The following is a 51889-nucleotide window of genomic DNA, read 5'->3' on the forward strand; positions in this document are numbered from 1 at the left end:
TACAATCGATTGTATTTTAAAATAAATTTACTATTTTTACTGAAATTTATTATCAAATAAACAATTATTACAATGAAACAAAACTTTGAAGTAAGATACGCAGCCTCGCCAAGAGAAGTAAAAAAAATGGATACTCAGGAACTTAGAGATGAGTTTTTAGTGCAGAATATATTTGAAAACGACAAGCTGAATTTTGTCTATACACATTATGACCGCTATATAATTGCAGGTGTTGTGCCTGTAAAACAAAGCGTTAAACTGGAAACTATAGATCCGCTAAAAGCAGACTACTTTTTACAACGAAGAGAATTAGGTGTTATAAATATTGGCGGGAGCGGTACAGTTTCTGTAGATGGCACTTCTTATAATTTAGACCACAAAGAAGCTTTATATATAGGACAAGGCAATAAGGATGTGTCGTTTTCAAGCGCATCGGCAGATCATCCCGCAAAGTTTTACATCAACTCCACACCTGCTCATAAAGCATACCCAAACAAAAAAATAGGCATTAATGATGTTGAAGTAGTGGAACTTGGCGCTCCTGAAACCGCAAATGCCCGTACCTTAAGAAAGTATATTGTAAATAGCGTGGTTGATGTGTGTCAATTACAAATGGGGATGACATCCTTAAAATCTGGAAGTTGCTGGAACACTATGCCCGCCCATGTACACGACAGGCGTATGGAAGTATATTTATATGTTGAAGTTCCTGAAGGACAATCTGTTTGCCACTTTATGGGACAAACCGATGAGACACGCCATATTTGGATGCAAAATGATGAAGCTGTAATATCTCCACCATGGTCTATCCACTCTGGTTCAGGAACCAGTAATTACACTTTCATTTGGGGAATGGCCGGTGAAAATCTGGACTATTCTGATATGGATGTTGCCAACATTCCTGATTTAAAATAAGCCCATAACCCACCTGCCTGTCGGTAGGTGGGTATTTATCAAATAGAAAAAATTAAATACGGCTAATTACAAATTTTTCAACCAATGAAACTAATTAAGATTTTTTCGATCGGAATTTTGTTGTTCACAATTCCATCCTGTTCTCAAAAAGAGCAGCCTATTACAATTAAAATTTCAAATGACCTGGATTTAGATAGACAATTTGAAACTGTTGAAATTTCAAAATCCAGTTTGGGTCTTGAAAGTATCGATAATTTTGGGGTTAAGGATATTTCAACTGAAAAATCATTAACCTCACAGTTAATTGACACTAATGATGATGGTGTTATGGATGTTTTATTATTTCAACCGAATATTAAAGCAAATTCCGAAGGTTCTTATCAATTGGTTCAGCTTAAAGGAGATGAACAGCAAAAAGATGAAATTATATGTTATTCCCGTTTTGTGCCAGAACGTACCGATGATTATGCATGGGAAAACAACAAAGTAGCTTTTAGAACTTACGGTCCGAATGCGCAATACAGATTTGAAAACAACCTAAAAGAAGGCACGCTTTCTAGCGGTATTGATGCATGGTTAAAACGGGTGGACTACCCAATAATTGATAAATGGTATAAAAAATACACCGAAAAAACGGGCACTTACCATGAAGATACAGGCGAAGGTTTGGACAATTTTCATGTAGGCAGTAGTCGTGGTGTTGGAGGTACTGCTTATAAAAAAGACAGTACGTATTATATTTCAAAAAACTTTATCAGCTATAAAACCATTACAAATGGACCTATTCGCACCAGCTTTAATTTAGATTATGGTGTTTGGGAGGCAGATGGTACTCTAATAAAAGAATCTAAAACCATTAGTTTAGATTATGGCAATAACCTTTCAAAGTTTGAAATTCATATTGAAGGTGTTGACACACTATCAGCCGGTTTAACACTCCATGAAAAAGATGGTGTGGTAACCTCACATAAAGATGAAACATGGGTAAATTATTGGCAACCACATGCCGATTCTGAAATTGGGACAGCTATAGTTGCTGCTCCAAATTATTATACTGGTTATGAGAAATATGATACCGCAGAAAAAGACTTAAGCAATGCTTTTGCACATTTAAAAGTCATTAATGGTAAAACCGAATATTATGCTGGTTTTACATGGCAAAAAAGCGAGCAGTTTAAAAATCAATACGAATGGGAACAGTATTTAAGCAACTTCTCAAAGAAATTAGGTAGCCCATTAAAAGTAGAAATCATTAAATAAAACATACAAGTAAACATCTTATCAAATATGAGCTCAATTAATAATAGCAGCTGTTTTCTGTACTCATAAAGGGGCATTAGACAAAACATTATAGATAAATATCCTCGAGGCCGTGCGAGGTATTCAACGGAAAAAACTTTTTTACATTCCGGAGCAAGTTTCGAGGTACCAGCCTGCCGCCTGCCCGTCGGCAGACAGGGCTGGCAGGTTAAAACTGATATCCCGCTAAAAATCGGGGCAACCATCAAAACTTAATGCGCTGTGCTTTTAAGTTTTGGGTTTCACTAATAAATTCTTTATAGAATCATTACAAATTGCCTCATTATTTTACTCCGTGCAAATGAAATTAATATTATAACGCTTATCTTAGTACCGCAATTTAATAGCATTTTAAATAATGAAATCATCTATTTTAGCTTTCGGCATTTTATTCTTCATTGGGCTTAACATAAATTATGCTCAAAACAAAAAATTAACGGGAAAAGTAGTCGCTTTTAAAGCATATCCTATAAATAACGTGTCTGTATCTTCAAAAAAACTTAAAACAGAAACAATTACAGATTCACTTGGTTATTTCACAATTGAATGTCGTAAAAAAGACAAGCTGACGTTTAAGGCTGCGGGGTTCCAAAACCAAACCATTAAAATAGAAGATACCGATAGCTTAAAAGTTAATTTAATATTAATCAATAGCAAAAATGCTTTTAAGGAAGTGGTTCGTAAAAAGCATATGCATCAATCGGACCTGGATTATTGCATTAACAATTTGATAGATGAGAACAATAACTTTGACCAGCTTCTTACAGTATATGACGTGATTCAATACGTACATCCAAGCGCAAGAGTAACCTCTGTAACAGCTAACAGTTCTGGGGGAAACACTTTTGGCGCTTCTGGCAATCAAATTATTTTAGGCGGCCAGGGCCCAAACTCTATTTTAGCAAGTCCTTATGCCTTATTGGTGGTTGACGGGATAGTAACTGGCGATATCTCAGGAGTTGTTCCCGAACAAATTAAATCGGTTAAAGTTTTAACTGGGAGTAATGCGGGACATTGGGGCACTAGAGGTGGCAATGGAGTGGTTGAGATTACGTTGAAGCATAAATAATAGTATTTAAAAACGAAAAACACCCAAATTCTAAATTCCGGATAGCCAGCGGAAAAAAGAAAAACTTCCATCTGCTACCGAACTTATTTTGGTGGCAACCTACTAATTCAACTTCGGGAACAACACAATATCTTCATATTACAAATTCATTATTTCTCAATATTCAACACTTTCAAAAGCTCAATATTGAAACTCTTAATCATCAACCTGTCAAGTTTCTTTCAAGTTAATAATCCGTGAAATAAGGCGTTTATCGATACTTTATATTCTTGTCTAGTTTGAATCAAGTTTCTTTCTGTTTTTAAAAGCTTATTTCTTTCAAACTTTGTAATGCTAGGAAGGCAACCACTAAACGAAGGCATTATGAAAAAACTACTACTCATTTTATTGATAATAATTATTCCTATTGGAAATAGCTGCTATTCACAAAACATTCAGGTTGATGTAAATCTTAACATGAAACACTCCGTGGAAGGCGTGTCAGATTTTGGAAGAGAAAGACACATGACCATCCATTCCTCACCTACAGAAAACGACTGGAACGGTGAAGAAGACAAATTAGATTATCTGATAAACGATTTGGGCGTCTATTTTGGTAGGGAAACAGGCTCTGCAACCTGGAAAATGCAAGGTGTAGAAGAAGATCCTAATAACCCAGGGTGGCCATATGAAGCTCAAATGATAACACACGGCAACGGATTGAAAAATTGGAGCGATTCTCCTGATTTTGCTTCACGTCGTCAATATAGAAGTAAGTCCATTAATATGATTATGGGCATCAATGATACAAGTCCTATGTATTCGGGGCTTTCTTGGTTTGAAGGTTTTGGAAGAGGTAAAGGCGGTTGGTTTATAAAAGATGTTGATGCTGGAGCAGAATGGACTGCCTTGTATTTAGACCATTATTTTGCAAAATCATCTGGTGATATTGGAGATCCACTTCCAAAATACTGGGAGGTTTACAATGAACCCGATATGAATTTTATGAACCCACAATTCGGGATGATTATTTCAAGCCTTGAGAAAAATTGGGAATACCATAAATTAGTAGCTCAAAATGTGAGAGCAAAATTAGGAGCTAAAGCACCTAAAATTGGAGGCATGACTTGGGGCCAATTGGATTTCTTCAAACCAGATGGCATTCCTACGCGATCACCATTAACGTACTGGACACAATGGTTAGAGCCTGACAACCCAATGATTCCGCTTTATGAGAATATGCTATCTGGCGTAAATGGCTGGCCTAAAGCTTGGGACAAACGTCAGGATGCTTGGTGGCAATGGGATTACCTGTGGCAAGGATTTATTGATCACGCTGGTGCGGACATGGATTTTTATGGCGTTCACCTTTATGATTGGCCAAATGCAAACGCAAATCAAGCTACCATTCGCTCGGGCGGGCATACAGAAGCCATGTTAGATCAACTAGAATGGTATGATTATTTGAAATTTGGAGATAAAAAAGACCTTGTAATTTCAGAATTTGGTGCAGTAAACACAGACTATATCAACTCACTCCCCGACAGAAGACGTGATTGGGAATTTCTGAAGCCTTTTAACCAAATGTTTATGGAGATTTTAGAGCGTCCATCGCATGTGGTAATGAGTATGCCATTTACACCCGCTAAAGCTGTTTGGGGTGCTTTTGTTAAAGGAGGAACTGGTACTGGTGATGTACAACGTTATGACGGATCTACTTTATTTGAACCAGTTGGCACATGGCAAGGTGAAAACTATGTTATTGGAGAACCTTCTGGAGGATGGCAATGGAGCCCCATTATTTATTATTTCGAATTATGGAAAGATGTTGATGGCACGCGTATTGACACAAAATCGAACACCCTAGATGTTCAGGTGGATGCATACGTAAAAGATAAACATGTGTACCTTATTTTGAACAATACGAATGATGATATTAAAACCATTCATTTGAACACCTTTAATTCGGCAACCGCAAATACGGTAAATAGTGTACAAATGCGCCATTTATTCTTCAATCCTAATTTAGGAACTCAAGGGGAGCCAGATTTATCGGTTGTTGACTTAGATACAGCACCAGCGCAGGTCACATTAAAACCAAATTCAACTATCGTATTAGATTACACCTATGCGAACACGGTTGAAATAGATATAGAATCCAGGGAAACGAAATACATGTCTGATGCACTTACAACAGCCACCAACTCAAGAGGCACTCAGTTATGTCGTCTAACAGGACAAAATAAGCTGACAACTACCGTTAAAAATGTTGTAAAACCAGCAAAAGGTGAAGCCATGGTAAGAATTGGTGGGTTTTTCTACAATCCGACCGATGCAGGAGACGGGAAGAGCATAAAAGTAATATCATTAAAAGTAAATGGAAACGAAGTTGTTACCCAAAGCCCTATGTTACTTAACCCTCGTGGCCACGTTGCTAGTGTTTATGGCGGTGGCTGGTTTGGTGTGTTGGAAATCGAAATTCCTATTGAATTCTTAAACAACGGTAATAATACAGTTTATTTTGAACGTCAACAAAATGCCGATTTTACAACGGTAATGCTTCAAGTTTGGGATATGGATCAAGATCCAGGAAGAACTGAGGATACTGCAATACCTTTAACATCAATTTCCTTGGGTAGTGATGAGTCATTAATGAATGGTAATAATTTAGGGATTGTGCCAGTTTTCACACCAACAGATGCCTCAAACAAAGGTTTAACTTGGACGTCTTCTGATTCTAACGTTGCTACTGTTGATGAAAATGGCGTAGTAACCGCTGTGGCAGATTCTGGTGTTACACTAATTACGGCAACAAGTACTGAGAATGGTAGCATTTTTGCAACAAAAACCATTACTGCTATTCCTTTTGAAACAGCAACAGTAACTTCAATTGACATTTTAGAAGGTGACCACATTACTGTGGATCAATATGTAAACACACCATTAACACTACAACTTACTCCAACACCAGAAAATGCTCCTGAAATAGAGTGGACTTCAAGTAATGAAGCGAATGTTTCTGTACTTGCAACAGGAAAATTAATTGGGAAGATTATTGGAAGTTCTGCCGTAATAACTGCAAAAGTAAAAGGCACAAACATATCAGACGCTATTACTGTTGATGTTCGTATTGCAGGAGAGGAAAGTATATTTACCAGAGAATTACCTGATTTTTTACGTCCGTTTACAACAGGTACAGTAAGTGTGCCTGTTAGTATAATGGGTAATCGTACAGTAATGATGGAATTGATTAAAGATGGGAATATTTTAGGCTCTGGGTCTCAAAATGTGAACGCTCTTGGAGATGAAACGGTTGAAGTTACTTATAACTTAGCTACTGCGCCTGCTCCAGGTACTGGATACTCTATTAAACTGACTCTAAAAGATGGCACTACTATTTTAGATACCGAAACCAAAACCATTGAAATCATAGACCACGTTCGGGTGTCTTCCGTTACTATTCAAGATGGCTTGCCAGTTGTTCAGGTTGGAGAAACTATTACGCGAACAGCCATAGCATTACCCGCAGACGCTTTCAATACAGATATAACATGGAGTTCTAGCAATACAGGTGTTGCAACTGTTGACCCATCGACAGGTGAAATAACCGGGCAATCAGTAGGTCAAGCTGTTATTAGAGCAACTTCTGATGATGTAACTTCAATTTTTGATGAAGTGACTATAGACGTGCAATCAGATCCTGTTTCTGTTGATATCGTTTCCATATCAATACCTTCATCCATTAACTTATTTCCAGGATTAAGCAAAACGCTTCCTGTAACGCTTAACCCTGAATATACAACAGATACTGATATTAACTGGACATCAAACAATGGTATGGTCACTGTTGACCAAAATGGCGTTGTAACCGCGGGACTTGTAGATGGGACAGCTATTATAACCGCAACTTCAGCAGTAGATGCTAGTGTGTTTGCTACCTGTACGGTAAATGTTAGCAAAACTATTGTAATTGAAGCTGAAACTTTTGTTAATACTGGTGGTGCTACTGATGGGGTGATGGTAAGCTCTATTGGATTTAACTTCAATACTTCTGGCGACTGGGCAGATTACACCGTTAATATCCCAGCTAGTGGTTTGTATGCTATTCAATACAGAATTGGTTCTCCAAACTCAACAGGATTAGGGGTGAAGATATATGTAGATGGCGTCTTGATGAACACAACAACTTTAGCAGGAACAACGGATTGGGACATATATACAATCCAATCAGGATCTGGTGAGATTAACATTTCAGAAGGCACGCATACCATTCGTTTTGAATCAACAGGAGCTACAGAATGGCAATGGAACGCAGATTGGTTTAGTTTAACTTATACTGGAACATTATCTGTTGGAGAAAAGAAATTAAGTAACATTTCTGTGTTTCCAAACCCAACTTACGGCGAAGTTGCAATAAATGGATTAACCAATTCTTCATCTGTTGCAATATACAACATACAAGGTAGTATTATTGAACAGGTAAAAGTAACTGGTAGCAGGGTTAACATCGATCTTAGCAACTATCAAAGTGGTCTTTATTTAATTAAAGTCACGGATAAAGGATCTAGTGATTTATTTAAGATTATTAAAAAATAATGGGCTTGTTTGATTAATAGCTTGTGCTGGTGTCATTGTTTGATATTCTTTTAAACCAGATATTGCAATCATGGCATAAAACTAGAGCCCTCACGTTTCTGTAAGGGCTCTTATTTTAAAAGCTATTCATAATCGATTACTGCATTGTATGCAATTGGTTTAAAATTTTGCTATAAAAATCTGTTTAATTCAGCAATAATAAATAAAGCTTTCAGTAATTCGATTTAAAACAATTTCTTATAATAATCGTCCGCCATTCTTTGTGTTGTGAATTCTGGAATGACATCATCCATCGCTTTAAACACAATATCTTGCCATTTTTCAGGATTGTCATAATAGGTTGGAATCACTTTATGTTCTAAAATATCATACAAGTTATCTGTATCAATTTTATCTTGATCCCAAGTTGGCAAATGATGATCTATAGCAGGCAACACAAAGCAATTTTGTTCATTTTTTTCAAATTCCGGAATCCAACCATCATTTGTAGAAACATTTACAGAACCATTCATTGCCGCCGTCATACCACTAGTTCCAGAAGCTTCACGTGTAATTCTAGGGGTATTTAACCAAACGTCCGATCCGCATTTAAGCGTTTTAGACAGCTCTATTTCATAACCTATTAACACCGCTAAATTAGGTTCGTTTTTTGATTGATGTACCAGATGGTCAAAAACATCAATAGCACCATAATCAAACGGATAGGGCTTACCTGCCCAAATAATTTGAACCGGATATTTTTCATTGGAAATCAACCTTTTAAAACGGTCGTAATCGTATAACAGTAAGTCTGCTCTTTTATACGCCGCAAATCGTCTGGCCCAAACAAATGTTAATATGTTAGGGTTAAATGTTTTTCCTGTTTGCTCAAACACCTCACCACACAACGCCTTTTTCAACTCAATTTTTCTATTCTTATAGCCGCCCACGTTTTTAGAAGTCCATGTATGTTTAATGCTTTCGTCCTGCCAAAACTTTTGATTTTGAGCGTTAGTAATAGGAATTATTTCACTTATACCAGGATAATCCTTCCACATATCATTCGCCACTTTTGCGTGAAGTTTTGAAACACCATTTGCCTTTTTAGACATTCGTAATGCGGAAATAGTATAATTAATCATACCACCGTTAACCATTTCAGTTTCAAGATCATTATTAGACAAGGTTCTACCAAAGAAACCACAACGATTTAAATGTCGTGCATCCCGCTCTTCGTTTCCTGCTTTTTCTGGGGTATGTGTTGTAAATACCATTTGGTTTTTTGTAACGCCCCTATCTCTTAAATAATAAAAAGCAGGTAACGCATGCCCTTCGTTTAAGTGATAGGTATCCGCACCCCCTAAAGCCTCTACAACTTTTGCACCTCCTATTCCCAGCACAATACTTTGAGAAACCCGAGTAACTGGATTTTTATCGTATAAATGATTGGTGATTGTTCTGGATAAATGGTCGTTTCCATCTACATTAGTACTTAAAAAATACATGGGAACAGTCCCAAAAATTTCAGGCTTTAAAACATAGGCCCGAACCTTAACATGCGGATTGTTATGAAGTGTAATTTCAACCTCTATTCCCGTGTCTTCCAGAAAATCAAAATGCTTTTCGTGAAACTCTGTTTTTAGGGTTTGATCTTCGTTTCTTGCCTGATCGTAGTAGCCATATTTCCAGAGCATGCCCACGCCAATCATGTTCTGTTTTAACTCAAACCCAGAGCGCATATGAGATCCTGCTAAAAACCCCAAACCTCCAGAATAAATATTAAAAGATTGGTGGATCCCAAATTCCATACTAAAATAAGCCACTTTTTTACTATATTTTTTTGCTGGCACATAAGGATGGTGCCATTTGCTATATCTATTTTCCATAAAATATTGTATTAAAAAATTTAAGATTAAATGTAATGAAAATCAACTGTTTTATTGTTACATTTTGCTTATAAAATACGTGATAATACTGTAATTTATGAACCTTTGTTTTTTGATGTTTAACTTTCAAATATGAGATCAAGAGTTCAATTAATATTCATAGAAAAGCTAAATTGGCTAAGCGCTAATTGATAACAGTATTACAATTAACGAGAAGCTAATAGCACTCATTAAAAAGGAGTATGATTTTGATACGAAGTTAAAACGCTTTTAGACTATGAATAATATTTTTCTTTCGGCCGCCATATTAGCTTCAATAGCATTAATTCCGGTCTGGAAATATCCAATTACACGGAAATATCTTGAAGATATGAGACGTCAGGGAACTGCTGATAAATGATGTACACGATTTTTAAATTCTTTTTAAGAATACAATATTCCTATCTAAATATTTCTAATCATTTAGTTTAGCACATTTTTTTAATGAATGCATTGAATTTATATCCTTTTTTGAGAACGTCCATATCAATGGAAAGTTTATAAAAGAGTATCTTTATTGACACTTTTAAATAAGTACAGCTCAACCACACACTTCAGGACAGATTTGTTTACTGAATACACTTTTTTTGTAATAAGTATAATAACCTAAATGAAATTAAACATGTCAAAATTTGTAAATCAGACTGTATTTCTTTTTGCAGTCATTTGTTTTTCAGGATGTTCTCAAGGAAAAAAAGACAGTACACCTTGGAAATCTTTAATAGAGGACAATACCTTAAATGGATGGAACATTAAAGGAGGAGAAGCCACTTATACTATAAATGATGGGGTAATTACAGGTACAACCGTTAAAAACACACCGAATACGTTTTTAACGACTGATAAAAATTACGACGACTTTATTTTGGAGTTAGACTATAAGGTAGATTCTACCATGAATTCCGGAATTCAAATACGAAGCAATAGCTTGCCTACTTATAGAGATGGTCGGGTTCATGGCTATCAAATAGAAATTGACCCATCAAAACGCGCTTGGAGTGCCGGTATTTTTGATGAATCCAGACGAGGATGGCTCAATCCACTCAAAGATAATCCAGAAGCACAAAAGGCTTTCAAACAAAACGATTGGAACCATTACAGAATCGAAGCCATTGGAGATACTCTTAAAACATGGATCAACGACGTTCCTGCGGCATATTTAATTGACGACAAAACGGCATCAGGATTTATCGGTTTACAAGTACATAGTATTCATCGCAATCAAAAAGAAGGCACTACCATTTCATGGAAAAACATCAAAATTCTAACTGAAGATTTAGAGAAATATTCTAAAGAAAGTCCATTGAAACCCATCATAACCAAAAATCAATTGACCATTAAGGAAAAAGATTCAGGATGGAAATTGCTTTGGGATGGAAAAACCACAGAAGGATGGCGAGGTGCAAAATTAGAAGCATTTCCAGAACAAGGATGGGTCATAGAAAATGGCGAATTGATAGTATTATCCTCGGGAGGCGCAGAATCTGCCGCAGGTGGCGATATTGTTACCGAAGCATTATACGGTGATTTTGAATTGACAGTCGATTTTAAACTCACGCCTGGAGCAAATAGCGGCATTAAATATTATGTGGATACCAATATCAATAAAGGTAAGGGTTCATCCATAGGTTTGGAATATCAAATATTGGACGATGCACTCCATCCTGATGCCAAATTGGGAAATCATAAAGGTAGCCGAACTGTTGCAGCGTTATACGATTTAATCCAAGCAGATCCAGAAAAACCGATAAACCTCATTGGAACGTGGAACACCGCTTATATCATTTCTAAAGACAACCATGTTGAGCATTGGCTAAACGGTATGAAGGTTTTGGAATACGAAAGAGGTAGCGAAGCCTTTTTAAAACTGGTTTCAAAAAGCAAATATGTAAAATGGCCAAATTTCGGGTTATTGGAAAAAGGACAAATTCTTTTGCAAGACCACGGTGATCGTGTCGCTTTTAAAAACATCAAAATAAAATCCCTTTAAGAATTATGACATCAAGAAGAAATTTTATCAAAAAAACAACGTTGGCAGGTGCCGCAGTTACCGTAGGAAGTTCAGCAATGGCCATGACTGCAAAAAGTTATAATAACATCATAGGATCCAACGAGCGCCTAAACGTTGCCATTGCTGGTTTAGGGCGAAGAATGGGTGCTTTTACACAACCCATCGGATTAAAGGAAAGCAACGTGAAATTGCTTTATTTATGTGATGTCATGAAAAGTCAACGTGAAAAGGGATTAAAAGAATTCAGGGAACATATTGATTACAATCCTGAACTGGAGAATGATATCAGGAAGGTATTGAACGATAAAGATGTTGATGTACTGATAAATGCCACGCCAGACCATTGGCATACACCAGGTTCAATTATGGCCATGCAAGCGGGAAAACATGTGTATGTTGAAAAACCATGTAGCCATAATATGTATGAAAACGAGCAATTGGTAAAAGCATCAAAGCATTTTAACAAAGTGGTGCAAATGGGGAACCAGCAGCGTTCTTCTGGTCATACCATAGAAATTATTAATGAAATCCATAACGGCATTATTGGGAAACCCTACAAGGCTGTAGCGTTTTATAATAACGGACGAGACGAAGTGCCTTTACAAAAAAGCGCACCAATACCAGAAGGTTTAGATTGGGATTTATGGCAAGGGCCTGCCCCAAGGCGAGATTATACTTCTGAAACTTGGGATTACAATTGGCATTGGTATGGTTGGGATTATGGTACAGCCGAAGCAGGAAACAATGGCACGCACGAAATTGACGTGGCACGTTGGGCGTTAAAAGTTGATGTCCCTAAAAGTGTTTATGTTGAGGCAGAAAAACGTCATTTTATAAATGATGGTTGGGAAATGTATGATGATATGGAAGCCACTTTTAAATTCGCAGATAAAAAAGTCATTAAATGGGATGGAAAAGCACGAAACAGCTATGGCACTTATGGGTCTGGTCGTGGTACTGTAATTTACGGTACAGAAGGTTCTGTTTTTGTAAATAGAAATGAATACAAACTATATGATCGTAAAGGAAAATTAGTTAAAGAATACAATTCGGCAACAAAAGAAGCTGGCACAGCTTTAGGCGGTGGCGGAAGCACATCAACTAAACACGTGCAAAATCTATTTGATACCATTCGCGGTAAAGCCAAATTAACCGCACCCATTGACGATGCCAGTAAAAGCATGGCCATGGTGCATTATGCCAATATCGCCTACAGAATAAATAAAGGGTTTGATATTGATGACAAAACAGGAATGATGTATGATCGTAAAGCCATGGCATTATGGAGCAGAACTTATGAAGCAGGTTGGAAACCCGAATTTTAGCACACTAGAATTGTTTTTAATGGTTTCAATAACCTAAGCTATATTTGAAAATGTAATGGATACCATATCCAACAACAAAATTGAACAGGGTAGCCAAAAAATGAGCTATCAGTGGAATTCTTCTCTTAAAATTTTGGGTTAACTTATCCAGATAAAACCCATTATTTTTTTACCATGGGTTTTATGACATAAGAATAACTCAAATTATCCGGAAAAATTTTATACTTATCCAGAGGTTGCGCTTGCCAGCTATCATCTCCACCAACGCCCATTTGCTTGTAATCGATATTGATGTTGACCAAATCCCGTTTTTGAATATCGGTCGTATGGCGTTGCTGTTTTTGCTCCCCTGCATCAAAATCTGAATTGTATTGATGGTGTGCACTAAAACTAAAGTTGTCTGACGCTTTTATAATTTGTATTCCAGTTCCCGCTTCATTCGTAAAACTTACTTGTCTTGTTTCTGTTTTATACCCATTTTCCTGTGGTCTGATATAGGCGAAATATAAATCTTTTACTTGAGCTTTATAAACACCTACCAATGCCGATGTGTTTCTATCTTGATAATTTTCATGTGGCCCTTTCCCATACCAATTCACGTTATGGTATTCATTTTTAATAATGAAATTATTACCAAATCGTGGCATCGGTGGTAAATCTTTACTGATGTTCTTAAGCTGATTGTGCACTTCTAAGCTACCATTTAAATTCAATGTGTAACTCATGTCTATGCTTCCATTTACTGATGGTAAATTAAAGGTGGACACTACTTTTACAGACTTTAAATTTTTAAGATTTTCTAAACTATTTGCGTCCAAATCTTTGTGATTGCCTTCTAGCTTAAAAGATGTTAGTTGCTGGTTATCAGTTGCTTCTTTCCAAACTTTAAATTTCTGTGGCATGTTGAAACCAAAATCATTATCGGTTGTGGCGCGCCAAAAATTCGGTTTGATGCCTTCAATTAAAACATTGCCATTCCCATAATCAAGATTAGAAAGTATTCCCGTATTTTTATTGAATCTTACAGTTACAACATCATTAGACAAGGTTAATAAGCTGTCTTTTTGAATTATTTTAAATACGGAACTTTCTTTAACTTCCGTAACTTCAGGTTTATAATTACCCATTTCAAACTGTTCGTAAGCAACGGTAAATCCTTTATCCAATAATGGTTTGTCTGTTCGGGTTTTCGCATAAACATTCAATACATATTCTTTAGCATTTACATCTAATTTTGGCAATTTCAAACTGACTTTAGTTGACGTATTTGGTGCAATTTCCAAGGTTTCTAAATGACCTTCTACAATTTTAAGCCCGTCTTCTTTTAATTCCCAGCTAAACTCAAAACCATCCAAAGTGATGAAATCATAGTTATTGAAAATTTCTACCTTTCCAGAAGAAGGATTGCTCGATTTAAATTTTATATACTGATATACTTTCTTCATTTCCGCCAAAGCAGGATGCGGACTCCTATCTGGATTTACAACACCATTCAGACAAAAGTTACCGTCATTCTGAATGTCAGCACCACCTAAATCGCCACCATAAGCCCAAAAAGCTTCTCCGTCGTTATTTTCGGTCAAAATGCCTTGGTCCACCCAATCCCAGATATAGCCACCTTGCATGATGTCATATTTTTCAATAACATCCCAATAATCTTGGAAATTGCCAAGACTGTTCCCCATAGCATGCGAATATTCACATTGAATCAAAGGTCGTTTAGGGTTGTTTTCAGCATAGTCTATCATGTGATGGATGCGCCAGTACATAGGTGCTTGGATATCGGTATTTTCGTAATTTGTGGCACCTTCATATTGCACAGGTCTTGATTTGTCACGTTGCTTTAACCAATCGTAAGTGGCCACAAAATTATCGCCATTACCAGCTTCGTTTCCTAAGGACCATGTAATAATTGATGTATAATTTTTGTCGCGTTCGTACATGCGTTCCGTTCTGTCCAAATGCATCGCTTTCCATTCTGGTCTATACGCAGGATGTATTTTTTTTGCTTTTTCGTTATGGTCCAAACCTTGGTTTGTAGTCCCCATACCGTGGGTTTCTATGTTTGCCTCATCAATCACATAAAAGCCAAATTCGTCACACAATCTGTAGAAAAACGGATTCTTCGGATAGTGGCTACAGCGAATAGAGTTCACATTGTTTTCCTTCATCAACTTTAAATCTTTCATGGTCAATTCTTCGGAAATTACATGCCCTTTGGTTTCGTCGTGGTCGTGCAGATTCACACCTTTGAACAATACTGCTTTACCGTTTACAAGCACCTGATTGTTTTTGATTTCCACGGTTCTAAAGCCTGTTTTCAATGCGGTGGATTTTTCTCCTACGGTCATTAAAACAGTATATAAATTAGGTTGTTCGGCATTCCAAGATTTTACATCCACAACAACTTCTTCAAAATTAACTTTTGAAATCCCAGGTTGAAGCGTCTCAGATTTTGAGAGATTCAGAATTTCTTTTTCACCATCCAAAAGCTGTACGCTAATATTTTTATTTTCAGGACTATCAGTAGTGTTTTTAAATTCTAAATCAATTTTAAAACTGCCATCTTTGTAATCATTTATCAACACAGAAGTCATAGCAATATCATTCAAACTTACTTTATCCTGAGCGTATAAATAGACATCGCGCTCTATACCGCTCAATCGCCAAAAATCCTGGTCTTCCATATAGCTGGCATCAGACCAACGCAATACCTGAACCGCCAAATCATTTTTCCCTTTTTTGATATATTTTGAAATATTGAATTCCGCTGGTGTTTTACTGCCTTCGCTATACCCCACTTTTTGTCCGTTTAGCCAAACGTACATGGCACCACTTACACCTTCAAAATGAAGAAACACCTCTTTTTCAGTCCAATTGTTGTCAACTTCAAATGTACGTTTGTAGCTTCCCACGTTATTCAAATCATGTTGGATAAACGGAGGGTTTTTAGGAAATACATAGGTAATATTCGTATAAATAGGAATGCCAAAACCTTCCATTTCCCAGTTGGACGGCACGTTAATTTTGTCCCAACCACCGAGATTAAAGTCTTCCTTATAAAAATCGGATGGTCTTAACATCGGATTTTCGGCATAATAAAAATCCCAGGTCCCGTTCAATGATTTATACAATGATGATTTTTCCCAACTCGCATTTGCCAAAGCATCTTCTTTTGAAGCATGCACATAAAATGTAGCGCGCGGTTCTTCTCTGTTAATTTGAAAAATCTCGGGGTTTTCCCATTCTGGATTTTCCCATGTTTCAGAAGAATAAACAGGTCTTTCAATCACAGTATTACAAGATAATACTGTAAACATTAAGCTTAGAATTATAAATTTATACATGATGAACTATTTTATGGTGTGTGGTTTTTATATGCTGTGTTTATCAACTTTATAGTGTGATTTTTATGGTACTTACCGAAAGGGCTTCGGTAGTTAAAGTTACGGAATCTTCGGGTGTTGGTAAATTTTTGGATTCAATTTCCTTTCCGTTATTGACCGCGTCGGTACTTATCAACGTATATCCAGATATTTTAAGGATGCCATTACTTGTACCTTTAACAGTAATTGAAATATCCTTGGCTTTTGCGCTGTAATTTGTGTAATGCGCATACACCGTATTTTCATCTTTTTTTCTAAAAGCTATAATTTCCGAGTCTGTATTGCTCTCAATATCATAACCGATAACGTGTGAAGAAGCCGGTTGTGCCGAAGTCAACTCTCGATAAGCGTAATAATGCTTATACGGTTTTGGGTTTGCAGCAGCCCAGGGAATGCTTAGAAGGCCACCAGGGTGTACATCTTCATTCGGGTAGTTGTTTTCAAAATAAAACCAAGAGCTTACACCATTGTTAACCGCCGTAGAAAACAAGTTTGATAAAGATAGTGCCGCTTTTAAATCCCTGCTGGCAAAAATTGCATCTAAATTTATAGCATCGCCTTTTAGGGCATGGGTTTCCGACTGATAAATGGGCTTTCCTTCTGCTTGATTAACGATATTTTTGAACAATTCTGGTTTCCCGCCATTTTCATATTGATGGGTTGCTATAATGTCAATGTCTGCCCAAACATCAGGATGGTTGGTTTTAAAATACGCCATATAATCAAGACAACCGTTGGGGGAAATGGTGCTAGGGCCCATAATTAAAGGCTCTTTCATATTAAGAGTATTAATGAGCGGGTCTGCCAACATCGCTTTAAATTTAGGTACAGCAAGTTTAAAAATACGGGATACCGCCTCTTTGGTATCACCATTAAGTCCGTAATGGTGCTTTCTAAAAGTTCTATCTAAATCGGGCTCATTTACCACGTTTAAAATTTCGGTAGAAACACCACGCTCTTGAAACCCTTTAAATAACTGAAACCACCAATTTGCCAATTTATCATAAATTTCAGGGTCGTCCGTATTTAACGCTTTTAGGGTTTCGCTACCAACGGTAATGTCGCGCATTAAATCAACAGGAAACTTATTGCCTACCAACGAAAACTCCAAATCTGGTTGATATACTTTGGCGGCTTTCACATAATCAGCTCTTCTATCGAAATATTCTGGATTATCCACGGGGTAAATTTCTATGTAATCCTGAAAATATTTCATGTTGCAATCCTCCGCAATGAAACGAATCGCCTCATCTTGAGCAGTTGCGTTCATACTGTAATGATGTCCTAAAAACAAGCCTATGGAAACACCGCCTCCTATAAATTGGTGCTTATAATCTTCAGCTTTCAACACAATTTTTAGTGCGTTTTCAACGGGGTCGTCTTTAATGGGTTCATCTTCTGTTACTGGGTCGTCTCCACCACATCCAATCATAATTGCCATCAAGCAAAATGATAATAGAGTAATGGCCATGTTTTTCGTTTTCATAAGGCTATGTATTAAATGTTTATTATGCAGTTAACTTGAATCATTATTGATTGGTCAACTAAAATTAGTGTATTAAAAAATATCAAATCTTCATTTTATAATTTCCATGTATCTTCCCAGGTCATGGGTATAATGGTGCCGTCATCATTAAACTCCAGCGGTTTGCTCCAATATTGGTAGTCGTGCCCTTTCACGTTATCGGATGCCGAACCCCATAAATCGCCCACCCAAAAATATTTTTCGCCCTCTGCGGTCTGTAATTTGGTCACGTAACTTTGCTGTGCAGGAATGATGGGTCTCTGTGGAATAGTTTTAGCCGTGATATAAAAGGAAGCCTCTTTCGAAACTATTTTTTCTTCGGAAGATAAAGCCACTTCGTTGATGTAAAGTTTATCAAACGGATAATTTTCAGCTACTGGCACAATTTTAATCCTATCGGAATTTATGTCATTAAAATCAATGGAAACCTGTTCTTGTAAAGCCGATTTTATAACGGTTATATCTTCAGGATTAATTGCTTCCCATGTGTTAAAATTCCAAGAGAATAGTTTAAACTTTGGTGTTTCTATTTCTGGATGCACCCTTGGGTTGCTCACATCCCCACAATTTTCCGGACGGTTTCCTGTAAAAAGCGAAATAGTGATATTATCTACTATTTTTTTACCCGAAAATTGAACTTCAACTGCGTTGAATATACTATCCGTTTTTTCGATGGTTTCGTGAAGCGTTCCTCTGGTTACGCCATCATTTATAACCAATGAAGCCTTGCCTGGGTATCGATTGATGTTCCCTGTAAGTTGGTATCCATTTAACGGATTATCAGATATATACACCCTAGCACCAGAACCATAATTGCAAAAACAACAGGTGTAATCGGTCATTAAATAATACTTCCCATCTTTTTTGAATTGTGTCCCTGCTTCCATGTGTTCTGCAATAATACCTCCGTTTTCCATGGTTGAAGCGGTGTATTTTTTATCCAATTTTTCAACGGAAACCTGATGGTTTTGGATGGTATTATAGCTTAAATAGCAGGTTTGGTCATCATCGACAAAAAGTCCGAAATCGCCCAATCCAACATCGGAACGAAACATTTTCACATTGCTATTTACAATTTTAAAAGGCCCTTCAGGATTTTTACTGGTGGCCACTCCAAATTGTCCGTTCCATAATTTAGGATACCAATTGTACCACAGCACATAACGTTTTGTTTTTTTATTATACACCACATGCGGACGGTAATACACGCCTTCGGGTTGGTTAGGCAATAATCTGCCTTCCTTTTTCCAAACTTTTAAATCTTTGGAAATGTAGCAGACATAATGGTTTTCGGTAACAAATCCGTTGGTGTTGCCATAACTTGTGCCGTACCAATAGAAGGTGTCGTTAAATTGAATAAGTCTGCCATCGTGGGCATCTACAATATTGCCATCGGTATCAATTCGTGGTTTTACATTGTTTACACTTATGCTTTGCGATACTGCCATGTTTACTGAAAATAATATACAAACACAGAAAAGCAGTTTCTTTTGAAAACAAATTCTACTTAAAATTTTAGTCATTCTTGGATTCATGATGTATGTTTTTTACAAAATTGATTAATAATTGAAATGCAGGTTCTGCCATACTGCTGTGGTTATAGCCATCCAGTTCGTAAAGCGTGGTGTTTTTATGTCCAACCACTTTTAGCATTCGCATGAAATAGGCGTTCTCTTCATAGCGTCCCAACAGTTCTTTTTCTCTATCACCGGTAATTATTAGTATGGGCGGTGCATCTTTTCTAACATGATATAGCGGAGCAAATTCATCAATAATAGGTTGTGTACCTGCTATACCTTGTTCTTTTCTTATGGTAAAATGGGTGATGGTGTGACCGCTAAACGGAATTAACCCAGCAATGTCATCGGCATCAATATCATGCTTTTGAAGCCATTTTTTATCCAAACCTACCATACTAGCCAAATAACCACCCGCCGAATGTCCAGACACAAAAATGGATTTTTTAATGCCATTGTATCTTTCAATGTTATTGAAAACCCACGCCACAGAAGCGGCCGCATCTTCAATATATTTTGGGTTTTTAACTATTGGGGAAAGCCTGTAATTTACGGCAACCACAATCATTCCGTTGTTTTTTAGTGCTTCGGGAATAAACTTATCGCCACCCGAAAGACCGCCGCCATGAAACCAAACAACTGTCGGCGCATCGGTTTTGTTTTTAGGATAATAAATATCCAATTGACACATTTTCTTCACATAAGCATCCGCATTCGTTATAGAATCGTTGTAGTAATGCAATCCTTCAACGGTATCATAAGTGTCGTTTTGTGAAAACATGGGCATCACAAAAAGAAGTGCTATGTATATAAAAAGTTTCTGCATCATTTTTTTCAACGGATTCATTTTAATTTTTTATTCATTTTTTAAGATTTAATATTCCAAGCTTGCCCATTTTTCTTTTTTTTTGAATTTAGTTTTTGCCTTTTTGGAATTTAATACCTCGGGGCTTTACCCATAGGTAGTTTATTCTCCTGTATAATTCGGATTAGGTTCTGGGAATTTAGCATTCATACCTTTTAAGGCATTTTCCATTTTTTGCTTCATATCTTGAAATTTTTCAGGGTTTTCGGTTGCCAAATTTTGGGACTCGCTGATATCTTCCTTTAAATGGTATAACTCGTAACGCTGGTCTTCATAAAAATGTAAAATCTTCCAATCGCCTTCACGATAAGCAGATGCCGGTTTGCCATGTTGCGGACTATAATGTGGCAAATGCCATAATAATCCCCGTGCTTGCAATGTTTCGCCTTTAAAAATAGGCACCAAACTCACGCCGTCGTTTGTCTGGTTTCCAGCACCTGTAATAGCCACAAACGTGTTGAATAAATCTTGAGCGATAACGGGTGTACGGTTAACTTGATTTGGTTTAATCATATTAGGCCACCTTACAATAAACGGTTCCCTGATGCCACCTTCGTAAACATAGCCTTTACCTTCTCTTAAATCACCATTGTCCGTCGGTGGGGTATGTTTTGCAAAATAAGGGACTTCCTCAACGGAAAGCCCGCCATTATCCGAAGTGAACACCACAAGCGTATTTTCATTTAATCCTAATTCATTTAAGGTATTTAAAATACGCCCCACATTTTGGTCGATGGATTCTATCATGGCGGCATAATGGATGTTTGGCATGATGGATTCGTCATCATTTCCGCGTTTCTTTCTATATTTTTCAACCAATGCTTCTTTGGCTTCAATAGGCACATGTGGCGAATAGTAATTCAGACTTAAAAAGAACGTAGAATCTTTTTGCTTGGTAATAAAATTAATGGCTTTGTTGGTCAATACATCGGTAAGATAATCGCCCTCTTTAGCATCGTTTTGTATTTCCGGTTTTTCGCCCATAGGGAAGAACGGATAGAAAAAACTTTGTGGCAAACCATTCCAAGCACCAGCAATATTCACATCATACCCTTGGTGCTCTGGTAAAAATTCACCCCCTCCCAAATGCCATTTTCCAATATGGGCCGAATAATACCCTTTTGATTTTAGAGCTTCTGGAATGGTCGTATATTCCAAATCCAATTGCTGACTTACGGGAGGTGTCTGCAATTTTTGGTGGGGCCCTGCAGGACGGTTGCCATGAATATGCTCCGTAATATTAACGCTTATAGGATGTAAACCCGTTACCAAACTGGCTCTAGAAGGACTACATAAAGGTGCTGCAGCATATCCATCAGTAAAAAGGATTCCTTCACTTGCCAACTTATCTAAATTAGGGGTTTCGATAAAGTCGTTGCCATAACAACCCAAATCGAACCAACCCATATCGTCTGCAACAATCAAAACGATGTTGGGTTTGGAATTATCTATAATTTCCTTTTTCTCTTCCTTACAACCAAAGAACACTATGGTTACAATGATGCAAGACAAAACTTTTTTTAAATGATAATACATATGCTGTGTTTTTATTAATGTTCTACTAGTTTATTTCCAATACCAATAAGCACGGTGGCACTTGCCAGCACCAATAAGCCTACGGTTAAAGTAATTTTTGTTTTTGTGCTCACGCCTTTCCACTCTTTGGTAACAATACCCCAGAGCGTACTAAAGAAAATGATGAATGCCATGTGGAGCGTCCAGCTTGCAAAATCGTGTTCGCCCATTTGTGTACTTCCCATGCCATAAAACATAAATTGGCAATACCAAGTAATTCCAGCAATAGTGGCGAACAGGTAGTTTATTTTTAACGGCGTTGCGTTATTTGTGTAATCTTTATAGGTTTTGTTTTTTAGGTTTAAGCCAATACACCATAAAAAATTGGAGGTCAGTCCGCCAAAAAGAATGACAATAAATACCGGGCCATTCTGCCAAAGTACAGGTGCATCATATTGCATTGCCAAATCTGCAATGGGTTTTCCAGCAGACATTCCGAATGCAAAACACGCACTCATGATGCCAGCAAATAGTGCTACAATCACACCTTTTTTAAGGTTGAATTCTTTTACCCCTACTTTCTTTTCTTCCGCTGATAGTTCCTTATCTTTTAAAATCCCGGCTCTTCCGCAGATAGCGATTCCTAAAAGCGATACGATGATACCCAACAGCACCACTTTTCCTGAGGTCGTTTGCAGTAATGTTGAAAACTGACCGCTATAAATGGGCGGTATCAAAGTTCCGAAGGCCGCCGTAAGCCCCAATGCCAATGCCATCCCTAGGGACATGCCCAAATACCGCATGGCCATCCCAAACGTAAGGCCGCCAATGCCCCACAGCACCCCATAAAAATACGTCCACAAAAAGCTATTACTGTCAACAGCACTTAGAATATTAAAGGTTTCGGGCACCGTTATTACTGAAACGATTATTGGTGCAATCAACCATGCAAAAAAGCCGTTTACAATCCAACCGCTTTCCCACGACCATTCTTTTATTTTTTTGATAGGCAAATAGAAAGAACCGGCCGCAAAACCACCAACTGCATGAAAAAATATACCAAGGAATGGGTTCATATTAAAATAAATTTATGAGCATTTAAGATTTCTTCTAACAAATCACAATACATTTTATGTTTAACAAATCCGCTATTTTTTTAAGTTGCGATGCTTGATGCCCCATACCAATAGCGCAATGGTGCGAAGGGCCCGCCAACGACCATTGGTCTATAAAATCCCTTATGGACAATGGGAATTTGTATCGGGAATTGGTGTTTCCAATATTCAGGGTAGGCCCAGAAACAGATTCGCCTTCTGCGACCAAGAAAAAAACCTCCCCTTGACCGTTTTGGCAAACCGAGAGCATGGTAACTGGGCCATTGGCCACTTTCATTTGAATGGAAAGCCCTTTCCCTGGTTTTCCATGATAGACAGGCAACGGTACCAAACCTACTTTACCATCTGCTATTTTAAAATGAGCGGGACCATCATGCCCCAATAATATCACCTCGTCTTCAAAATCCATAGCATAATACTCCGAGAAAGAACCACCACAACCCAAAACATCCATAATTTTCATGGCTTGGACATTCTTTATTTCACACTCTCCAGCCACAGGGATATTTTTACCTGTCAGTAAGGTAAAGCCCGGTATCAAAGAGGTTACTACGTTCTCATAAGTTGCATCGCCATCGCCTTCGTAATAATATGCCATAGAACCTAACTGATATTTTTCCACAAGTTTATCCAATGCTACGGAAGTTTTGGCCGCCCTTATAAGTTCCTCCTTTTCACATTCATCGGACACTTTAAAAATGGTGTTGAACTCTTCTATTTTTTCTTCAACCTCATCATTGGAAACTTCCTCCCTAATTTTTTTCAAAGTACCGAATTCGAGAATTTCAAAATGGTTGCCAAACGTTGCCGCTTGTTGGGTTAAATCGCTATACACATCCAACATACCGTTGTAATAATGCCCCAAAACACCAACGCGATTATTGCGCATGGTTTTTACGACATCTATCGCTTTTATAAACTCGCTGACTTGTTGCCAAACATAATCTTCCTTTAAATACCCAGAAATTAAATGAAACTTTATTTTTGCTCTGTTGAAGACACTCGCCAACTCTGGCGCCACACAACTTTGGCAATGAGCCAACCACTCGCCCGTCATTTTACCACGGTCGCCCATGGCGTTTATTTTTTTATAGTCTATGGCTTTTACGGGTTGCAGATTAAGCACAAATAATGGTTCATGTGTTTTTTGGGCTACAGGCAACACGTTATGGGACAAGGCATAAGTTGAAATAAAAAGAAAAATACAGTCCACACCCTCTTGATTAAAAAGGGATGCCACATCGTTTGCTTTTGCGGGTGTATCTACCATACCAGCGTTAACTACCTGAACATTGTTGGCTTTTATGTTTTCGGAAATTTCATCTTGATAGCCATTAAGTCTATCCAACAGGCCGTCGAATTGTCCCCAATAGGTATCCAAGCCAATGCCGAACAATCCTATCTTTAATTTGTTATTTGTTTTAGTCTCCATCTGAAATTTAATTTGCTTTAATGTGATAATTCCCTGAGGTTAATTCTAGACTATGATATTCATTTTCAGTAGTAAATGGAACTGCTTTATCATCTACCGAAATTTCTTTGAATGCTGAAGGCACATACACTTTTGCTTTAGTATGCTTTGGAATTTTCAATTTTAATTCATAGCCATTTGTAGCATCAATTTCAACCTCAATATTTCCTTTGATACTTGGTACTACGGCATTCACATTTTTCAAAAAACCCAATTGAGGTTTTATTTGAAACGTGTCATAGCCTGCGGACGTTGGAAACACCCCAGCAACATATTGAGACAATAAAGTAAGTCCACCACCACTCCAAGCATGGTTGGTTGTGCCACCGCCAAAACCTGCCGCACCAATGCCCCAACCTTCCCACAATGTGGTATAATCGGGGTGGTTTACCATGGTTGAAAATCGTTCTTGCATGCGCTGTAAAGCTTCATTGGGATAACCCATTTGAAATATGGCTTCCAGGACATACTTTTCCATATAAGGGCTAGAATGTTTTTCTTCTTTTAGAATTTTTAAAATAGCTTCGTATTTTTCGGCATTAGCCAAACCAGAAACTACAGCCAATCCTTGGGAGCGGTCGTCTATTTTTCCTTTATATTCTGATGACCGATAAGCAGTACCGTTCCAAAATTCAGCATTGAAATCTTTTTTGAATTGTTCCATTTTTGATGTTGTGGCTGATGCATTTTCAGATTCTCCTAACAACTCAGACATGCGGTAAAAGCTATCCAAAGCCATATAATATTGGGTATTGAATAGGATGGGCATATCCTTGTTTTCTCCCCAATCGCCCCATTTCCAACCGCCTTTTCGAGCCACAACGGTGCCGTTATCATGTAACTTCCAAAGGACTAGGTATTTTTCGACTTTATCGTAAACTTTGGCAATGGTTTCTTTATCGTTTGTATGCCAATAATAATTCCAAAAACCGTAAGTCCCGATACTGGAGAGCATTTGTGTTGGCAATTCTTGATGCCAGTTTCCAGCGGGAATAGGCGAATAAATGGTACTGTCTTTTCTCTGCCAATGCATCAGTTCCAAAATGCCCTTTTTTACCAGTTTATTGGAACTTGGCGATAGTGCGTAGAATGCTTCGCCACTTTCCAGCACTTCATCGCCCCACCATTGGGCACGTTCCCTATCGGGACAATCCATGTAATTATCGCGCATGGTAACGTATAAAGTCCGCAATGACTTTTGCCATAGGCGATTGTAAAAATCGTCATCACATTCAAAACTTCCCGAAAACTCTGTATTGTAACCTGTTTCGCGGTATTTTAAATCCAATATTTTTACACCTTTCGGAATCACATAATACATGGTTTCCCCATTCATCCAACCAAAACTTTCATAAGATTGACCCCCTTTTGTAGTGGTATATTCCGCCCTTACATTTGGTGGTCCTCCGCCCCTATAATTATCTGTTAGCATCTCTATAAGAAGTCCTTCCTCAGCATCAACTTCAAAATATGGGGTTATTTGTGCGTTGTAAGGCAATCTCACTTTTATCGTGTCCCCTGTAGAAACCAACGGAAATGTTGGCGCATTTTTAAACGGTTTTAATCCGAAATCTTTCCATTGCGGAATTTGGCGTTGTACTAAGTTGTTCCAAGGGGAAATGGGAACAGTTCCAAATATGATGGCATTTGGTTTTTCTGTATCATCAAAATCGGAGTGCGTAAAATCAAAATTGCCTTTTCTGGCATCGAAAGCGACGTTAGATTCTGGTAATCTATAATTAGGATGTGGTGCGTTGGTTTCCCCGTAAGCAGGATGCAACCACGCTTTCCAAGTGGTGTCTGATAAAATATGGATAGCCTCGGTCTGTACGTCGAACACCATGCCCGCTTTACCACTACTTTTATGCGAAAAACCCTCTTTACCAAAATACCAAGCCAAGACCGCCAATGTGTTTTTGCCTGCTTTTAAATGAGGTGTTATATTCACTTTGTCATAATACGTATCTTGTGGTGTTGGACCTCTTTTTAGGCCGCCCTCAAACACCACCAGTTCTCCGTTAATCCAAAGCCAGTATTTGGAATCTACTGCTATTCTTGCTATTACAGGTTCGTTGGACACCGTTTTTATATCAATCTCTTTTCTGAAATTAATCCAAGTATTAACTGTATCCGTGCCAACCTCAGCACCAATCCATTGCGCTTTCCATGGATAATCAACATCTAATGTTTCAATAGTTATGGCTTCGTTAATGGCAAGAGCCGTTTGGTTTTTACAAGAAGAAAAACTTAGGATTACAATTGAAATGATATATAAAAAATGCTTCATAGATATGCTGGTAATTAGTGTTCTAAATGGATTGAAAACCGATATTCATAAAATTTTGCGGGAATTTGGAAAGCCTTGTGTGGCGCAGCCTCAATATTCCAAGTATTGTCGCCACCAACACCCATTTGTTTAAAATCGATATTTAGGGTATTGCTGTCTTTAAATTCGAGTTCTTCTATTCTGATGGCTTTTTCCAGTTGTCGTTGGGTAAATGGCCAAACGCTAATATTTACGGGGTTTACAAGCGCTGTTATTTTTATGCCTTTTCTTTGGGCATCTGTTAAAGTTGCCCAATACACATCGGTTTTATTACTGCTCTCCTGTGGCCTTACATAGTACGTAAAATCGTTTTTTACCGAATTTCGGTAATGTCCAAAAAAAGCACCCGTTTTCTTATCTACATAACTTTCAAGCGGCCCTCTACCGAACCAATTCATGTCGTCCAAATCCGTTGGAATTTCCATTTGCAATCCAACCCTCGGTATGTTTGGCAAGTTCGATTTGGGCAGAAACTGATAATGGACTTCCATACTGCCATCACTTTGTATTTCATAATCCAAATGAATCCGTACGTCTTTTTTATTATCTTGAAACGTGGTTTTCACACTATATGCTTCATTGGAAGGAACTGTTTCAAACTCAGTCAACTTTAAATTTTCGGCAATCGTTTTCCAGTAGCCTTGCCGTTTTATAATCCCCGATGCCAAATCGTTGTCCGTTGGTGCGCGCCAGAAATTGGGTGTTAGTGCCTTTTTGATGTAGTTTTCAGTACCAAAACCGTAAGCAATTAATTGTCCCGAATCTTTATTAAAAACCATGTTAATACCATTGGTTGTTACTTTTAGCTCTTTTGCTGTTTCGGATATTTTGAACTCGGGAGTTTTAGGTTTTTCTGTTGTTTCGGGTTGAAAATATAACAGAAACTGTTCGGACGCAACGGAAAAATTTTTTGTTGCCCATGGCTTATCTTCTTTTAATACAAAACTTATATTAAGATGGTATCTTTTGTTCGGCCTAGGTGTCAATTCAGGTAAATTCAACGTTAACCCCCCTTGCTTTCCTGCTTCAATATTAGGTGCTTCAACTGTATTGGATTGAATCATTTTACCGTCCTCAGTAATTTTCCAAACCACATTAAATGCATTTAAATTGGTTCTAGAATGTCTGTTTTCAACTTTAAATTTGCCTTTTTCCAAACTATCCGCTTTAATTTTAACACGTTGCCACACATATTTTGCTTGCCAACCGCCAGATTTTATTTCTCCATCGGCAGAAATCAAACCCTTTTGAATGGGCAATAAATCTTCATGCTTTTGATTAAAATCAGCACCATGTTTCCATAGTGTTTTTCCGTCTGCACTTTGTTTTGTGAGCAATTGGTCCCTCCAATCCCAAACAAAACCACCTACCAACCTTGGGTATTTGCGAATGGCTTTCCAGTAGCCTTCCATATCGCCTGTGGAATTCCCCTGTGAATGTGCATACTCACACCAAATTACGGGTCTGTTATCGTTTGGCTTCGTTGCTAAATCTATCATGTCATCGGTTAAACGATACATTCTGCTTATAATGTCTGTGTATATCTTGTCGTTTGGTTCTGGTTTTGGCCATCGGTAGCCATAAATGTTTTGGGCACCTTCAGAATGAATGGGTCTCGTGGGGTCCATTTCTTTAATCCATGCCGCAAGTGCCGCATGATTAGGGCCAAAACCTGCTTCGTTTCCCAAAGACCAACTGATAATACTGGGATGGTTTTTATCGCGTTCTACCATTCTTATGCCCCGTTCCAGAAAACTGGTGTGCCATTCCGGAATGTTGCTTAATAACGACCCCACACCGTGGCTTTCTATGTTCGCCTCGTCCATAACATAAATGCCGTATGCGTTGCAGAGCTCATACCAATAAGGGTCATTGGGGTAATGCGAAGACCGCGACGCATTAACGTTCAGCTGCTTCATGAGTTCCGCATCCCTTCGCATGGCTTCCCTAGAAAACGCTTTACCTGTTTTGGCATCCCAATCATGACGGTTGACACCGTATAACAGCACGGGCACACCGTTTACTTTAAATTGCCCGTCGCTAATATCAATGTTCCGAAAGCCAATTTTTGTACTTCGGGCCTCTATCAGTTTTCCGTTGGCGTCTTTAAGAGCGAGTACCAATGTGTAAAGATTAGGGAATTCGGCAGACCATTTTCTTGGATTTAAAACCGTAGTCTGCATTAAATTTTCAAAAGGGCGATTGCCTAAAGGCGGATGGTATTCGTTCAGTACTTTATTTACGCTAACCCTTAACGGTACTTCAAGAATCGAGGTCTTATTTTCATCGTAAAGTTGTGCTTCTATAATCCAATCTTCAGTATTTATGGATGTGTGAACTTTAATTTTTGGGCGTATCTGTAATTTGGCGTTTTTATAGCTATCGTCCAAATCCGTTCTTACGGCAAAATCATAAAGTTGCACGTTCGGAACGGTTTCAATATATACTTCCCTGGTAATGCCACTCATGCGCCAATGGTCTTGGTCTTCCAGATAACTGCCGTCGCACCATTGCAGGACCTTAAACGCAATTAGGTTGTTTTCTTTCTTAAGAAGTGGTGTAATATTAAATTCTGAAGGCAACCGATTGTCTTCACTATAACCAACGTATTGGCCATTAACCCATACAGATATTGCCGATGATGCGGCGCCAATATGTAAAATATGACGCATATCTTTTTTGATATCCGGCATATTGAATGTTTTTTTATAACATCCCGTTGGGTTATAGTTTTCTGGAACATGGGGCAGGCTGACATCAAAATTTTTAAATATTTCGGGCGTAAGCCTTTGCCATGGTTTGCCGTAACCGTGCAATTCCCAGTTTGAAGGTACAGGAATAGAGTTCCAGTCTGTATCATTAAAACCGGGTGTAAAAAACGCTTTTGGAGCTTTATTGGGTGCTTCGTACCAATTGAATTTCCAATTGCCATTTAGCGATAATTTTCTCGGGGAAGCATCCCTATCTGCCTGTAAAGCCAATGTCATGGTTGGGTAAGACATTGAGGTAGCTCGTGCCGGTAATTTATTTACTTGTACTACATCGGGGGTTTGCCAATATGGGGTGTCTTGTGCATTTATGATACCAGCATTAAACAAGAAAACAACACAAAGAATCCCTACCTGTTTCAAATAGAACGATTTTTTAAACTTTGTTTTAGAATATTTTAGGTTCGTTTTCATTCAGCTTTATGCTTTAACCGATAATATTTTTTTAACATGCTATCTTTAAGACTGGTAAATTCAGGATTATGGATGAGGTTGTTTTTTTCACTAGGGTCTTTTTCCAAATCGTAGAGTTCTTCAAAAATCACCGCCGTAGTGTCTCTATCCTTAAAGTATTTCATATATTTTTTAGAGCCTGAAACGACGCCTTCTGTACTTGGTATGTAATAAGATGGCGATGATTGCCACAAATGCTCATAAAAAAATTCTTTTCGCGATTCCGTTTTCGAATTTTTTATAAGGTGAAATAAATCCTTGCCCTGCATGGTTTTTGGGATTTCAGCACCAGCAAATCCTAATATGGTTGGTCCCATATCAATATTTAAAACCGTTTGATTTCTAGTTTCACTTTTTTGGGTTTTGTTTCTTAAATCGGTGATGACCAACGGTACCTTGATGGATGGTTCGCTACCATACCATTTTCCAGCAAAACCATATTCCCCCAAATAAAATCCGTTATCGCTGGTAAAAATGATGACGGTGTTTTTATCCTGTCCATTTTTTTTAAGACCGTCCATGATTCTCCCCACAGCCTGATCGACTCCTGATATTAAACGGTAGTATTTTTTAATGTTTTCTTGTTGCATACTTGGCGACGCAAAACGATCTTCCCAGCGGTTTCTAGCCACATTGTTTTTTGTGAAAGCCTCTGGAAAATAATTAAAATAGGTTTTTGAAGCTGTGGATGGAATCGGCACGTCATCATCTTTATACAAATCGTCAAACTGGGAATCTGGAAGAAAATAACCAGGGTCTCCTTCAACATGAGGGGCTTTAAAACTGATGGAAAGACAAAATGGGGCCGTATTGTTTTTTTGTTTATCCAAAAATGCGATAGCTTGATGTGTCATTTTTGAAGTGAGGTGTATGGGTTTCCCCTCTTTGGTTTTCTGGCGGTAGGTCCCTTGGCCATTAAACCCTGCCCAAAAGTCAAATATATCTTTGGGTGCATTGTGCCCAACACCATATTTACCAATAAAACCAATAGTGTAACCAGCGTCTTTTAAAAGAACAGGATATGTATTGGCCAGTTGCTGTTGGGATAAATCTTTTGAAAATCCCCAAATGTCATGTTTTCGTGCATATTGCCCCGTTAAGATACTCGCTCTGCTCACGGCACAAATAGATGTTGTAACATAGGCATTATTAAAACGCACACCGTTATCGGCCAAATGATCGATATGTGGTGTTTTTATAATGGTATTTCCCATATAACCCAAGGCATCATAGCGTAAATCATCACATAATAAAAAGATAATGTTAGGACGAACTTTGTTGCTTGTATTCCATGCAGTAGCCTCTTTTTTAAATTCACATGAAAAAAGAAGTACTCCAGAAATTATAAAAGAAACTATTTTGCTACTCATTGTTTATGTTGCTATTATTTTATTTAAACAGGTTTAACTGATGTTGATTTGACCTACACCCTTTATCGATATGGAAAACTTTTTCCAATGAAGACCAAACCGTTTTATTCCCCATTGTAATCAGGATTTGGTGTTGGGTATTTGGCATACAATTCATCTAATCGCGCCGTCATTTTAGCCTTGAGCTCATTCAATTTCTGGGGATTGGTTCCAGCTAAATCATGTGCTTCTGAAATATTTTTTTTAAGATTATACAATTGGTACTGTTCATCCTCGTAGGTATATATTAGTTTCCAATCGCCTTCGCGATAAGCCGAAGACGGTTTGCTCCCTTGATGGTTATAATGGGGCAGATGCCACAGCACGCCTCGCTCCTCAAGGGGATTACCCTCAAATAAAGGAAGCAAGCTTTTACCATCTGATGTTTGTTCAAGACCTGTAATATCCATAATGGTATTGAAAAAATCCTGTCCTACAACAACGGTAGAGTCTATGCGGTTTTTTTTGATTTTTGCAGGCCATCTAATAATAAGCGGCTCTCGAATACCACCTTCATAGACATATCCTTTGCCTTCCCGTAAAGGCCCATTATCAGTAGGTGGTGTATGTTTTATAAATGCTGGTAAACTTGGCACATGTAACCCTCCATTATCTGAAGTGAACATTATGAGGGTGTTTTCTGCCAATTTCAATGCGTCCAGTTTTTTCATGATGCGTCCCACGTTTTCATCAATGGATTCTACCATCGCCGCATAATGAATATTCGGTAGGATAGTTTCATCATCATTTCCACGTTTTTTTCTATATTTTTCTACCATTTCTTTTTTTGCCTCAATAGGCACATGTGGCGAATAATAATTAAGACTGATAAAAAAAGTAGCCTCTTTTTGTTGTTCAATATATTCAATAGTTTTTGTGGTCAGAACATCGGTAAGATAGTCGCCTTCCTTAGAAGAGTTCTGCAATTCAGGTTTTTGTCCTTCATCAAAAAAGGGATAAAAAAAGCTTTTTGGCAAACCATGATACCCCCCTGCAATATTAAGGTCAAAACCACGATGGTCGGGACTAAATTTGCCTCCTCCCAAATGCCATTTACCGAAGAATGCGGTTTTGTAATTTTTGGTTTTCAATGCCTCTGCAATGGTTTTAAACTGTAAATCCAACTGCTGCGCAATGGGAGGCGTTATTAATTTCTGACTAGGTTTTGGAGGCGGGTTTCCGTGGATGTGCTCTGTGATATCCGTTCTTATGGGATGCAATCCTGTTATTAAAGCTGCCCTAGACGCACTACATAACGGTGCTGGGGCATAAGCATCTGTAAACCGTATGCCTTCATTTCCCAATTTGGTAAGGTTGGGCGATTCTATAAAGTCGTTGCCGTAGCTGGCAAGATCGTACCATCCCAAATCATCTGTAACAATCATGATGATATTGGGCAATACTGCTTTTTTTTCTTCCTTTTTTTGACAAGAAACGAATACACCTAAGGATAAGAGGACCATTAAAAATCCTAGTGCCTGTCCGAATATATGTTGATGTTTCATTGCTCTGGTTTTTAGTTTACGGTTTTTTAATCAATCTTAAATTGTAGCTTCCTGAAGTAAGCATGTATTTATTTGAACCTTGTATGTTCTGGATTGAACTGCTATAATCTTCCCTATTAGTTAAGGAATAATTATCGGGCAGTATGAGTTCAGCGTTGGCATTAACAGGAAGTTCAATATGATACAGCACGTTGTCTGTTTTCTTTTCCCAATGATTTACGATGTTTCCTAAAAGTGTTTCCTGTGATGTTTTTACCCATTGCACATCCACTTCCAAACCGGGATTTAAAGTGATGGTTGGGCTTTTTGAAAAGTCGATTTTAACGCCGCTCAAATGTTCAAATAACCAAAACCCAATATTTGTTGCAAAGGGATGATGGTTGGTGCCATAGCCTTTGGCATTCAAGTTTTCGCCCATGGTACTTCTTTCATCTTTTACAAAATGCAGCCATCCGGGACTTTCCTCTTGCGTCAATAACCTGTACATTAATTTTTTATAACCATTTTCAGATAAATATTGAATTAGGGGACGCACCCCAATAAACCCAACGGAGGTATGGTAATTATTCTTTTCAATGGACTCCATAAGTTTTTGGGTTGCTTTTTCTTTAAACGTTTCAGGAACCAGATTGTAATAAAGTGACACCGCTTGACCTGTTTGTGATTTTTTGTCATACCAACCTGTTTCTTCATCAAGAAATTTTTTGTTGAATGCTTCTTTAATTCTTTTGGCATGATTGGAGTAGAATTGTGCATCCTTCATATTTCCGAGCATGGTGGCACATTGGGCTGTGATGTCGCATAAATAATAAAGACCAGCGGTGGATGTTAATTCAACGGAGGTTAGGCCAGGGCCCCATCCGTTTTTATTATGCTCAAGATCCAGCCAATCGCCCAAAGACCAATATACGATGTCGTCTTTTGCGGTTTTCATTACAAAACTGGTATAATCCTTTATGGGTTTGTAGGAGTCTTTAATAATGGCCGTATCGCCCGTACTTTCATAAAGTTCTTGCGCCACATAAGCTAGTGTGCCTCCCCACCACGGATCATCATACTGAATGATGGTATCTTGTTGTTTTTCGTTTTTTTCCAGAAATCCCCAACCATTAGTGGGAACAATTGGCGGCACGTGACCATTATCTTCTTGGGATTCTATTAAGTCATCAAGGTACTTTTTAAAGGTATTGATGGCATCAAAATTACACAGGTAGGATTCCATGGTGTTCATGCCTCCGTCATAGGTCCATCCCATTTTTTCGCGGGTAGCTTCTTCCCCGGGCATACCGTGAACAGAATTGAGCAAGGTTCTCTTTACGGCTTGATGCAATTGATTTAACCGTGGATTCGAACATTGAAATGTGCTCGTTTCCTTTAAATCGGTGTGTACAGATTTTGCTTCTATAGTGATAATCGCATCTTTTGAAACACCTTCAATTTGTACGTAACGGAATCCGTGGTAGGTGAACCTTGGTTTAAATGCATCCGTTTCGTTTTTGCTTAAAATTAATTTTCCGTGTTGAAATCTGCCAAAAGTATGACTGGTACTATGCTTTAAATTAAGTGAACCATCAGGATTTAAAGCTTCGTTAAAATAGATGTCCACCACTTTTCCTTCATCGCCTTTAATAGTGACATCAGCATAACCCGTAAGGTTTTCGCCAAAATCAAAAACGGTAACGTTTGACTTGGGACTCCATATACTATCAGGTTTTAAGGTTTTCACTTCTCGCATTGGTGGGAGATATTGGTAAGTTAGTTTGCCCAAAGGCGCTGGTACTTCTACGGTATTTTGCCATTTGGAATGGTCAAAATCAGACGTGTTCCAGCCACTAAAATCAATCCGTGCATCAATGGTTTCGCCACCTCTTATACTGTTATAAACAATAGGACCATAAGACCATTTCCAATCGGTATCAGAAATAATCGTTTCTTTTGCGCCACTTTCATATTCCAAAACAATTTGGCACAAAAATTTGGGAGGTGTTTTCCAATTGGCTTTTTCCATCTGGAAAAGGTCGCGCTCGGTATGGTTGTAAAACCCATTTCCCAATAGAGCAGACACCGTATTTTTTTTGTTTGGTTCTAACATGGATGTGACGTCATAAGCGAGGTATTTTACGTTTTTCTGATAATCGGTAAAAACGGGATCCAAAACATGGTCGCCTACTTTCTGGCCGTTTAAGTAAAGCTCATAATATCCCAATCCAGTCACAAATGTGGTGGCAGCTTTTAACTTATCACGAGTTTTAAACTGCTTTCTTAAATATACTGCGGACGAATCTTCTGCACTAAATCCCCTAGATTTATCATAACGACTGAACGGTTCTCTTTTAGAGCTTACCTCTTGATATTTATTTGAAATCCACTTAGCATCCCAATCATCTTTGTTTAATAATCCTGTTTTCCAAAAAGCTATATTGCTGTAGGGCGTGGCATCTCCTTTTTCATCCCAAATCTTGACTTTCCAGTAATAAAATGTATTTGACTTATTGGCGCTAAAAGACAGTCTGTGATTGATATTTTGACTGCTTTTAATCTTGCCGGTATTGAAAATATCTGCATGATCTTCCTTTAAAAGTGTTTTGGAAGAGGCTATTAAAACTTGGTATGCCGATTGGGATTTTCCCTGTTCTTCTGAAAAAAGTTTCCAGCCCATTAAAGGACTTATCCTATGGATACCGATGGGATTACTGAGATATTCTACGGTAAGTTGGGATATGTTTATTGAAGATTGCGCCTTAAAGCTCATCGTATATAGCAGAACTAACAAAAAACATACTTTATAATGCATTCTTTAGGAATTTTAAATGGATTGAATTTCCCTAAAACAGTTAAGGTTCTTTTGTTTAAAGGGCTTTAGCTGAATTTCTTCTCACAACTTTTAAAGTTTTAATGTATGATTTTGGATATTTTAAAAAAGCCGCCCCCTATTTTGAGACGGCCTCATAACTAAAACAAACTAACTCAAACTAAATAGCTCTTACCAACCTGGGTTTTGAGGATATCCATATTGATCTACTTGATTAAATGGAATTGCCAATAGGGTTCTTATGTTTTCGTATTCCAATCCTTGCGTTAAATGTGGTTTTAGGGCAAGTAAGTCATCGCCATGTGCCTTCATCACATCAACCGCTTTACCCGTTCTCACCAAATCGAACCATCGGTGGTTTTCAAAAGCCAGTTCTAATCTGCGCTCAATGGCTATTTTGTCCAATGCCTCTGTTTGACTGGCTGCAGTAACTGGATCTGTAACCCCTGTTCTTGGGCGTATTTCATTGTTGATGATATCTATGCCCTGTTGAAAACTGCCAGTCTGTGCTAAACATTCAGCAAGCATCAATCTAGCATCGGCATACCTATACATTGGGAAGTTAACATCCTGTTGGCCTGGGGCCAATGGCGCATAATTATATTTGTTAACATACGGTTCCCCCATGTCGAAAGCAATATTCACCGCAGCACGGGCATCATTATTTGGATATAAATCTATGATATCCTGTGTAGGCTGATTTAAACCAGCACGACCACTTGCTTGGGTAAAAATTAAAATTCTATTTCCACTTGTAAAGGGTACGAATTGACCCAAGAAGTTAGAAGCTTGCCCACTTGCAAAATCAAACTGAATTTCGAAAACAGACTCAGCGTGGTTTTTATTGCTGGGGTTAAAAATCATCTCGTAGTTTCCTAAGATATTGTATCCTAGCCCTTCCATTTGGCGCAAATAGGGAATAGCCTCTGCGTATCGTTGAATGGTCATTAAAATTTTTGCCTGCAACATAAGGGCCGCACCTTTAGTGGCTCTGCCTTTTTCTGAATTTGGCCACGACGCAGGTAAAAAATCAATTGCTTGTTCGTTGTCAATTAAAATTTCATCATACACTTGGTTAACAGGAATTCTTGACGTAAACTCTTCGCCAAAAGCATCTTCTACACTGGAAGCTACGAGTTTATGAAAAGGAATATCCCCAAAAGAACGTGCTAAATTGAGATAAAAATAAGACCTAAAAAACAAGGCTTCTCCTTTTCTTGCACTTTTAAGATCTTCATCATCAAAATCAACATTATCGATATTGTTTAAAACCAGATTGCAATCTAGGACACCGCCGTACCAACCGTTCCAGTAGCCTCCAATATTGCCATTGTCGGAGTTCATGGTAAACTCGTCAATCTCTTCTGTTGGAGAGCCCCCTCTATCAGCTTCATTACGTTGGTATGAGGTATTGTCTGATCTAAACTCACCAAAACGCCATTGCCCGTTGTTAAGACCTCTGTTGGTGCTATATATGGCGTTTACACCTTCCGTTATCTGCTTTTCACTATTGTAAAAAGATAGCGGGGTATTACTATTGGAGGGTGTGATGGTCAAAAATTCATTGGAGTCACAGCCCATTACCAAGAGCACAATAACGATTAACTTAATTTTATATAATATTTTCATAGTATCTGATTTTAAAAAGTAATATTTAAGCCAAAAGTGAACGAAACAGCATTAGGGTAGCTACCTTCGTTAACACCTCTTACTAAATTATCTGAATTTTTTTGAATTTCGGGACTCCCTAATTTGTATTTAGAGAACACAAAGGGATTTTGTAAGCTTCCATATACGCGCATTCCAGAAATCATGGAATTTTTACCTAACATACTTTCATCGAAGTTATAACCTAAAGTAATGTTCTTGATCCATAAATAGTCTGCAGCCTTAACGTGGAACGAGTTTGGCGACCTCCAATATCTCGTAGTGTTTTGCTTGGTTGTTGGAACTGTTATGGAGTTTAGCGGCGTTTCCTCGCGGGCCTCAATTACTGCACCGTTAGGGAGATTTCCTGTGGCGGGTATAACGATATCTGTTGGAACACCTGGTCGGTAACGATTGGTAAACACTTCTCTATCTACATTGAATTGACCGTCAAGATTGTGCATTTGCTGACTACGCTGGTCGTAAATGTCAAATCCAATAGCACCATTTAGCAAGACACTCAAATCAAAATTCTTATAGCCAAAGTTATGTCTCATACCGAAAATCAAATCTTGATTAGGGTCTCCTATATCTATATAGTCTTCTTGACTGAATTGAATTACACCGTCGCCGTTACCGTCAAAAACCTTAGGTGAACCAACAACCGCTTGCGGATATTTTGCCACATCCGGATTATCCAAATCTTCTTGAGAATAAAATCCTAATATTTTAAAGCCTCTAAATATACCTACAGGGTCGCCTTCTCTTACTACTGCAAAACGGGTACCGTTACCTGCATTACCTATAAAGAACTCATCATCACCAGAGACTTCCAATACTTCATTTTTGTTGATACTGGCGTTGGCGTTAAAACTATATGAAAAATCTTGTGAGGGGATTAAATCCCTGGTCGTTAAATTAAATTCCCAACCTTTATTTTGGATACTACCTACGTTATTAATAATGCCTCCCAAACCTGTTGCTGTTGGTATAGAGGTATTACCTAAAAACCCTTTAGAGGTAATATCATAATAATCTACTTCAAGATTAAATATATTGAATAAACCAATATCTAATCCAAAGTTTAATTCCTCACTTTCTTCCCAGGTCAGATTGTTGTTTGGAAGTGATACTAAGGCATAACCCGCAGCCTGCGAGCCTCCAAAGATATAGCCCGTTCTATTAATATTACCCTGCGATGCAAAATTGCCGATGCCAGCATCATTACCCGTAATACCATAGCCTGCTTCAAATTTAAGGTCTGATATGGTTTTCTCGATGGGTTCCCAAAATTTTTCTTCGGAAATCCTCCACGCCCCAGCGACTGCATAAAAATCTCCCCAACGCGATTGTTCGCTAAATTTTGAGGATGCATCCCTTCTGTAAGAAGTGGATACATAATATTTTGAATCGTAGTTATAGGATGCCCTTCCTAAATAACTCAAACGGTTTAGCTCGTCAAAACCATAACCACCACCAAAATTGTTGATAAAGTTATCTGGATTCACATTGCCCGCTCCTGGAAATATAAAGTCCTCATCTATAAAATCAGAAGCATTTACACCTATACTTTCTCCTGATCTCCTTTCTATAGAGGCAACTGCGGTAGCTTCAACATTATGAACATCGTTAAAGGTGTTGGTATAGGTTACCTGATTGTCCAATATAAAATTGGTTGTGTTTCCTGAACCCGCATTAGAACCACTATTTGGTCGTCCGGTTATATCGGGTGTTAACCCATCCAAGGGTAAGGTTTTAGGTGTATAGTTAAAGGTATTCCTGTTTCTGTAATTTACATTGGCAGTAGTTTTTACGCTTAAGTTCTGAATAGGTTTTATCTCTAAAAATGCCGACATGTTAAAGGTGTTGGTCTTACTTTGTTGTTTACGCCCTAAAATCCTGAAAACAGGATTTGCCGTCCAGAACATTCCAGAACCAAAAGGTACAGGATTGCCCGCAAAGTTTATTCTAGATAATGTACCATGAGTAGATTGCGTTAAATTCCCAAACTCATCATATACTGGAGCGGTTGGGTCAACCCAATAACTTGCATTTACCGAGCCAAAAGCACTATACCCACCAGAGTTTGGATCGGTATCACCTGCATTATTGGTTACAAAACTGGGCGCAATATTAACGCCTGCACGCAACCAGTCGGTTACGTCTGCCTCCACATTCGCCCTTAATGTCAATCGTTTAACATCGGTACCTATAACAACACCTTCTTGCTCCCTAAAGCCTCCTGAAACATTGAATACAATATTTTCTGAGCCTCCTCTAGCCGAAAGAAAATAGTCGGTAGTTAACGATGTACGTGTAATTTCATCAAACCAGTTAGTTCCTTTGGCAATTGCCGGATCGGTTTGGGCCGCCGCGATATACTCTTGGATACGGGTATAATGTGCTTGTTCAAGTCCTCCCCAGCCACCATTGAAAAGATAGCGGTCTTCTAATCGCTCTTTTTGAAACGTTGCCATTTCAACTGCATTTAAGTTGTTAGGTCTGTCAAACTCTTGTGTCCACCCAAAAGAGGAATACACATTGGCATTAAATTGGGTTTTCCCTTTTTTACCCTGCTTTGTTTTTACGATAATAACACCATTAGAGGCCCTGTTACCATAAATGGCTTTGGAGGCCGCATCTTTAAGTACCGAAATACTTTCTATATCTGCAGGATTTATGTTGTTCAATAAAAAGTTATCCCCACTATTGGATACACTTGTTAAGGGAATACCATCTACCACATAAAGCGGTGCGTTGTTTCCTAAAGAACCGATACCTCTAATTAAAATCTGAGGGCCACCGGCGGGGTTACCCGTTTGGCGAAACTGAATACCTGAGGTTTGTCCAACTAATGCCTGATCTACCGAAGCCACGGGAAGATCTTCTATATCCTCCGCGCTAAGCTGTGTAACAGACCCAATAAGGTCTCTTTTGCTACTGGTACCATAACCAATAACGACTACTTCGTCCAATTGTGATACATCTTCTGTAAGTTTGACATCAAAAACCCTCTGGGCGCCTACTGGAATTTCTTGAGTTGTAAAGCCAATATAGGAAATCACTAATATGGCGTTTTCATTAGAAACATCTAGCGAAAAATTACCATCAAAATCAGTTTGTGTGCCATTTGTAGTGTCTTTTTCCAATACAACTGCCCCTGGCAGGGGTTGTCCATTTACATCTGAAATGGTGCCAGTAATTTGAAGTTTCTGTTGGGTATTTTCAGCAAGAGTTACCTTTGCTACAATAATTTTGTTGTCTTCAGTAAAGGTAAAATTAAAATCCTTGTTAGAAAGGCTTTCCATTAAGAGCTCGTTAGCTTTAATTGTTCCTTTTTTAAGCTGCACTTTCGGAATATCCTTAAAAAGATCTTCTTGGTAGATAAATGTGTACTCGGTTTGTTCTCTTAATAAATCAAAAACTTCATCTATTGTTACACTCTTATCTTGATCAATAATAATTTTAGCATTCTGCGAAAAAACGTGGTTTGGCGAAAGGCTAAAAACGGTTGTACAGAATAAGAGGATGAAAAATTTTATTATCATCTGTAACGGTTTCCTCTTATTGTGTAAGAAAAAATTGTTAATCAATTTAATTTCCATAAATTTGCGTGTTAGTTAATTAAACATTTTAGTTAATTGATAATCAAAGGGGGATAAAGTGGTTTTACTGTCCAGGTATAAGCTTTATTCCCTATTTTTTTTGGTTTACTTTAAAGTGATTTTTTTATCGGTTATTACATAGGCGGTTATAAAATTAGTGTTCTTTATAGTTTTCAATATATCTTCAAGGTTTTCATTTTTACTGATTACGCCGTTAAATTTGACCTGTTCAAGTTCTGTGTTTTCGAATATCACTTTAACATCGTACCAGCGTTCCAAAACAATCATAATCTCTTTTAATGTCTTGTTTTTAAAGCTAAAAATTCCTTTAATCCAAGATATTTCACCATAAACATCAATGTGGTCAATACTTATGGTCTGGGTTTTAAGGTCTAGGACGGATTGTTGATTTGGAACTAAATATTTTTTGGCTTTTAAATGGCTAACATTCACTTTACCTTCAACCAAAGTCGTATATATTTTAACTTCATTTTTATAGGCCTTTACATTAAATACTGTACCTAAAACCTCTACATCTTGATTTTTATTGATGACTTTAAATTTTGAACCTTGGTGCTTAGTACTTTCAGATACATCAAAGTATGCTTCTCCATAAACGAGTTCCACTTCCCGAATACCCCCTTCTATAAAAGTTTTTGGATATTTGAGTTGTGATTCTGAGTTTAACCAAACTTGTGTACCATCAGATAATTTTACATAAAACTGGCCTCCTCTCGGGATCGTCAAATAGTTATATACTATTTCTGGTTTTGTATCATCCTTAGTCTTGTAAATCAATTCTTCCCCATTACTACTTAAATTATCAGTCGTATAGGTTTTGCCCTTTTCCAACGCTATAACCGCTCCATTTTCAAGGGTCAATGTTGCTTTATCGGTGCCTGCCTCAATGTGCACATTGCCATCTACAATAATTGGAGTACTGGTTTTAACAGACTTTTTGTTATTATAGACAAAAGCAGCAGAAATAAGTAAGGCCACAGAGGCAGCAACCGCATACTTCCAATACTTATTTTTAGATTTAGAGGTTTTCAGGCGACTTTGAAGAGCCAACCATCCTTTTTTTATATCAACATAATCTATATCTTTTTTGTAATTTTTTTTTACTGAATTAAAATATTCTCTATGCAAATTTGACTCTTCAAACCATTTTGAAAAAACGATTTCCTCTTCTGGAGTCAATGTTTTGTTAAGTTTTTTTATAATTAACTTAAATTCCATCTTATAGGCTGTAGGTATTATTGTTGTGGGTATGTTTTATAGTAAAGACAACTAAAAATAAAAAAAGGGTTACAAAAAAAGGAGAAATATTTAAAAAAAGGACAATTAAAATACCAATTTGATAATAACTAGGCGTTTTTATTGACGAGTTTGTAACAAAACTAAAATAACGGTAACCATATCCGTGATTTTTAATTTCGCTCTCCTTAATTGTGTTTTCACGGTATTTACAGAAATTCCCAGTTCTTGTGCTATTTCCTTATACTTATAGTTGTGCAAAAATTTTAGCTTCACAACTTGTTGCATCCTATCGGGAAGCGTATCCACAATTTTCAAAATTTGGTGATACACTATTTTTTTGTCTTCTTCTGAAGTGGAATCAAAAACATGTTCGGTGATAAGATTAATATTAAAATCCAAGAACTCATACCTATCCGTAATTTTTATGGATTTTAAAAAATTATAGCATCGGTTGCGCACCATCGTAAAGAGATATCCTTTTAATGACGATTTAATCTTTAATTTATCGGCATTTTCCCAAATATAAATAAACACTTCTTGAACAATATCTTCGCTGGCATCTTTATCAAAAAGATAACTATTCGCATAGATAACCAAATCCTTATAGTGGTTTTCAAAAAATTTTTTGAATACAACACGGTTTTGTTTACTTATTTCTTCAAGAATAAGGTTCATTTATCTTATGGAATAAGGTTGGATTTAAACAAATCTATAAAAATTATACGATAACTCGTCTTGAATAACTTTTTAATCATGAGTCTACAAATTTTATAACCTGCTCGAGTTGATGATTTTTAATTTTATCTATTTTTTTGTAACCCTTTTTGGTTTTTGGTTGTCATTACTATAGAGCTAAGATTAAAAAACATTACCAATCCCCATTCAAATCTATTGCTTTTTAAAGTGAAACATCTATAACTTGTAATAGAGTTTATTTTAAGCACTATTAGATCATTTAAAGAGCAAACCTGCATAAATCTTGAAATGAATTATTTATATTTTTTTTCATGATTTTTCCCACACTACGAAATGTACAGAATACAAATAAAAGATGTACATAAAATATATTTTTGAATTACCAATTAAAATATTGAGTCAAGCAGCATACTGTCCAGAATAGAAAAACTTTTTGTTTAATATACTTTAGCTAAGTAACACTTTAAAAAATCTTATGACTACGATTACAAAAAATTTCAAGCACGTTGATTACCTATGGGATGACAACAAAGCAAACGCCCTAGGTGATGATCAAGTAGCCTTATTTTTATACCGTTCAAATATCTTGGGCGCAGACCTAAGAATCACTAATTACGGTGGCGGCAACACCAGTTGCAGGACCATAGAAAAAGACCCACTTACCAACGAGGACGTTGAGGTGATGTGGATCAAGGGTTCCGGTGGGGACATAGGAACTTTAGACAGAAGTGGCATTGCGGGAATCTATACCAACAGATTGCGCGATCTAAAAAATGTCTATGGCGGTTTGGAAGACGAGGACCGCATGGTGGGACTGTTCAACCATTGTATCTATGATCTGGACAGTAAAGCCCCTTCAATCGATACACCATTACACGGCTTATTGCCATTTGCACATATCGATCACTTACATCCTGATGCGCTTATTGCAGTTGCGGCCGCAAAAGATAGCGAGCAGGTCACCAAAGAAATTTGGGGCGACACTATGGGATGGGTACCTTGGCAGCGTCCAGGTTTCGATCTGGGGCTTCAAATAGAAAAATGTTTAGAGGACAATCCAGGGATTCGTGGTATCGTTTTAGGCAGCCACGGTCTGTTCACTTGGGGAGATACCTCTTATGAATGTTACATAAATAGTTTAGAGGTTATTGAAATGGCTTCTGAATTCATCGAGAATAAAATAAAGGAAAAAGGCAGCGTTTTTGGCGGACAGAAAATTGAAAGCTTACCTAAAGACGAACGTTTGGAAAAAGCAGCCCAGATCATGCCTTTGTTAAGAGGTTTATGTTCTTCTGAAAATAGAATGATCGGGCATTTCTCGGATACGGATGTGGTGATGGAATATATCAATAGCAATGACTTAGAAAGATTGGCGCCAATGGGCACCTCTTGTCCAGATCATTTCTTGAGAACAAAAATCCAACCTTTAGTGTTGACCTTGGATAAAAATGAAGATTTATCGGATGCTGATGCCATCTTAAAGAAATTAGAACCTGCGTTTGCAGCCTACAGACAGGAATATGCAGATTATTACAACACATGTAAAAAGGCTAACAGTCCTGCCATGCGTGATGCCAATCCAGTAATTATTATATATCCAGGTGTTGGGATGTTCAGTTTTGCGAAAAACAAACAAACTACCCGTGTAGCCAATGAGTTTTATATCAATGCCATTAATGTTATGCGTGGTGCAGAAGCAATTACTTCTTACACCTCATTACCAAGACAAGAAGCTTTTGATATTGAATATTGGTTATTGGAAGAAGCTAAACTACAACGTATGCCAAAGGAACAGCCATTATCCCGTAAAGTAGCGTTTGTTACTGGAGCTGGAGGTGGTATTGGTAAAGCCATTGCTGATAAATTGGCTGCAGAAGGTGCCAATGTAGTACTAACCGATATAAATGAAGACAGTTTAAAAGAGGCACATGCCACTTATAAAAGAGATGTATCCACTTACACTATCTGTGATGTTACGAACACAGAATCTATAGCCAATGCATATAAAAAAGCATGTATCGAGTTTGGTGGTGTAGATATCATTGTTCATAGTGCAGGATTGGCGATTTCTAAACCATTGGAAGATACCACCGATAAAGACTGGAACATTCTTCAGAGCATTTTGGTAAAAGGACAGTTTGATTTGGCAAAACAATCTGCAGCCATCATGCGCCAGCAAGGTCTGGGCGGAAACTATATTTCTATTGCAAGCAAAAACGGATTGGTAGCAGGCCCTAACAATGTCGCTTACGGAACAGCTAAGGCAGCACAACAACACATGGTGCGCTTATTGGCCGCTGAACTGGCAAAAGATAAAATTAGAGTGAACACCGTAAATCCAGATGGCGTTATCGTTGGCAGTAAAATATGGGAAGGTGCCTGGGCGGAAGGTCGCGCAAAAGCAAATAATATTACCGTAGAAGAACTGCCTGCTTTTTACGCAAAAAGGAATTTATTAAATGAAATTATTACTCCAGATGATATTGCCAATGGCGTATTTTCTTTAGTTGGGATTTTGGACAAGTCCACAGGGAACATCATTAACGTTGATGGCGGTATGGCCAACGCGTTTGTAAGATAAAATAAGAAAACATTTAATTGTACAAGAAAGCTTCCATAGGTTCAAATTGAAGTTCATGGAGGCTTCTTTTCTCAAATAAGAAGTAAAAACACATGGAAATTAAAAAAGATCAGATACAGGGTTTTAATAAAAAAAATCTTACTAGTCATAATGAACACTTTGATTTTTTAGCAAATAGATTATCAAAAAACGGGCATGATGTTTCCGCTATTGTTTCAAAATTATCTGAATTCCAAGTGGCTATACCAAGTTGGGCATTGGGTGCTGGTGGCACACGCTTTGGGCGTTTTTCATTTTATGGCGAACCTTCAAGTCTTGAACAGAAAATTGAAGACGTTGGTATTCTGCACGCCCTTACACAAACAGCTGGTGCGGTATCGCTTCATATTCCTTGGGACATTCCTTCAGATTATAATGCCATTAAGGAACAGGCAAAAGCTCTGAACATAAAATTTGATTCGGTAAATTCCAACACCTTTCAAGATCAAAAAAATGCAAGGGAAAGTTATAAGTATGGTTCTTTAAGCAATACAAGTAAAACAGTTCGAGAACAAGCCATTCAGCATAATTTAGATGTTATCAATATTGGCAACAAATTGGGCTCAAAAAGTCTGACCGTTTGGTTGGCAGATGGGTCTTGTTTTCCAGGTCAGAACAACTTCCAGACCGCGTTTCAAAACACTCAAGATAGTTTAATAGACATCTACAAAGGTTTACCAGATGATTGGAAATTATTGATTGAATACAAGCCTTACGAACCAAACTTTTACAGTACGGTTATTCAAGATTGGGGTGCTTCTTTAATGTTGGCAAACGGATGTGGCGACAAAGCCTTTACTTTAGTAGATCTAGGGCACCATCTTCCAAATTCTAACATAGAACAAATTGTGTCTATCCTTCAACTGAAAGGCAAATTAGGTGGTTTTCACTTTAACGATAGCAAATATGGCGATGACGATCTGACCGTTGGAAGCATCAAGCCCTACGCCCTATTCCTTATTTTTAACGAATTGGTTTATGGGATGCAGAACAATCCACAAAATCCAGATCTGGCATGGATGATCGATGCAAGCCATAACGTGAAAGACCCTTTGGAAGATTTAATACAGTCTCTAGAGGCCATTCAAGAAGCTTATGCAAAGGCGCTTTTGATTGACCAAACGGCATTAAAAGCAGCACAATCAAATAACGATGTGGTAAAATGCCAAGAAATCTTACAAGGGGCTTACAGAACTGATGTAAGACCGTTACTTGAAAGGGCACGACTAAAAACGGGTGGTGCATTAAGCCCTATTGATTCATTCCGCACTTTAAATATTAGAAATGTTTTGATTAAGGAACGAGGCAAAAACACAGTCGCAACAGGACTTTAAAATATGGGCAAGAAACTAAAAGTTACAGCTGTTTTTGATATAGGAAAAACCAATAAAAAGTTTTTCCTATTTGATGAAGGTTTCAAGGAAGTCCATAAAGAATACATTCAATTTGATGAAATCATAGATGAAGACGGTTTCCCTACCGAAAATCTGCCCGCCCTTCAAACATGGCTTAAAGAGGTATTTCATCGCATTCTGGATACGGAAAAATTCAATGTTAAGGCTATAAATTTTTCTACTTACGGTGCCAGTTTTGTACATATAGACGAATATGGAAAGCCCGTAACCCCGCTTTATAATTATACCAAACCTATTGACCAAAAACTAATAGACGGTTTCTTCAAAAAGTATGGCCCAAAGGAAGCCTTTTTAAAGCAAACAGGATGCGTAGATTTAAGCATGCTGAATTCGGGAATCCAATTATATTGGCTAAAACATACCAAACCCGAAGTTTTCAAAAAAATCAAATATTCTTTACACCTTCCACAATATCTTACTTATATTTTTTCAGGTGTACCGCTAAGTGAATATACAAGTATTGGTTGCCACACCGCTTTGTGGGATTATGAGAAAAAAGATTACCATGATTGGGTCTATGCCGAGGGAATCCACAAAATATTACCTTCAATCGTTTCTACGGAGACTAGTATAAACATTAATTACAACGGAAAACGTATCAAAATTGGCGTTGGCATCCATGATAGTTCTGCAGCACTTTTACCTTATTTAAGAAGCATCAGGAAAAAATTCATTTTGGTATCTACCGGAACTTGGAGCATTGTTTTTAATCCCTTTACGAAAAACCCCATTGCTACAGAAAAAGATGATAATGATACTATAAATTATATGCGCATTAATGGAAGGCCCGTCAAAGCTACTCGTATATTTTTGGGTAATGAATACAAAGTACAAGTCGCTAAACTAGATAGGGTTTTTGGCGTCAATGATGACTACCATCGTTCTGTAAAATTTGATTATGATACCTATTTTGAAATCATTCAAGATTTTAAACATTGTTACAAATGGGACAGTATCACGGATGAAGATATGCCAGAGAAAACGCAAATACCCCATCAAAAATATGAGCATGCTTACCATCAATTAATGATTGAGCTTGTGCTGCTTCAAATAAAATGCATTAAAAAATCACTTGGGAACAACACTATTTCAAGAATATACATCGATGGTGGTTTTAGCGATAACGACATCTATATCAAACTGCTATCGCACTATTTTAGAGATAAAAAACTGAGCACTACCGATGCTTCTTTAGGGTCTGCATTAGGTGCTGCTATTTCAATATCAGACAATAAATTAAATTCAAAATTTTTAAAAGAAAATTACGCACTCAAAAAACATGTGCCTTTTATTGTTAGCTAGTTTTTATAACAGTAAATCATGTTAACAATATAATTTAGAATAAATTTCTAAAAATTTTTATCATAAAAATAATTATTTATGGACATAAAAATTGATACACGTTACCCATCTATTGATGATTTAAGAGCTAAGGCTCGAAAGAAAATACCAAAATTCGCTTTTGAATATTTGGATGGTGGCTGTAACGAAGATGTTAATTTACATCGTAATACGTCCGAACTTAGGGAGGTTCAATTGAAGCCCAATTACCTAAGGGACCATCATGGTTCTTCACTTAAAACAAAATTATTTGGTATAGAATACGATGCGCCATTTGGTATAGCTCCTGTTGGACTGCAAGGTTTAATGTGGCCCAATTCTCCCGAGATTTTGGCTAAAGCCGCTTTTGACCATAATATCCCATTTATTCTTAGTACGGTAACTACAACAAGTATTGAACGCGCTAGTGAATTGACTGAGGGCAGGGCATGGTTTCAATTATACCATCCTACGGAAAACAGATTAAGGGATGACATAATTAAACGAGCAGCAGCGGCAGAATGCCCTGTATTGGTCATTCTCTGTGATGTTCCAACATTCGGGTTTAGGCCACGGGATATTAGAAACGGTTTGGCAATGCCCCCAAAAATGAACTTAAGTAATATTTTACAGGTATTCGCAAGGCCGCATTGGGGTTTACAAACCCTGAAACATGGGATACCGACTTTTGAGGTTTTGAAACCATACATGCCCAAGGGATTGGATTTAAAACAACTGGGTAAGTTTATGGATGAAACCTTTAGCGGCAGATTGAACGAGGAAAAAATAAGGCCTATTCGCGATATGTGGAAAGGGAAGCTTGTATTAAAGGGCGTAGCCTCTGAATATGATGCTGAGGAAGCCATCCGATTGGGTATTGATGGTATTATCGTTTCCAATCACGGTGGGCGTCAATTGGACGCGGGACAATCCACAATAAAACCATTATCGACAATTGCCGAAAAATACGGCGACCAGATAGAGGTTATGATGGACAGCGGTATTCGCTCGGGTCCTGATGTAGCAAGGGCTATGGCAAGTGGTGCTAAATTCACTTTTATGGGACGCTCTTTTATGTATGGTGTTTCGGCACTAGGCAAAAAAGGAGGCAATCATACCATTTCCTTGTTAAAAACAGAATTGCAACAGGTTATGGAACAACTCTGCTGTGAAAAAACCACGGATTTTCCTGATCATTTAATAAAGTAATTTACTTCAACTACCAATAATTAAATAAAACCAAACCATATGAGCCAAGTAAGCACCGAAGAAGAAATCATTGAAGAGATTGCAGGAGGAGAATTTGAAAGAACCCCCGTTCCCCAATCCAGACTTAAAGGCTGGAAAAGTTTTATAGGCATGTATGCGGGAGAACATGCGGCAGGGACGGAATTTATGATTGGTCCTTTATTTTTAACTACGGGCGTAAGCGCTTTCGACTTAATCGTTGGGTTGCTTATTGGGAATATCCTCGCTGTATTTAGCTGGCGGTTTTTAACGGCTGAAATAGCCGTTAAAAATAGGCTTACCCTTTATTATCAATTGGAAAAAATTTGTGGCAAAAATTTGGTCATGGGCTATAATCTGGCCAACGGCCTTTTATTCTGCTTTCTGGCCGGTGCCATGGTTACCGTTTCGGCAACCGCAATAGGGGTTCCTTTTGATATGCCCATGCCAAAATTAACCGACACTATGCCCAACAGCTTAACGTGGGTTATTATCGTTATACTCATTGGGGCAGTAATATCCATTATTGCAGCAAGAGGTTACGACACGGTTACCAAAGCCGCAAACTGGATGTCTCCTTTTATCGTTTTGGCATTTTTGGCCGCTGGAATAGTAGCATTATATCAGCTTGAAATCTCCAGTTTTTCTGATTTTTGGAATATTTGGGGCGAAGGCTCAGAGCCTTTTCCCGGACAAACAAAATTCACGTTTTGGCACGTGGTTATCTGGTCTTGGTTTGCTAATGCGGCCATGCACGTAGGCATGTCCGATTTATCTGTTTTCAGGTTTGCTAAAACAGCAAATGCAGGTTGGGCAACTACTGCGGCTATGTATGTTGGGCACTATATGGCGTGGATTGCCGCTGCCTTATTGTATGCCGTATATTTAAAGTCTCCAGAGGCTCAAGTTATTTTAAGCAATGGCGATGCGCCTCCCGTAGCCCCTGGCCCTTTGGCTAACAACGCTATTGGTGTTTTTGGAATTATCGCGGTGGTATTGGCAGGTTGGACAACTGCAAATCCAACAATCTATAGGGCAGGTTTGGCGTTTCAAGGTATTCTTCCAAAATTATCGACTGTAAAAGTGACCATCTTAGCGGGCACCATAGCCACTATTGCTGGGTTGTTCCCTGCTTTTGCTATGAAACTTTTAGATTTTGTGGCAGTTTACGGGTTTATTTTAGCACCTTTTGGAGCTATAATCGTCTTTGAACATTTCTTCCATGAAAAAGTAGGCATTATTAAAAACTATGCCGAAGAGGCCTGCATAAAATTCAACAAATCTGTGTTTTTGGCTTGGGCCATAAGCTTTGGATTGTTCTACTTTATCTCTTTACAATTTGATGTGTTTCTGTCTTTTGTATCGTTTCCCGCTTGGTTATCGTGCGGTGTTTTGTTTTTGATGTTCAGTAAATATTTTCAAAAGAAAAATACTTAAACATATAAATTCAATTTTATAATTAAAAAAACTATAAACAATATATTAACTAACAGTTTATAAATTCAACCTCCACAACGGAAATAAAAGTCTAAACCCTTGTACTGAAGAAGTTATTAGCATTATTTCAACGGGTTCAGCGCGGTGCTTTATTACAAAAATGGCAGATACCATTAGGAAAAACAGAGTTTATTTGGCTGAAACACTGTCCAAGGAACTGGCTAATTCTGTTGCGCCAAATACTATTATGGAATTTGCTGAACTCATTCAGAATATTGGCATGGCTCCAGGCGTATTGAATTTTGTTTGTGCTTAGGGAAGACTTATCGAAAAAGCACTTTCCAAAAGCCCTATTACTGGTGTTATCAGTTTAAGGGGAAGCGTTGGTGTCGTACAAGAGATTATTACCGATGCAGCAGAAAACATCACAAAACTGTCGTTGGAATTAGGTAGAAAAGCACCTGCTATTGTGTGTTCTGATGCCAATTTGGATTTGGCGGTTAATGCCATTGTATCGTCAAAAGTTAATTTTAGCGGAAAGGTATGTAACTGCGCGGAACGTGTTTATCTTCAAGACGCTGTTTATGATGAGTTTGTAGCTAAGATTCCTAAAAAATAAGCCAGGTCAAGATCGCTGATGCCTTGACAGGTACAGATGCCGATATGAGCAGTCTGGTGTCAAAATGCCAAATAGACAAGATTTCCAGTTTGGATTGACATCAACTGGCTGAGTTCAACCCATAAACACAATAATTGCTCTTGATGGTTGATCCCGGATCAAGTCAAAAAGTTGTGTGTGAATTGGAATAAGATTCCGATTTTTGTTTAAAAAAAGAACCTTGGACAATTATCTAGACTTACTCAAACTTATCTTACCTGAATTTCTGATCAATCATT

31 protein-coding genes are annotated in these 51889 nt (G+C 37.8%); 14 read left to right on the forward strand and 17 right to left on the reverse strand.

Annotation, left to right across the window (positions count from 1 at the left end; genetic code table 11):
- Positions 1-72: 72 nt before the first annotated feature.
- The 4 genes from kduI (at position 73) to ABXQ82_RS08800 (ending at position 7858) form a co-directional block, all read left to right on the forward strand.
- The gene (gene kduI, locus ABXQ82_RS08785; protein ID WP_367057935.1) at positions 73-915 is read left to right on the forward strand and encodes a 5-dehydro-4-deoxy-D-glucuronate isomerase; all 843 of its coding nucleotides are present in this window, start codon (positions 73-75) and stop codon (positions 913-915) included.
- Positions 916-999: 84 nt separating this feature from the next.
- Positions 1000-2175 (forward strand): DUF4861 family protein, encoded by a 1176-nt coding sequence (locus tag ABXQ82_RS08790; protein WP_367057937.1) that lies wholly within the window; start codon positions 1000-1002, stop codon positions 2173-2175.
- A gap of 397 nt (positions 2176-2572) precedes the next feature.
- A complete protein-coding gene (locus tag ABXQ82_RS08795) occupies positions 2573-3283 on the forward strand; it encodes a carboxypeptidase-like regulatory domain-containing protein (RefSeq protein ID WP_367057939.1) in 711 nt (236 codons plus the stop codon).
- A 363-nt stretch (positions 3284-3646) separates the two neighbouring features.
- Positions 3647-7858, forward strand: a complete 4212-nt coding sequence (locus tag ABXQ82_RS08800) for an Ig-like domain-containing protein (protein WP_367057941.1) — start codon at positions 3647-3649, stop codon at positions 7856-7858.
- 224 nt (positions 7859-8082) lie between these two features.
- Here ABXQ82_RS08800 and glgP read toward each other — a convergent pair whose 3' ends face one another.
- Positions 8083-9723, reverse strand: a complete 1641-nt coding sequence (glgP, locus tag ABXQ82_RS08805) for an alpha-glucan family phosphorylase (protein WP_367057944.1) — start codon at positions 9721-9723, stop codon at positions 8083-8085.
- 277 nt (positions 9724-10000) lie between these two features.
- Between glgP and ABXQ82_RS08810 the strand changes: the two genes are divergently transcribed.
- The 3 genes from ABXQ82_RS08810 (at position 10001) to ABXQ82_RS08820 (ending at position 13098) form a co-directional block, all read left to right on the forward strand.
- Positions 10001-10123 carry a hypothetical protein gene (locus tag ABXQ82_RS08810; RefSeq protein ID WP_367057947.1) on the forward strand — a complete coding sequence of 41 codons (123 nt, stop codon included), beginning with the start codon at positions 10001-10003 and terminating at the stop codon, positions 10121-10123.
- 261 nt (positions 10124-10384) lie between these two features.
- Entirely contained in the window at positions 10385-11752 is a 1368-nt protein-coding gene (locus ABXQ82_RS08815; RefSeq protein WP_367057950.1) for a DUF1080 domain-containing protein, read from the forward strand.
- A gap of 5 nt (positions 11753-11757) precedes the next feature.
- Positions 11758-13098, forward strand: coding sequence for a Gfo/Idh/MocA family oxidoreductase (locus ABXQ82_RS08820; RefSeq protein WP_367057953.1), 1341 nt, complete (start codon positions 11758-11760; stop codon positions 13096-13098).
- A gap of 161 nt (positions 13099-13259) precedes the next feature.
- Here ABXQ82_RS08820 and ABXQ82_RS08825 read toward each other — a convergent pair whose 3' ends face one another.
- From ABXQ82_RS08825 to ABXQ82_RS08900, 16 genes are all read right to left on the reverse strand, one after another.
- Positions 13260-16445, reverse strand: coding sequence for a glycoside hydrolase family 2 TIM barrel-domain containing protein (locus ABXQ82_RS08825; RefSeq protein WP_367057956.1), 3186 nt, complete (start codon positions 16443-16445; stop codon positions 13260-13262).
- A gap of 49 nt (positions 16446-16494) precedes the next feature.
- Positions 16495-17970 carry a hypothetical protein gene (locus ABXQ82_RS08830; protein WP_367057959.1) on the reverse strand — a complete coding sequence of 492 codons (1476 nt, stop codon included), beginning with the start codon at positions 17968-17970 and terminating at the stop codon, positions 16495-16497.
- A 95-nt stretch (positions 17971-18065) separates the two neighbouring features.
- Positions 18066-19457: a family 43 glycosylhydrolase gene (locus ABXQ82_RS08835; protein WP_367057962.1), complete on the reverse strand. Its 1392-nt coding sequence runs from the start codon at positions 19455-19457 to the stop codon at positions 18066-18068.
- A gap of 67 nt (positions 19458-19524) precedes the next feature.
- Entirely contained in the window at positions 19525-20355 is an 831-nt protein-coding gene (locus ABXQ82_RS08840; RefSeq protein ID WP_367057965.1) for an alpha/beta hydrolase, read from the reverse strand.
- Positions 20356-20493: 138 nt separating this feature from the next.
- On the reverse strand, positions 20494-21927 hold the full coding sequence (locus ABXQ82_RS08845; protein WP_367057968.1) for a sulfatase: 1434 nt from the start codon (positions 21925-21927) through the stop codon (positions 20494-20496).
- Positions 21928-21941: 14 nt separating this feature from the next.
- A complete protein-coding gene (gene rhaT / locus ABXQ82_RS08850) occupies positions 21942-22982 on the reverse strand; it encodes an L-rhamnose/proton symporter RhaT (protein ID WP_367057971.1) in 1041 nt (346 codons plus the stop codon).
- Between the two features lie 34 nt (positions 22983-23016).
- On the reverse strand, positions 23017-24453 hold the full coding sequence (locus ABXQ82_RS08855; protein ID WP_367057974.1) for an L-fucose/L-arabinose isomerase family protein: 1437 nt from the start codon (positions 24451-24453) through the stop codon (positions 23017-23019).
- 7 nt (positions 24454-24460) lie between these two features.
- Positions 24461-26779, reverse strand: a complete 2319-nt coding sequence (locus ABXQ82_RS08860; protein WP_367057977.1) for an alpha-L-rhamnosidase C-terminal domain-containing protein — start codon at positions 26777-26779, stop codon at positions 24461-24463.
- A gap of 14 nt (positions 26780-26793) precedes the next feature.
- Positions 26794-30000, reverse strand: a complete 3207-nt coding sequence (locus tag ABXQ82_RS08865; RefSeq protein ID WP_367057980.1) for a glycoside hydrolase family 2 TIM barrel-domain containing protein — start codon at positions 29998-30000, stop codon at positions 26794-26796.
- Positions 29997-31409 carry a sulfatase gene (locus ABXQ82_RS08870; RefSeq protein WP_367057983.1) on the reverse strand — a complete coding sequence of 471 codons (1413 nt, stop codon included), beginning with the start codon at positions 31407-31409 and terminating at the stop codon, positions 29997-29999. The genes ABXQ82_RS08865 and ABXQ82_RS08870 overlap by 4 nt, the downstream gene beginning before the upstream one ends.
- A 104-nt stretch (positions 31410-31513) precedes the next feature.
- Positions 31514-32953 carry a sulfatase gene (locus tag ABXQ82_RS08875; RefSeq protein ID WP_367057985.1) on the reverse strand — a complete coding sequence of 480 codons (1440 nt, stop codon included), beginning with the start codon at positions 32951-32953 and terminating at the stop codon, positions 31514-31516.
- 16 nt (positions 32954-32969) lie between these two features.
- Positions 32970-35747, reverse strand: coding sequence for a family 78 glycoside hydrolase catalytic domain (locus tag ABXQ82_RS08880; protein ID WP_367057987.1), 2778 nt, complete (start codon positions 35745-35747; stop codon positions 32970-32972).
- A gap of 189 nt (positions 35748-35936) precedes the next feature.
- On the reverse strand, positions 35937-37394 hold the full coding sequence (locus ABXQ82_RS08885) for a RagB/SusD family nutrient uptake outer membrane protein (protein ID WP_367057990.1): 1458 nt from the start codon (positions 37392-37394) through the stop codon (positions 35937-35939).
- 11 nt (positions 37395-37405) lie between these two features.
- Positions 37406-40960, reverse strand: a complete 3555-nt coding sequence (locus ABXQ82_RS08890; protein WP_367057992.1) for a TonB-dependent receptor — start codon at positions 40958-40960, stop codon at positions 37406-37408.
- A 162-nt stretch (positions 40961-41122) separates the two neighbouring features.
- The gene (locus tag ABXQ82_RS08895) at positions 41123-42256 is read right to left on the reverse strand and encodes a FecR domain-containing protein (protein WP_367057995.1); all 1134 of its coding nucleotides are present in this window, start codon (positions 42254-42256) and stop codon (positions 41123-41125) included.
- A gap of 138 nt (positions 42257-42394) precedes the next feature.
- Entirely contained in the window at positions 42395-42952 is a 558-nt protein-coding gene (locus ABXQ82_RS08900; RefSeq protein ID WP_367057997.1) for an RNA polymerase sigma-70 factor, read from the reverse strand.
- Between the two features lie 496 nt (positions 42953-43448).
- Between ABXQ82_RS08900 and ABXQ82_RS08905 the strand changes: the two genes are divergently transcribed.
- The 7 genes from ABXQ82_RS08905 to ABXQ82_RS08935 all read left to right on the forward strand — a co-directional run bounded on the left by ABXQ82_RS08905 (position 43449) and on the right by ABXQ82_RS08935 (position 51611).
- The gene (locus tag ABXQ82_RS08905; protein ID WP_367058000.1) at positions 43449-45554 is read left to right on the forward strand and encodes a bifunctional aldolase/short-chain dehydrogenase; all 2106 of its coding nucleotides are present in this window, start codon (positions 43449-43451) and stop codon (positions 45552-45554) included.
- 92 nt (positions 45555-45646) lie between these two features.
- The gene (locus ABXQ82_RS08910; RefSeq protein WP_367058002.1) at positions 45647-46927 is read left to right on the forward strand and encodes a sugar isomerase; all 1281 of its coding nucleotides are present in this window, start codon (positions 45647-45649) and stop codon (positions 46925-46927) included.
- Between the two features lie 3 nt (positions 46928-46930).
- Entirely contained in the window at positions 46931-48310 is a 1380-nt protein-coding gene (locus ABXQ82_RS08915; protein ID WP_367058005.1) for an FGGY family carbohydrate kinase, read from the forward strand.
- A gap of 78 nt (positions 48311-48388) precedes the next feature.
- The gene (locus ABXQ82_RS08920; RefSeq protein WP_367058007.1) at positions 48389-49537 is read left to right on the forward strand and encodes an alpha-hydroxy acid oxidase; all 1149 of its coding nucleotides are present in this window, start codon (positions 48389-48391) and stop codon (positions 49535-49537) included.
- Positions 49538-49576: 39 nt separating this feature from the next.
- Positions 49577-50992: a hypothetical protein gene (locus ABXQ82_RS08925; protein ID WP_367058009.1), complete on the forward strand. Its 1416-nt coding sequence runs from the start codon at positions 49577-49579 to the stop codon at positions 50990-50992.
- A 160-nt stretch (positions 50993-51152) separates the two neighbouring features.
- Positions 51153-51308, forward strand: a complete 156-nt coding sequence (locus ABXQ82_RS08930; RefSeq protein WP_367058012.1) for a hypothetical protein — start codon at positions 51153-51155, stop codon at positions 51306-51308.
- A gap of 48 nt (positions 51309-51356) precedes the next feature.
- Complete coding sequence (locus tag ABXQ82_RS08935) at positions 51357-51611, forward strand: aldehyde dehydrogenase family protein (protein ID WP_367058032.1); 255 nt, start codon at positions 51357-51359, stop codon at positions 51609-51611.
- Positions 51612-51889: the final 278 nt, after the last annotated feature.

Origin of the sequence: Algibacter sp. 2305UL17-15, from assembly GCF_040720935.1 — a bacterium.
In the GTDB taxonomy this organism is placed as follows: Bacteria; Bacteroidota; Bacteroidia; order Flavobacteriales; family Flavobacteriaceae; genus Jejuia.

Bases quoted from the DNA above. Each gene is read 5' to 3' on its own strand.
- kduI (WP_367057935.1), top strand. From the start codon at position 73: ATGAAACAAAACTTTGAAGTAAGATACGCAGCCTCGCCAAGAGAAGTA.
- ABXQ82_RS08790 (WP_367057937.1), top strand. From the start codon at position 1,000: ATGAAACTAATTAAGATTTTTTCGATCGGAATTTTGTTGTTCACAATT.
- ABXQ82_RS08795 (WP_367057939.1), top strand. From the start codon at position 2,573: ATGAAATCATCTATTTTAGCTTTCGGCATTTTATTCTTCATTGGGCTT.
- ABXQ82_RS08800 (WP_367057941.1), top strand. From the start codon at position 3,647: ATGAAAAAACTACTACTCATTTTATTGATAATAATTATTCCTATTGGA.
- glgP (WP_367057944.1), bottom strand. From the start codon at position 9,723: ATGGAAAATAGATATAGCAAATGGCACCATCCTTATGTGCCAGCAAAA.
- ABXQ82_RS08810 (WP_367057947.1), top strand. From the start codon at position 10,001: ATGAATAATATTTTTCTTTCGGCCGCCATATTAGCTTCAATAGCATTA.
- ABXQ82_RS08815 (WP_367057950.1), top strand. From the start codon at position 10,385: ATGTCAAAATTTGTAAATCAGACTGTATTTCTTTTTGCAGTCATTTGT.
- ABXQ82_RS08820 (WP_367057953.1), top strand. From the start codon at position 11,758: ATGACATCAAGAAGAAATTTTATCAAAAAAACAACGTTGGCAGGTGCC.
- ABXQ82_RS08825 (WP_367057956.1), bottom strand. From the start codon at position 16,445: ATGTATAAATTTATAATTCTAAGCTTAATGTTTACAGTATTATCTTGT.
- ABXQ82_RS08830 (WP_367057959.1), bottom strand. From the start codon at position 17,970: ATGAAAACGAAAAACATGGCCATTACTCTATTATCATTTTGCTTGATG.
- ABXQ82_RS08835 (WP_367057962.1), bottom strand. From the start codon at position 19,457: ATGGCAGTATCGCAAAGCATAAGTGTAAACAATGTAAAACCACGAATT.
- ABXQ82_RS08840 (WP_367057965.1), bottom strand. From the start codon at position 20,355: ATGATGCAGAAACTTTTTATATACATAGCACTTCTTTTTGTGATGCCC.
- ABXQ82_RS08845 (WP_367057968.1), bottom strand. From the start codon at position 21,927: ATGTATTATCATTTAAAAAAAGTTTTGTCTTGCATCATTGTAACCATA.
- rhaT (WP_367057971.1), bottom strand. From the start codon at position 22,982: ATGAACCCATTCCTTGGTATATTTTTTCATGCAGTTGGTGGTTTTGCG.
- ABXQ82_RS08855 (WP_367057974.1), bottom strand. From the start codon at position 24,453: ATGGAGACTAAAACAAATAACAAATTAAAGATAGGATTGTTCGGCATT.
- ABXQ82_RS08860 (WP_367057977.1), bottom strand. From the start codon at position 26,779: ATGAAGCATTTTTTATATATCATTTCAATTGTAATCCTAAGTTTTTCT.
- ABXQ82_RS08865 (WP_367057980.1), bottom strand. From the start codon at position 30,000: ATGAAAACGAACCTAAAATATTCTAAAACAAAGTTTAAAAAATCGTTC.
- ABXQ82_RS08870 (WP_367057983.1), bottom strand. From the start codon at position 31,409: ATGAGTAGCAAAATAGTTTCTTTTATAATTTCTGGAGTACTTCTTTTT.
- ABXQ82_RS08875 (WP_367057985.1), bottom strand. From the start codon at position 32,953: ATGAAACATCAACATATATTCGGACAGGCACTAGGATTTTTAATGGTC.
- ABXQ82_RS08880 (WP_367057987.1), bottom strand. From the start codon at position 35,747: ATGCATTATAAAGTATGTTTTTTGTTAGTTCTGCTATATACGATGAGC.
- ABXQ82_RS08885 (WP_367057990.1), bottom strand. From the start codon at position 37,394: ATGAAAATATTATATAAAATTAAGTTAATCGTTATTGTGCTCTTGGTA.
- ABXQ82_RS08890 (WP_367057992.1), bottom strand. From the start codon at position 40,960: ATGATAATAAAATTTTTCATCCTCTTATTCTGTACAACCGTTTTTAGC.
- ABXQ82_RS08895 (WP_367057995.1), bottom strand. From the start codon at position 42,256: ATGGAATTTAAGTTAATTATAAAAAAACTTAACAAAACATTGACTCCA.
- ABXQ82_RS08900 (WP_367057997.1), bottom strand. From the start codon at position 42,952: ATGAACCTTATTCTTGAAGAAATAAGTAAACAAAACCGTGTTGTATTC.
- ABXQ82_RS08905 (WP_367058000.1), top strand. From the start codon at position 43,449: ATGACTACGATTACAAAAAATTTCAAGCACGTTGATTACCTATGGGAT.
- ABXQ82_RS08910 (WP_367058002.1), top strand. From the start codon at position 45,647: ATGGAAATTAAAAAAGATCAGATACAGGGTTTTAATAAAAAAAATCTT.
- ABXQ82_RS08915 (WP_367058005.1), top strand. From the start codon at position 46,931: ATGGGCAAGAAACTAAAAGTTACAGCTGTTTTTGATATAGGAAAAACC.
- ABXQ82_RS08920 (WP_367058007.1), top strand. From the start codon at position 48,389: ATGGACATAAAAATTGATACACGTTACCCATCTATTGATGATTTAAGA.
- ABXQ82_RS08925 (WP_367058009.1), top strand. From the start codon at position 49,577: ATGAGCCAAGTAAGCACCGAAGAAGAAATCATTGAAGAGATTGCAGGA.
- ABXQ82_RS08930 (WP_367058012.1), top strand. From the start codon at position 51,153: ATGGCAGATACCATTAGGAAAAACAGAGTTTATTTGGCTGAAACACTG.